This window comes from Neorhizobium phenanthreniclasticum (genome assembly GCF_040066075.1).
GTDB lineage: Bacteria > Pseudomonadota > Alphaproteobacteria > Rhizobiales > Rhizobiaceae > Neorhizobium > Neorhizobium petrolearium.
In genome coordinates this window covers 1-54,616 of the sequence record NZ_JBEAAL010000005.1, presented here as the reverse complement: position 1 = coordinate 54,616, position 54,616 = coordinate 1, and the positions used below count along the sequence as shown (strand labels likewise).

The following is a 54,616-nucleotide window of genomic DNA, read 5'->3' as shown; positions in this document are numbered from 1 at the left end:
AAAGGGAATGAAGGGTTCGATAGGGGCATAGTCGCTCATGGGCATCTCCGTTTCATTCTCCACATAGCGGGAATTCTCTGGTGGTTTCAGCGGATTTTCATGATAATAACTGGAAATAAAACATCCTTTTTTTCGATTTATAGTGGAACATGAAGGAACTCGACCGTCTCGACCGCAAAATCCTCCGGGCGCTCCAGAAAGAGGGGCGTCTGAGCAATATAGAGCTCGCAGATCGCGTCAGCCTTTCGCCGACCGCGACGGCCGAGCGCGTCAAGCGGTTGACCCGCGAGGGGTATATCCTCGGTTATAGCGCGCAGCTCTCACCGGAGAAACTTGGCCGCAACCTGCTCGTCTTCGTCCAGGTCAAGCTCGATCGCACGACCCCTGACGTTTTTGACGCATTCGCAGCCGCCGTCAAACGCAGCGACGATGTGATGGAATGTCATATGGTGGCCGGCGGTTTCGACTATCTGGTGAAGGCGCGGGTGGCGGGAATGGAAGCTTACCGACAATTCCTCTCGGAGGTGATTCTCCCGCTTCCGGGCGTCCGGGAAACCCACACCTATGCGGTGATGGAGGAGATTAAGGGAACCGGATATATCCCGGTCTAAAAAATCCTTCCTGCTAAGCTCCTGAAATAGCAAAAAGAAACTGATTGACTATCACAAAATAGGCGAATATTTGCTGCATTGCACGAAATTTTGTTGGCCATTCAAACAGTTTTAGATATTTGTTAACTATAACATAAACACCTGTCAGCTTTGCTCGTATGATCACTCTGGAACGGCAGTCGATCTTGAACAGCGAGATTTCCACCGCGGATTCGCCAGGGGAAATCTTTGCGGCGATGAAGCGCGTCGCCCATGAGTTCGGGTTCCGGCACGTCACGCTTTTTGCCGCAGGCTCGCCGGATGAGAATCTGGTATCGCGGATGATCGTCGAGACGACGCTGCCTTCCGCCTATATCCAGGAGTTCGATCGCCGCCGCCTCCTGCGTCTCTGCCCGGTCGCGCCGATCATCTCCAAATCGGTTCTGCCCTATTGCTGGTCTCTCGATGAATCCGAGAACGTGCGCGGTTTTGCGATCCCTGCAGCCATGGAGGAATTGCAGCGCCGCTACAAGTTGATCACCAGCGTCGCCATGGCCCTGAATTCCATCGATGGCGACCGTTTCCTGCTGCGTTTCGATGGCACTCGGCCGCGGCTGACCCAGGTGGAACTCAACGAGATCGGCATGATCGTGCTGCATGCCTTCGATGTCTTCGACAAGATCCGCCGGAGCGCCAAAACGGTGGGCGCCGGCCCGCTTTCCAGTCGTGAACTGGAGGTTGTCCGCTGGACGGCGCAGGGCAAGACCTCTGCTGAAATTGGCCGCATTCTTTCGTTATCGGATCATACGGTGAACGCCTACATGACCAATGCCATCAAGAAACTGGATTGCGTCAACCGCACCCAGTTGGTAGCTAAGGCACTCAGGCTGCGACTGATAATGTAAGCTCGGGAACACCTTCCCGGCCCCGGGAGGAAGAGATTGCCGTTTTGGGTTCAGCACACCGAAAAACGCGTCAATACTCAATATCAGGAAGTTGGCCTCTCGCCTGCCGAGGTGGTTGAACTCGCCTCGGCATTCCGTCTCTACGGCTTCTGGCGGATCGATCTGGACACTGGCCATTTCTTCGCGACCGAGGACCTCTGTCGCCTCTTCGGTCTGGAGCCGCAGGATGGACCTGTGAACCTGATGGCCATCACCGCCCGTATCCACCCCGACGACATGCCGCAATTGATGGAAACCTTCGAGCGAGCCAGCGCCGAGAAACTGATCTACCACAATATCTATCGAGTGAGGGCCGACGCCGAGGATTACAAATATGTCCGCACCGTCGGCAAGTTTCGCGACAGGCCAGGCACCGGCGGCGAAGTCGTCGGACTCACCTACGAATTCTTCGCTCAACACCCCGGCGCTACGTTTTTTCTCGACGAGCCTGACCCCTGATTGGTGGTTTCCAAACCTACCGATCCAGCACCGAGCGCACTTCCACGAGGTTTGAGCGGACCATCAGGGTATGAAAGCCCATGACGGCGAGATGGCTCGGCATGATCAGGCCGTCCTCGCGCCCATTGGAGACGATCGATGGCTGGATGCGCAACGCGGCACGGAACCGGTTGAGCGTTTCATTCCATATCTGCCCGAGATTGCGCTCGCGGATCACCTGGGAAAAGTCGGCGCCGGCACCCGAAAGCACGGCGTAATAACCGTAAAGCTGACCGTAGGCGAACCAGAACCTGTCGTCCGCACGCGTGTCGAACCAGCCGCCTCCGTGATTTTCCGAGCGATCGCGCAGGATCGCCGCCGTTCCCCCGAGGTCGTTGGCGATCCGGTCGATGAACTGGATCAGGTTGTCGGCCCGAGTGTCGAAGGTCGCGTTGCAGGCGGAAAGATCCCTGTTGAAGGTCCTCAGCTTCTCGATCGCAGTCCGATAATAGGCCGGCGTCGGTGTCTTGAAGCCGAAGGGATCGAGCCCGAAATACCAGGAATATTCGTCGAACTGCAGGTTGCCGCGCGCGTCCTGCAGGTTGCTGTTGATGCCGGACGTGCCACGAACCCGCCCCAGCGTGTCGACGAGTTCGCTCGAGGTGCGCCGCACCGCCTGATTCACGCCGCGCTGGAACGAGGCCTTGTTGTCGAGGAAGGGCGTGTGATCCCAGTCGACGCCGAAGAAGCCGAGCCGATAGAGCAGCATCGAGGATATCCAGGCGTTCTGGTTGACGTTCATGTCGGTGAGATCGGCCACAGCATCGACGATCGCCGACGACTGGCACTGTCTGGCGTTCGTGGCGGCTGCGGTCGCGCCGCCGCCGGCGGAGGCTGCGGCCGGTAGTTCCTGTCCGGCCGGCGTGGTGCGTTCCGACCAGCGGTAACTGTCGACGAAATTCGGGTTGAAGCCGCTCCAGATCTGCGTCTGCCAGAAGAAGTAGCCGTAGAAGCCGATGAGAAGCGCGAGAACCGCGAGGATCGGCCCCTTCACCATCCAGTGACGCCGGCCGTACCAGCCATGCGCCGCCATGAACGGCCAGATGAGCCAGGCGACCAGAAGCCCGATACCTCTGCCGACGGCCTGGCCGATCCGTTGGAAGAAGGCGGTAATTCCGTCGAGCATCGCAGTCTCCTGTCGGGCGGGGCATCGGATTTGCTCAACACATATTGGCTCGGCTGCCGAAGACAAGGACAAAAATCAACTGTGGGATGTTTTGGAATCGGAAGGGGCGTTTCGTCGCGGTCAGGGCCGCATGAATTTGAAATCGGAGATCGCGGGCAGCCGCCAGCCCGCCCCTGCCGGATGTGCCTCGGCAGCCGCCTGTCTGACAGCTTCGGCCGGAAACCGTTCGGCAAAGGCCTCGTTGGCGCGGTCCCTGCGCCGGTCGAGACCGTGGACGCTCAGCATACCCTTGGAGAAACGCTCGATTTCAGGAGCCAGGCTCGGAAAGTCTTCAGGCCTTAGGTCTTTGTCGCCGTGCCGCGACACGACCTCGGAAAAGACCTGGTAGAGGATGAGCAGGTCCTCCACGTCGATCAGGAGCTTGTGCATCAGCACGTTGCAAGTGCCGACGCCGGAATTGAGCCCATCGATGAAGGTCTGGAACACCGCGACGAAATGTTCCGTCCGGCGCGCAGCCTCGACGCCTGTCATCGCCTCTCCGCTTTCCCCGTGCAGTTTTTCAATGATGTCCGGCCGGTGGTCGATGAAGGCCTTCAGATCGGCTTCGCCCTTGCTGCGCTGTGCAAGGAGAGTTACGCGCTCTGCCCGCACGAGCGCGGCAAGCCGGTCGGCGCGCCTCAGCAGCTCGGCAAGATGATCAAGCGACACCGACCTGCGCGAACGCGCCAGCCGGCGGCGACGCATCGCGCTCCTCGATACGAGGCCGATCAGCTTCTCGAATCGCGTCGGCACCTCACGCATGTCGAATTCGCGGGCCCGGAACTCGATCTCCGCCGCAAGCCGCGCCACAAGATGCGCCAAGGCGGCTTCGACCGCCTGCCGTCCCGGCGCGCTCGCCTTGAAGCGCTCCGCTTCGATCGCAAGCTTCGCTTCTTCGGGAAGAATGAGGCTCTCAGCCGCTTCGGCAAGCATCGACGCCGGCGGCTCAAACGCTTCGCGCGTTGCCACCAACGCGTCGCCGATGCGCTCCATCTCGCTGTCGAAAACCTGGGCCTCCGCCACGCCACCTCTCCTGCCGATCGCAGACAGGATAGAGCATCGGACCGGAAAGTGTGAAGCGGTTTTCCGAAAATCGGTGCTCAAACAAAAAGTTAGAGAGGCAGTGGAACTATGCCGTGGGTAGCGCGGCGCTGGTCACAAGCCGAGCTTGGCGATTTCCGCCTCCAGCCTTTCCTTCGCCTTCTTCGGCATCTTCGTGGCCTTCACGGCGTCGATATTGGCAGGCGCGTCGCCCACCACGACCAGAGCCACCATGCCCATGCCGTAATGCGGCGTGCATTTGAACACGTAGGCGCCCGGCTTGTCGGCGGTGAACGAAACGTCCTCGCTGATCTTACCCTTGATCGGGGCGACGCCCTCCGGCACGAGGCCCGGCATCGAGACGACATCGTGCCCTTTGTCCACCGCGACGAATTTGATCGTGTCGCCGGGCTGCACCTTCACCGCCGCCGGTTCGAACACCATGGCCTGACCATCGCTCCCCTTGTTGAGCATCTTCACTTCGATCTCGGCACCGAAGGCCGGAAGGGTGAGAAGAGCAAGCGTTGCAGCAAGGGTGAAGGTCTTTGTCGCGTTTCTGCGCATGTAAGCACTCCTGGAAAAGCCTGACTTTTAATGGCCAGAATGCCTACTCATCATCCCCATTGCCGGCTTTGACCAGAGTCAATCTCGTCGCATTGCCGCGGCTTTCCGTCTCAGATAGTCAACGAAGACCAAACCGCGATCAGTCGCAGCGCATCCTGTCTTCCCAATGCCGGCGGCAAAGCGACACATATTTCTCGTTTCCGCCGACTTCGACCTGTGCGCCCTCGCGCACCAGATTGCCCTCCGCGTCGAGCCGCACCACCATGGTTGCCTTGCGGCCGCAGAAGCAGATAGTGCGCACTTCCCGCAGCTCGTCGGCGATCGCCAGGAGCTCCAGCGAGCCGGGAAAGAGCTTGCCCTGGAAATCGGTCCTCAGTCCGTAAGCCATGACCGGAATTCCGATCCGGTCGCAGACACGCGCGAGCTGCCACACCTGCTCGGCGGACAGGAATTGTGCCTCGTCCACGAAGACGCAGGCGATCTGCTCTTGCGCATGCATGGCTTCGATCGCCGAAAGGAGATCGTCGGACGACCCAAAAGGGATTGCATCGGAGGAAAGGCCGATCCTGGACGCGACCCGCCCCTCGCCCGCTCTGTCGTCGAGCGCGGCGATGAAGATCGCCGTGCGCATGCCGCGCTCCTGATAGTTGTAGGAGGCCTGCAAGAGCATGGTCGACTTGCCGGCATTCATCGTCGCGTAGTGGAAATAGAGCTTGGCCATGCCCCCGCTTCTGCTCGCGATCGGGATTCGAGGAAAGCGGGGGAAGCCGATAACCACAGGAAACTCGAACGCGGCCGCGGCAGCATCCCGGGAGAATCGGCCAGAAGAAATCCCGCACAGCCCGGCTCCTGTCTGGCGGCAGAAATTAGCGTCATGTCACATCCGGCAGTTTCCAGTCGTCATGTGTTCGGAAGTGTCGAAAGGAGCCGACGATGACACAGAGATTGAACCCCTTCACCACAAGCCCCGATGCAATGCAGCCGTGGATCGAGCTGGGAAAGACGATTCAGGCCAATGGCCTTGAGCCGCTGTTGAGAGAGCTCGTGATGACGCGGGCGGCGCAGATAAACGGCTGCACCTTTTGCCTCCATCACCACATTGCGGATGCCCGCAAGCATGGAGAGACGGAAGACCGACTTCACCTTCTCAGCGCATGGCGCGAATCCACGCTTTATTCCAACCGCGAGCGAGCCGCCCTCGCCTGGACCGAAGCCCTGACGCTGGTTTCCGAAACCCATGCTCCGGATGATGTCTACGAGGCCTTGAACGAACACTTTACTGCGGACGAGCAGGTAAACCTCACTCTGCTGATCGCGCAAACCAACGCCTGGAACCGGATCAACATCGGCTTCCGCAGGTTTCATCCTGCCGAACGGAAAACGGCGGCCTGAGAGCCGTCACACCGAGCCGGCACTCGGACGCACGCACTGTGCTTGCGTCCGAACTCACCCGGTACAGTCTGCCGAATGCTCGACCGTCCGCGCATACGGAAGACGCGAGTTTGAAACCCTCCGGGGATCCGCCCCGGCTCGCGAACAAATCGGATACCGCCTGCGGCACGGGAAAATGGCCGAAGGATCATCGAAAATGTCGCAAATGGCCCCCTTGTCCCGCCGCGAATGCACGCGCTTGCCTCGCCCCAACAGATATTGATAATGGCGGGAACCAGAAAGACAGGGGAGCAAGTCATGCGCATCACCACCTCGCTGAAGATCACGCTCGCAGCCGCCGCCTCCGTGCTGGTGCTTGCGACGGGCGCCTCCGCCGCCGAGCCGGAAGCCTGCGGCACGGTCCGATTCTCCGATGTCGGCTGGACCGACATCACCGCCACGACGGCCACCGCAAGTGTCCTCCTCAAGGCACTCGGCTACGAGACCGATGTAAAGGTCCTTTCCGTGCCGGTCACCTACAGCTCGCTGAAGAACAAGGATATCGACGTCTTCCTGGGCAATTGGATGCCGACCCAGGAGGCGGACGTTCGCCCCTATTTGAACGACAAATCGGTCGAATCGTTTGGGCCTAACCTGACGGGCGCCAAATATACGCTAGCCACAAACGCCAAGGGCGCCGAGCTCGGCATCAAGGATTTCAAGGATATTGCCAAGCAAAAGGATGCGCTCGAAGGCAAGATCTACGGCATCGAGCCGGGCAATGACGGCAATCGTCTCATCCTCGACATGGTGGAGAGCAACACCTTTGAGCTCAAGGGTTTCGAAGTGGTGGAATCCTCCGAACAAGGCATGCTCGCCCAGGTCGCCCGCGCCGACAAGGCCGGTCAGCCGGTCGTCTTCCTCGGCTGGGAACCGCATCCGATGAACAGTAATTTCAAGCTGACCTATCTCTCCGGCGGCGACGATATCTTCGGGCCGAATTTCGGCGGCGCCGAGGTGTTCACCAATGTGCGCGCCGGCTTCGCGGAAGAGTGCCCGAACGTCGGCGCTTTCATCAAGAACCTGAAATTCTCGCTGGCCATGGAAAACGAGATCATGGGCGGCATCTTGAATGACGGTGATGAGCCGGAAGACGCCGCTACCAAATGGCTGAAGGCGAACGGCGCGGCAATCGAACCATGGCTCGCCGGCGTCACCACCAAGGACGGCAAGCCTGGCCTCGAAGCTGTCAAGTCCGAACTCGGCCTCTGACCATCGGACGGGCCGGTCTCCCGGCCCGCATGCCCTCACCGATAGTTCCCTCCGGAGCAGGCAGGCATAGACGTGAATTGGCTTCCCGAATGGCTGGTGGATTCCGGCGGAAAGATGCGCCTCGGCAACTGGGCGAAGGATTTCGTTGACTGGCTGACCGCCAATGCCGACTGGTTCTTCGACTGGCTGTCGGCCGTGCTGTCGAGCGTCATCGATGCCCTGCTTTTTGTCCTGCAATGGCCGAACGCCTATGTGCTGGTCGCTCTTATCACCGCGCTCGCCTGGTGGCTGCGCCGTTCGGCGGGTATCACGCTCTTCACCTGTCTCGGGCTGCTCCTCATCTATAATCAGGGTTACTGGAAGGAAACGACCGAAACGCTGGCGCTGGTGCTTGCCTCGACTGCCGTCAGCATGGCGGTGGGCGTACCGCTCGGCATTGCCGCGGCCCGCCGCGCCTGGGTCTACGAGATCATGCGGCCGATCCTCGACCTGATGCAGACCATCCCGACCTTCGTGTACCTGATCCCGGCGCTCATTCTCTTCGGCCTCGGCATGGTGCCCGGCCTCATCGCCACCGTCATCTTCGCCATTCCGGCGCCGATCCGGCTCACCCGCCTCGGCATCGTCTCGACGCCCGGTGCCTTGACCGAAGCGGCCGTTGCCTTCGGCGCGACACGCGGCCAGGTGCTGCGCAAGGTGGAACTGCCCTTCGCCATGCCGCAGATCATGGCCGGTCTCACCCAGACGATCATGCTGTCGCTTTCCATGGTGGTGATCGCAGCCCTCGTCGGCGCCAATGGCCTGGGCGTGCCCGTCGTACGTGCGCTCAACACCGTCAACATCGCCCGCGGTTTCGAGGCAGGCTTGTGCATCGTCATCCTGGCGATCATCCTCGACCGCATGTTCCGGACATCCAAGGGAGATGGCGCATGACCGCCCGGAAGACAGATTGCGTCGTCTTCGACCATGTCGACATCATCTTCGGCGATGATCCGGAACGCGCACTGCCGCTGATGGACCAGGGCAAGAGCCGCGACGAGATCAGCGCCGCAACCGGCATCGTGCTCGGCGTCGCGGATGCCTCGCTGACGATTCACGAGGGGGAAATCCTGGTGCTGATGGGCCTGTCCGGCTCCGGCAAGTCGACGCTTCTGCGCGCCGTCAACGGGCTTGCCCCGGTCGTGCGAGGCTCGGTCAGCGTCGCCACGCCGTCGGGACCGGTCGATCCCTACAGGGCAGGCACAAAGGTCCTGCGTGATCTGCGCATGCATACGGTCTCCATGGTCTTTCAGCAATTCGGCCTGCTTCCCTGGCGCACCGTCTCGGAAAATGTCGGCTTCGGCCTGGAGCTCGCAGGTGTCGCGGAGGCGGAACGCAGGAAGCGTGTCGGCGAACAGCTCGACCTGGTCAATCTGACGCAATGGGCCGACCGCAAGGTGGGCGAGCTTTCCGGCGGCATGCAGCAGCGTGTCGGCCTGGCGCGCGCCTTTGCGACCGGCGCGCCGATCCTCCTGATGGACGAACCCTTCTCGGCGCTTGACCCGCTGATCCGTACCCGTCTGCAGGACGAGCTTCTGGAATTCCAGCGGCGGCTCAAGAAGACCATCCTCTTCGTCAGCCACGATCTCGACGAGGCCTTCCGCATCGGCAACCGCATCGCCATCATGGAAGGCGGACGCATTATCCAGTGCGGTACGCCGCAGGAGATCGTCCGTGCGCCGGCCGACCAATATGTCGCCGATTTCGTGCAGCACATGAACCCGATCGCCATGCTGACGGCGGGCGACGTGATGCGTCCGGGCGTCACCGCCGCGGCCGGCGCGACCCCGGTCTCCGCAACCGCCCGTTCCGACACGCCGCTGATCGATATCCTCGACGCCCTTTCCCGCCAGCCGGGCGCGGTCGGCGTGGTCGATAACGGAACGATCATCGGCACCATTTCGGCTGAGGACGTGGTCGCCGGGCTCACCCGCCACCGCCGCCGGGCTGGCTGAAGCCTAACCTGAGACATTCAGTCGGCTTTCGTCCGGTCACCGGAGATGGTATGTCCTGCCGATGCCGGGAAACGACGGCCAATGGAAGCAGAGGGACGAGATGGCTGACGAATCCCAGACCGATAAGCCCAATGTGCTGCGCGAGACAGACGACGAAGCTCGCCGCCTCGCCCGCATGCTGGTGCGCGGCGCGCGCTATATGGCGCTCGCCGTCCTCGATCCGGAAACCGGCTTCCCCTCCGTCAGCCGGGCACTGACCGGCACCGATGTCGACGGCGTGCCGGTCATCCTCGTCTCGGCCCTTTCCGGTCATACCAAAGGGCTTGTTGCCGATCCCCGCTGCTCGCTTCTGGCCGGCGAGCCGGGCAAGGGCGATCCGCTCGCCCATCCAAGGATCACACTACAGGCACTTGCCGAAAGCATTGCCCGGGATACGCCCGACCACGCCCGTATCCGGAGCCGCTTTCTCGATCGGCATCCGAAAGCCGCATTGTATGCAGATTTTGCCGATTTCCGCTTCTTCCGAATCGTTCCGCAAAGCGCTTCGCTCAACGGGGGATTCGGCCGGGCCTATGTCCTGACAGGAGCCGATCTCATCATTCCCGAGCCGGGAGCCGCTCCGGAATGGCTCGAACTCTCAAAGAGTTTAAAAAATATGACCGATGCTGCAGAGAGCCTTGCTGCCCGCCTTGGCGCGGAAAACGGGAAGAACTGGCGTTTCGCAGGTGTCGATCGAGCCGGAATCGACCTTGTCGGTGGCGATCTTCAACTCAGACACGAATTCGATGAACTTGCAGCCTCGCCGGAGGCCGTGCTTGATTATCTTTTTACCATGTCTAAAGTTCATTAATCGGGTTACCCGAAATTTAGGGATATACAATCCCTTTTGCTGCTTGTTAATTTTCGCATGTACGACGAAGGGTGAATTTTAGAGCGGGGGGCCGCTTTGAAAGACGAGGGGTTTTAACTTATGGACACGATGGCACTATCCGAGCATTCCACCGCAGCGGCAGGCTTGTTGTCTGCAATGGCCAATCCGAAGCGGTTGATGATCCTGTGCTGCTTGGTAAGAGGTGAGGTCGCTGTCGGTGCGCTCGCTTCGCAGGTCGGTCTCAGCCAGTCGGCGCTGTCGCAGCATCTTTCCAAGCTGCGCGCTCAGAAACTGGTGAAGACTCGCCGCGATGCACAGACGATTTATTATTCCAGTTCATCAGAATCGGTGATCAAAATACTGGAGACGCTGGAAGAGATTTATTGCGCGCCGGCTCAAAAGAAGTCCGCCGCCGCTTAGGTCTGACGACGCAGACATAGTGTCTTTACTGCCTTGACTTAGCTTCCGGCGCCCATGGCCGGAGGTAAGGTTGTCTGTTGACTTGTCGCATCATTGCCAAATCCGAACCGCGGTGCCGTCGTTGCCGGCGGCGTTTGATGCCGTCATGGACTTACCTCGCGCCTGCAAAGGCGGTTGACGGCCCCGCTCCCCCTGATAATTTGACCATGCAGTCAAAACTTGGCGCGAAACGCCGACCGGGAAATGGCCACCCGATGATCCGAATGGCCATGGAGAGCCTCATGTCCAACCGCCTGAATACCACGCCCAACGATCTGAGGGCGTTCTGGATGCCGTTTACGGCCAATCGCCAGTTCAAGAAGGAACCCCGTCTTTTCGTGAGTGCCAAGGATATGCACTACACGACCCATGACGGCCGCCAGGTGCTCGACGCCACCGCTGGCCTTTGGTGCGTCAATGCCGGCCACTGCCGGCCGAAGATCACCGAGGCGATCCGCGAGCAGGCCGGCGAGCTGGATTACGCACCCGCCTTCCAGCTCGGCCATCCGAAGGCCTTCGAACTCGCCAACCGCCTGGTCGACATCGCGCCGGAGGGCATGAATCACGTCCTCTACACCAATTCCGGTTCGGAATCGGTCGAAACGGCACTGAAAGTCGCCCTCGCCTACCACCGCGCCAAGGGCAACGGCTCTCGCTTCCGGCTGATCGGCCGCGAGCGTGGCTATCACGGCGTCAATTTCGGCGGCATCTCGGTCGGCGGCATCGTCGCCAACCGCAAGATGTTCGGCACGCTGCTCACCGGCGTCGACCATATGCCGCACACCCACCTGCCCGGCAAAAATGCCTTTACCCGTGGCGAGCCTGAGCACGGCGGCGACATCGCCTCCGAGCTGGAGCGCATCGTCACGCTGCACGACGCCTCGACCATCGCCGCTGTGATCGTAGAACCCGTGGCCGGCTCCACCGGCGTACTCATCCCGCCGAAGGGCTATCTGCAGAAGCTGCGCGAGATCTGCACCAAACACGGTATCCTTCTTATCTTCGATGAGGTCATCACCGGCTTCGGCCGCATGGGCACACCCTTTGCCGCCCAATATTACGGCGTCACTCCGGACATTATGACCACTGCCAAAGGCCTCACCAACGGTGTCATCCCGATGGGGGCGGTGCTGGTGACGTCCGAAATCCACGATGCGTTCATGAACGGTCCGGAGCACCTGATCGAGTTCATGCACGGCTATACCTATTCCGGCAATCCGATCGCCTCGGCTGCCGGCCTCGCGACGCTGGAAACCTACAGGGAGGAAGGCCTGTTCGAGCGGGCCCGGGAGATCGCCCCCTACTGGGAGGAAGGTCTCCACTCGCTGAAGGACCTGCCGAACGTCATCGATATCCGCAATATCGGCCTGATCGGCGCGATCGAGCTCGACCCGATCGCCGGCGAACCGACCAGGCGTGCCTTCTCCGCCTTCCTGAAGGCCTATGAGAATGGCCTTCTGATCCGCACGACCGGCGACATCATCGCCATGTCGCCGCCGCTGATCGTCGAGAAGCATCACATCGACGAGATCTTCGGCAAGCTGCGCGAGATCTTGAAGAACAATATCTGAAAATCAGTCCGGACATGAAAAAAGGCGGTCTGCACGGCCGCCTTTTCTTTTTCAGGCAGAAGACCTCAGGCCTTGAAGAAGGCTAGCAGATCGGCGTTGATCACATCCGCATGGGTGGTCGCCATGCCGTGCGGCAATCCTTCATAGACCTTCAGCGTCCCGTTCTTCAAAAGCTTGTGGGAAAGCAGCGCCGAGTCGGCGATCGGCACGATCTGGTCGTCGTCGCCATGCATGACGAGCACCGGCACCTCAATCTTCTTGAGGTCTTCGGTGAAGTCGGTTTCCGAGAAGGCTTTGATGCAGTCGTAATGCGCCTTGGCGCCGCCCATCATGCCCTGACGCCACCAGTTGTCGATCACGCCCTCGGAAACCTTGGCGCCTGCCCGGTTGAAGCCGTAGAACGGGCCGGCCGGAATATCGCGGAAGAACTGCGCCCGGTTGGCGACAAGCGCCGCACGAAAGCCGTCGAACACTTCGATCGGCAGGCCGCCCGGATTATTTTCCGTCTTGAGCATGATCGGTGGCACGGCGCCGATCAGCACGGCCTTGGCAACCCGGCCGCCGCCGCCATATTGCGCCACATAGCGGGTAACTTCGCCGCCGCCGGTGGAGTGCCCGACATGGATCGCGCCTTTCAGATCGAGATGCGCGGCAAGTTCCGCGACATCGGCCGCATAGGTGTCCATTTCATTGCCGGTATCGGTCTGGCTGGACCGGCCATGGCCGCGGCGGTCATGAGCGATCACACGGTAACCCTGCGCAAGGAAGAACAGCATCTGGGCGTCCCAGTCATCGGCGCTAAGCGGCCAGCCGTGATGGAAGACGATGGCCTGCGCATCTTTCGGGCCCCAATCCTTGTAGAAAATCTGCGTGCCGTCCTTGGTAGTGATGGTATTGCTGGTCATGGTGCTCTTTTCCTTCTGAACAGAGTTTGCGGATTGTGCGGATGCCTGTCTGATTGGAAAGAAGGGCGGGACCGCAGCCGTAGCGGCAAGACCCAGCCCCGCGATCATAATACGTCTGCGTGTCGTTTTGTTAGCCTGGTCGTTCACCGTGCTCTCCATTAACTATCGCGACATTTATTATCGCGATATCTATATGCTTAAACATTATCGAAAGCCCTGTCTACAGAAAAATTATCGCGATATCATTTTTCGTGGTATACAGGTTCAACTCGACCACTTGGGAAGTCTGCCATGTCGCATCACCCGCCCGTCCCCTTGGACAGCCAGCTCTGTTTTTCACTTTATATGGCCAATATCGCCATCAACCGGACCTATAAGCCGATGCTCGACGCCATGGGCATCACCTATCCGCAGTATCTCGTCCTGAGCGCGCTGGCCGAACGGGACGGCCTGACGGTCGGCGCGATTGCCGAACGGCTGTCGCTGGAATCCAGCACCATCACCCCGCCGGTAAAGCGTCTCGAACAGGCGGGACTGGTCGAGCGGCGGCGCAGCACCACGGACGAACGGCAGGTGCATGTCTGGCTGACCGAGGCCGGTAGCGACCTGGTCCAACAGGCAAAATGTCTCGGCGATACGCTGATCGAGCGCTCCGGAATGACGCTGGAAGAGTTTCAGGCTTTCAATCGAAAGGTCCATGCCTTTCTCGATGCGCTGGCGGGCAGAGAGTAGAATCCGCCACAAAGGCCCCCGCTTGCGGCTTCGGGCCTATTCTTTCGTAAAATCGACAAAAACTGCACCGGTTTTGTTATCTTCTTGCGGAATCTCAGGCAAATTCCTACAGAATTGCCTGCTGGCTGCTGAAAGCCAAATATGGCTCGGCACGGCACCGACCGCATCGCCTTACCGTCAACTTGGCACGATATGTCCGAACGGCATTGGAGACGGCAGGAGTGAGATGCGGCGTTGACCGCGGGCTCGTTGAGCCCCATCCAAGGAGAACCGAAATGAACCTCAAGACGCTTCTGGGAGCGACGGCCCTCGCCTCCCTCACTTTCGCACCGCTTGCCCATGCCGAAATCGTCATCGGTCTGATCGCGCCGCTCACCGGTCCCGTTGCCGCCTATGGCGACCAGGTCAAGAACGGCGCCGAAACGGCTGTCGCGGAGATCAACAAGAATGGTGGCATTCTTGGTGAGCAGGTCGTCCTGAAGGCTGCTGACGACGCCGGCGAACCCAAGCAGGGTGTCTCCGCCGCAAACCAGATCGTCGGTGAAGGCATTCGCTTCGTTGTCGGTCCGGTGACGTCGGGCGTCGCCATGCCCGCCTCGGACGTTCTGGCCGAAAACGGCGTGCTGATGGTCACCCCGACCGCGACCACACCGGAACTCACCACCCGCGGCCTCACCAACGTGCTTCGCACCTGCGGCCGCGACGACCAGCAGGCGGAAGTCGCCGCGAAATATGTGCTGGAACATTTCAAGGATAGCAAGGTCGCCATCATCAACGACAAGGGCGCCTATGGCAAAGGCTTGGCGGATGCCTTCAAGGCCACGCTGAACGCCGGCGGCATGAAGGAAGTGATCGACGATGCCGTCACCCCGGGCGACAAGGATTTCAGCGCGCTGACCACGCGCCTCAAGGCTGAAAACGTCGATCTCATCTATTTCGGCGGCTATCATCCCGAAGGCGGCCTTCTCGCCCGCCAGCTTTCCGATCTCGGTGTCAAGGCGACGATCATCGGCGGCGACGGCCTCTCGAACAGCGAATTCTGGAACATCGGCACCAGCGCCGCCGCAGGGACCGTCTTCACGAATGCTTCCGACGCTACGAAGAACCCGGATTCCAAGGCTGCGGCCGACGCGCTCGCCGCCCGTAACATCCCGGCGGAAGCCTTCACCCTGAATGCCTATGCCGCCGTCGAAGTTCTCAAGGCCGGCATCGAAAAAGCGGGCAGTGCCGAAGATGTGGAAGCGGTCGCCGCAGCCATCAAGTCCGGCGAACCGATCGCAACCGCCATCGGCAAGCTCACCTATGGCGAGACCGGCGACCTCACGTCGCAAAGCTTCTCGCTCTTCAAGTGGGAAGACGGCAAGATCGTCGCCGCCGAATGAGGCGTTTCAGATAGCGGTCTGACGGGCGCCTTCCGGCGCCCGTTCTGTTTCGGGCGCATGCGCCAATGGCGTCCGGTTCACTCGACATGGACCGCCAGCGTCCGTTTGAGCGTCTTCAACACGACGCTGGTGGTGAATTTGCGGATATTCGGGTTGAGCTCCATCATCCGGTCGGCAAGTTCGTCGAAATGCTCGACCGACCGCGCGAGAACGACGAGCGTGTAATCGCCCCGCCCGGATGTCACCCAGGCCTCCTGGACTTCCGGCGTTTCGACCAACCAGCGCATGAAAGGCGGAAGAAGCTCCGGCCGGTCGCGCTCCAGTTCGACTTCCACCAGCATGGAGACGTTGGCGCCGACCTTCTTGGGATCGACGACCGAGACGTCCCGCAGGATCACCTTGTCTTCCCTGAGTTTCTGGAGCCGTCTCTGCGCCGATGACGCAGACTGGCCCGTGCGATGCGCGAGCTCACCGAGCGTAATGGTCGCGTCCTGTTGCATCAGCTTGAGGATTTCGCGATCCATCTTCGTCAATGGCATGATGAAAACTCCCGCCGTCTTGGGCGATAATGCAAAATTTACCCGATATTCCTGTAAAATTCGGAAACTCTGCCCGAATTTTAGATGCAGTTTAGCTGCATGATGACAAACCAGCCATCCCCCTCCGCCCACGGCATCCTTGCCGCTTCCGCCCGCATCGACGGGCTTTTCACCAACAGTCCGCTGGTCGAGCAGCAGACCGCCAATACGGCACTCGGCCTTCGCCTGTTCGCCAAAGTCGAAACGCTGAACCCGATCCGCTCCTTCAAGGGCCGCGGCACCGACTGGTGGCTCAAAAGCCAGCCGGCAGGTGACGGCGCAATCGTTTCGGCATCCGCCGGTAATTTCGGCCAGGGACTGGCCTATGTCGGCCGCGCTCAGGGCCGCAGGGTGGTGATCTTTTCCGCAAGAACGGCCAATCCCGCCAAGATCGCGGCGATGCGCCGCCTCGGCGCGGAGGTATTTCTGGAGGGTGACGATTTCGACCAGGCAAAGGCCGCCGCGCGCGCCTATGCGGAAACCCATGGCTATTCCTTCGTGGAAGACGGCGCGCTGAAGGAAATCGCCGAAGGCGCCGGCACGATCGCGCTTGAAATCACCGAACGGCTTGGCCGCGATGGCGTTTCGCTGCAAGCCATCGTCGTGCCGCTCGGCAATGGTGCCCTGCTGACAGGCATCGGCACCTGGATCAGGGCGAATGCGCCGGAATGCAAGGTCATCGGTGTGGTCGCCGCAAATGCCCCCGCGATGAAACGTTCCTGGGAGAGCGGCAGGATCATCTCGACCGAAACCGCAGCGACTGCGGCCGACGGCATCGCCGTGCGCGAATGCGTTCCCTATGCGCTCGACTGCATGAAGACGACCGTCGACGACGTCTGGAAGGCTGGAGAAACAGCGATCCGGCAGGCGCGGGATTTCTGCCGCCTCCATTACGGCCTCGTCGTGGAGGAAGCAGGCGCAGCCGGCATTGCGGGGCTTCTGGAGCATGGAAAGGCGCTTGCCGGCGCCAACGTCGCCACCATTCTCTGCGGCGCCAATGTCAGGACCGATATCGCGTAGAGATTAGCGGGCTTGTGCCTCTCTTGGCTCTTTTGCGTCCGGCCGGCATCAAGTTAAGCTGGTCAGGACCGATTCAGCGCCAGGAGCCTGCCATGACCAGCCGCCTCGAAACCTTGATCGACCAGGGCACAGGCCGCGAGCCCGCCGATATCGTCCTGAAGGGCGGAAGGTTCTTCGACCTCGTCACCGGCGAAATCGTCGCCTCCGACATCGCCATCTGCCGGGATCGCATCGTCGGCACCTGCGGTTCCTACAAGGGCAAGGAAGAGATCGACATCTCGGGAAGGCTCGTCGTGCCGGGCTTCATCGACACGCATCTCCACATCGAAAGCTCGCTGGTCACCCCGCACGAATTCGACCGCTGCGTGCTGCCCTATGGGGTGACGACGGCGATCTGCGATCCCCATGAGATCGCCAATGTCATCGGCACGGAAGGCATCCGGTTTTTCCTGGATTCCTCGCTCGAAACCATCATGGACATCCGCGTCCAGCTTTCCTCCTGCGTGCCGGCGACGCATCTGGAAACCGCCGGAGCCGACCTGCCGATCGAAAAGCTCTTGCCCTTCCGGGATCACCCGAAGGTCATCGGGCTCGCCGAATTCATGAATTTCCCGGGCGTCATCCACAAGGACCCGGTCTGCCTCGCCAAGCTCGACGCCTTTTACGGCGACCATATCGACGGCCACGCCCCGCTCTTGCGCGGCAACGACCTGAACGGCTACCTTTCTGCCGGCATCCGCACCGAGCATGAATGCACCACCGCCGAGGAGGCTCTCGAAAAGATCCGCAAGGGCATGCACATCCTCGTGCGCGAAGGTTCGGTCTCGAAGGACCTGCACGCGCTGATGCCGATCATCACCGAGCGTCTGTCGCCCTTCCTGGCGCTCTGCACCGACGACCGCAACCCCCTCGACATCGCCGAACAGGGCCATCTGGACTACATGATCCGCACGGCGATCGCCAATGGCATCGAACCGCTCGCCATCTATCGCGCCGCCTCGATCTCAGCCGCGCGCGCCTTTGGACTTCGCGACCGCGGCCTCGTGGCGCCCGGCTGGCGTGCCGATCTCGTCGTCATCGACAGCCTCAGGAACTGCAAGGCGGAAATGGTCTTCTCGGCTGGCCGCAAGGTCACCGACGAGCTTTTTGCGACCCGTAAGCCGGTGGCGGCGGTCGGCCTCGACAGCGTCAAGGCTAGGCCGGTCGAAGCTGCCCATTTTGTCGTACCTGCCACCCAGGGCGAAACATCGGTCATCGGCGTCCTGCCGGGCAAGATCATCACCGAGCATCGCCGCTACGAACTCCCGTCGTTCGGCAACGAGACTGGCATCGACCTAGACCGCGACATCATCAAGGTCGCTGTCATCGAGCGGCACGGCAAGAACGGCAACCACGCCAACGGCTTCGTCCAGGGTTTCGGGCTGAAGAAGGGCGCGATCGCCTCGACCGTTGGGCACGACAGCCACAATATCTGCGTTGTCGGCGTCGACGAGGAGGATATGGCGCTGGCCGCCAATCGTCTCGGCGAAATCCACGGGGGGTTTGTCGTAGTCGAAGGCGGCAAGGTAACCGGCGAGATTGCGCTTCCCATAGCCGGCCTCATGAGCCTCGAACCCTATGAGACCGTGCGCGACACGCTGCATGATCTCAGAAAAGCGGCCTACGCACTCGGCACGACACTCCAGGAACCGTTCCTGCAGGTAGCCTTCCTGCCCCTGCCGGTCATCCCGCACCTGAAGATCTCCGACATGGGCTTGGTGGATGTCGATCGGTTTGCGTTGATTTGAATGTGCTTTGCAAATCCGCAGCGAACAACTATTTTTCAATCGAAAGAGGCATCTACAATGACCAAACTCGAACAGATCGAAAAATCCGTATCCGAACTCGACCCGAAGGAACTCGAAAGCTTTTCGGCATGGTTCGAGGAGTTTCAAGCTGCACGCTGGGATGAACAGATCGACGCCGACTCCGCAGCCGGCAAGCTCGATGCTCTAGCTGACAGGGCGCTCGCAGATTTCCGCTCGCATGCCGATTATGACAGACTGACCAGTTGACCTACCTCCGCCTCAGCACCATCCCCGCGTGATAGAGAACACCGTCGCGGAAATCGCCGTCGGCGGTAAAGCCGGTGTCATCCTTGTAGTCGATATGGTCGCCGGTCACCCAATATTGGCCCTCATACGCCCGCTCGCGATTGCCGCGCGCCTCGACATAACGACCGTTCGGCAGAAGTTCGTGGCGGATATGATTGTCCTCGGTCACCCACATGCCGACGTAAGGGTGGTCGCTCATGGTCTTCTCCTCGTCTTTGATCTCATGCGCGAACGCCGCAAAGGTCGCGAGGAAGGCGAATGCCGCAGCACAGGCGGCAAACGCGAACAGCCGCCGGAAACACCGGTCAGCCCCGTCAACCATTGAGATATTCCCGTCTCAGCCACCGTTCGCGGCGGCCGCGGTCTGCTAGGCCCAACCGCTTGAAGAAGGTGCCGGCGAAACCGGCGGCCCAATGAAATGGGCTTTCGAGTAAGCGCTGGAAGTTGCTCATCACCGTCTCCTTTTCCGTCCGGGTTCTGTCAATCGGACGAGATGGAATATGGCGGAAACCGAGGTCGAGGTGGTAGACCAGTCCTCCGGCATGATTGCACAATCCTCCGAAGATGATTTGAAATGGCCGTGCACGCCACCCATATGGACTTTGCGCCCGACAAGCAGGGCCGCCGATTCAGGTATTTCCAGAACAAGAGAGAGCCACCGGATGGACAAGATCGCCAAACTTGCCGAACTGATTGCACAAAACACCGAAAGCGATGGCGTTCTCGAAACCGCCATCCCGCGCCTTTCGGTCATCCGCATATCGAAGCCGACCGAGCCGTTGCATGCCATCCATCAGCCATCGGTCTGCATCATCGCGCAAGGTGCAAAGCAGGTCATGCTGTCGGATCAGATCTTCCGTTACAGCCCCGGCCGGTATCTGGTCGTCTCGGCCGATATGCCTGTCACCGGACAGGTCATCGAAGCGAGCGAGGACAAGCCCTATCTCTGCTTCCGGCTCGATCTCGACATGAAGCTCCTGAGCGACATGCTGGTCGAGATGCCGCATGCCTTCGGCTCATCCGCGTCCCCCTGCAAATGTGTGGGCGTTTGCGAAACCACGCAGGAATTCCTGGACGCCGCGATCCGGATGGCGCAGCTCCTCGACCGGCCTGACGAGATCGCCTTTCTTGCGCCGCTCATCGAGCGCGAGTTGATGTTCCGCATGCTGCGCGGTGGTCAGGCGGAGATGATCCGCCAGATGCTGGCGCCGGAAAGCCGGCTGCAGCAGGTCAACCGTGCGATCGCCTGGATCCGCCAGAATTTCGCCGCTCCCTTCTCGATCGAGCAGGTCGCCACGGAGGCGCGCATGAGCACGTCCTCGCTGCACCAGCATTTCCGCGAGGTGACGGCTATGAGCCCGCTGCAATACCAGAAGCAGCTTCGCCTGCAGGAGGCCCGCCGGCTGATCCTCGGCAACGCGATGGATGCCGCGACTGCCGCCCACAGCGTCGGTTATGACAGCCCTTCGCAGTTCAGCCGCGAATACCGCCGCCTCTTCGGCGCCCCGCCGATCAAGGACATAGCGCGGCTGAGAAGCGAGCCTGCGCATTACGCGCAGGCTTGATGCATGCCGTCAAAGGCGGCCGCCCGTTTTGGTATGACGACATTCACATAAAGATTGATCACACCCGCGCGCAGAACATGTCCAGGGCATCGAGCCTCACCACGCCCTTTTCAAGCCGCGACGCAAAGCCAGGTGGCGATACCGGCAGGCAATCGCCGAGCCGCTTGGGCAGCGTGTAATCCTGCGGCATGCGTGTCAGATTGAAGACGAAGAGCAGGCTTTCACCACCCTTCTCCCTCACAAAGGCGAGCAGGTCCTGATTGGTGTCGAGGAAAGTCATGTCACCGTCAGTGAGCGGCGGATGCGCCTTTCGGAAGGCAAGCGTCGCCCGGTAATGGTGCAGCACGGAAGCCGGATCGGCCTCCTGCACGTCGACGGCGCGCGCGGCATGTTCGCGCGGTACCGGCAGCCAGGTCTTGGCTCCCTCCGTAAAACCGGCATGCGGCGCACCCGCCTCCCATACCATCGGCGTACGGCATCCGTCGCGTCCCTTGAAGGCCGGCCAGAAGCGGATGCCATAGGGGTCGCGCAGATCCTCGTAGGAAAGTTCAGCCTCTGTCAGCCCCAGCTCCTCTCCCTGATAAAGGCAGATCGAACCGCGCAGCACCGAAAGAAGCGTGATCGACAGCTTTGCGACGCGGTCCTGTTCTTCCGGCACCTCGGTGAAGCGGGTGACATGCCGCACCACGTCGTGGTTGGAAAAGGCCCAGCAGACCCAGCCGTTGGTGACCGTGTCCTGCACGGTCGTCATCACCTTGCGGATATAGGCCGCGGAGAAGGCCGGACCGAGCAGATCGAACGTGTAGCACATGTGCAGCTTGTCGTTGCCGCTCGTATAGATCGCCAGCGTCGTCAGTGAACGCGGTCCATCGCCCACTTCGCCCACGGTCGCCCGCCCCTCGTAGCTGTCGAGCAACGCCCTCAACCGCTTCAGGAACCCGATGTTTTCCGGCTGGCTCTTGTCATAGAGGTGATTCTGCATGGAATAGGGATTGGTGTCCGTCTCCATGCCCGCCCCTTCGGTGTCATAGACCATCGGCGGATTGTTGCGGAGCTGTTTGTCGTGGAAATAGTAGTTGACGGTATCGAGCCGGAACCCGTCCACGCCGCGGTCCAGCCAGAACTTCACCGTGTCCAGCACCGCCTCCTGGACCTCCGGATTGTGGTAATTGAGGTCCGGTTGGGAGATCAGGAAGTTGTGCATGTAATATTGCTTGCGCACTCCGTCCCATTCCCAGCCGGGGCCTCCGAAGATCGAAAGCCAGTTGTTGGGCACCGTTCCATCCGCCTTGGGGTCGGCCCAGACATACCAGTCCGCCTTGGGATTGGTGCGGCTTGAGCGGCTTTCGACAAACCAGGGATGCCGGTCGGACGTATGACTGATGACCTGGTCGATGATCACTTTCAGCCCCAGCCGATGGGCTTCGATCATCATCTCGTCGAAGTCCGCCAGCGTGCCGAACATCGGATCGACATTGCAGTAATCGGACACGTCGTATCCCATGTCGGCCATCGGCGAAGTGAAGAATGGCGACAGCCAGATGGCGTCGACGCCGAGGGAGGCGATATGCGGCAGACGGGCGGTGATCCCCTTGATGTCGCCGAGTCCATCGCCGGTCGTGTCCTGGAAGGAACGCGGATAGATCTGGTAGATCACTGCGCCGCGCCACCAGTTCGCGTCGGTTCTGCTCACCGCTTCAGTCGCCATGTCTCGACTCTCCTTTCTCCTTTGTTCCCGCCCAACCTAGTGCCCCCGGAACAAAAGACAACGCAAAAGCAAGGCCCTGACCGCTCTTGCCATCTTCGGCACTTCGGCCTATGCGACTTGGTCGAGATACCGGAGGGAACGAAAATGGGCGGGCGGCTTCTTTCGATCGGCGAATGCATGGTGGAACTGTCGCAGGCAGGCGAAGGACTGCTGCGCAAGGGTTTTGCCGGTGACACGTTCAACACCGCCTGGTATGCGCGTGCCTGCCTTCCGGCAGAGTGGACGGTGGAATATTTCACCGCGCTTGGTGACGATCCGCTCTCGTCGGAAATGCTCGTCTTCATGAAGGAGGCCGGCATCGGCACCGGCCATATCCGCCGTATCGAAGGCAAGACGCCAGGCCTTTACCTTATCACGCTGAAGAACGGCGAACGCACCTTCAGCTACTGGCGCGATACGGCGGCGGCAAGGAAGCTCGCCGATGATCCAGACGATCTCCGGGCAGCAATCGAGGCTGCCGACATCATCTATTTCTCGGGCATCACGCTCGGCATCCTTGCGCCGGAAGCGGTCGAGACGCTGCTTGCAGAGCTGCGCCGCGCCAAGGCGGCGGGCAAACAGGTGGCTTTCGATCCGAACATCCGACCGCGCCTCTGGACGGACAGGGACACAATGCTGAAGACGATCGAGGCCGGCGCCCGTGCCGCCAATCTGGTGCTGCCGAGCTTCGACGACGAGGCGACCCATTTCGGCGATGCGACCGTCACCGATACCATCGCCCGCTATCATGCGCTGGGCGTCGAAAACGTCGTCGTGAAGAATGGCGCTGAGGGCATTACCTTGAGCTTTAGCGGTTCCACGGCAATCCACGTTCCGGCTGTACCGACCCTGCAGATCGTCGACACGACCAGCGCCGGGGACAGTTTCAACGGCGCGTTTCTGTCGCGCCTCGTGCGGGGCGTCTCGCCTGCGGAAGCCGCGACCTATGGCGCGAGCATCGCTTCCGTCGTTATCGGCCACCATGGCGCGCTGATCAGCCCGGCGTTACTGCCGGGGTGACTGGTCCGCCGTCCGGAACGAAACCGGAAAGCCGCGCATGACGGAGTTGGCGACGGTGCAAACTCGCCGCGCACGGTCGATCAGCGCACTCGTATCGATGCGGTCTCGGGACGTGCAGGTGACATCAAGATCAGCCCGGGTCGCGATAAGCGGCGAGCCGTCCAACTCCAGGGTGACACGGACGGCGATCGCGTCGATCTCGATGCCCATGTCGTGCGCCACATAACGCAGGTCGTTGCAGAAACAGCCACCGATCGCCAATGCCAGAAGCTGTGCCCCGTTGAAACCGAGGCCCAGTCCTCCCGCCTTTCCCTCAGGGCGATCGACGACAAGCGTATGGCTGCCGGCCCAACCCATTGCCGCTTCCGTACCTGCTACATTGCGAAGCTCGATGGTCGAAGACACCATGACACGCCCTCCTTGCGTTTCGAGCATCCCACCAATCAGGTCGCCGTTCAATCGGAGAGCCTCCGCCGCCCCTTCATCCTCCTGTAACAATCCTTTACGATAGAGGGCGAGACATGTCCGCAGCGCGCCTGAGTCGTGTGCGGACCGGCAACCGGGCTGGGCCTTGCATGACCAGAATCACCATCGTGACGGATGCCTGGTATCCTCAGGTGAACGGCGTCGTTCGCTCCATCGAGAATACCAATCGGGAACTCGATCGCATGGGTGTCGAGGTGATGATGGTGACGCCGCAGGATTTCGCCAGCGTCCCCTGCCCCACCTACCCGGAAATCAGGCTCTCCATCGCCACCTATGGCCGCGTGGCGGCCGCGATCGAGGCGACGCAGCCGACTGCCGTCCATATCGCCACGGAAGGCCCGCTCGGGCTTCTTGCCCGCCGCTGGTGCCTGAAGAAGCACGTGCCCTTCTCGACGAGCTACCATACGCGGTTCCCGGAATATGTGGCCGCCCGTTTCCCGGTTCCGCTGCGCTGGCTTCATGCCTTCGTGCGCTGGTTCCACAATGCCGGCAACGGCTGCATGGTGGCGACCGCCAGCCTGGAACGCGAACTTTCCAAACTCGGCATCAAGAACCTCTTACGCTGGAGCCGCGGCATCGATCAGACCGTGTTCCATCCGATGGAGCTCGATGAGCGCCCGTTCAATCTGCCGCGCCCGATCTTCCTGACGGTCGGCCGGGTGGCAGTGGAAAAGAACCTGCCGGCCTTTCTCGACATCGACCTGCCCGGCTCGAAGGTCGTGGTCGGCGACGGCCCTGCCCGCGCCGATCTTCAGAAACGGTATCCGAACGTGCTCTTCACCGGCATGAAGACGGGTGACGAGCTTGCCCACGCCTATGCACAGGCCGATGTTTTCGTCTTCCCATCGAAGACCGATACATTCGGCAACACGATCCTGGAGGCCCTCGCAAGCGGCGTTCCGGTCGCCGCTTATCCCGTCACCGGGCCGATTGATATCATCGAGGAAGGATCAGGCGCCGGAGCGCTGAACGAGGATCTGCGCGAGGCCTGCCTTGCGGCGCTGAAATGCTCCCGCGAGAATGCGCGAAAGCTTGCCCGCAACTTCACCTGGGAAGCGGCATCAAAGCAGTTCCTCAACAACGTGATGATCGCTCAGGGGCAACGGCCAATGATCAAAGGCCCATCGACCGGCGCCAGACCGTCAACGGCCTGAGCCGTCCGGCAGTCAGCCGGCCCTTCTGTCGCGCCAGACAAAAAAAGCGATACTGCCGATTGCAAGGCAGACGGATGCCAGAAGGCCGACGACGATCATGAATTTCTCCTCCAGCGCGCGGCGACTCCCCTGCCGCGAAATAATGTCGCAGTCGATCACGTCGTGCCCGTGAATGCAATCCCTGCACGCTGAAGTGCCCACCACCGCCCATCGGGCGGCAACTTTCGTTCCTTGCGGCTTGCACGGGTTTCCGGCAAGCCTTGGGATATCATGCGTAGAGTATGCGATCGCCGAATTCGGTATCTTCGTCGAAATTGGCGGAACCGATACGGCCGCTTTCACCGGAAAGCTGGTTTCCGGCGCTCGACGCCTGCTCGTTGGAAGTGCTGGCCTGCAGACTTTCGAGCTGAGCTTCCAGCGCGTTGATCTCGCTCTGGACCGACTGTTTCGTATCTTCGTCCTTCGCCTCGGCGAGCTCGGCTTTTTTCGCCGCGATCTGAGCCTCGATTTCCGAGACATTCACGGAAGAGGACGAGGAGGAACTAAGAACTGTGGAGGCGGTAGAGGATGAAACAGCGCTGACCATGTGAAATCCCTTCAAAACATGGCGTCATAGCAGCACGATTCGTTTAACCAGACATGAACGGCATGCCCCTGTTTTGACCTTGGGAGTGCCGCCGTTGGCGAAGGTCCGGGAGCCTGAGGCCTACCGCTTCTTTTTCCGTCCCTCGAACGGGTTCTCGCCGGCCCTGAAATGCACCCGGATCGGCACACCCGGCATCTGGAAATCGTTGCGCAGGCCGTTCACCAGATAGCGCACGTAGCTTTCCGGAAGCGCCTCCGGACGCGTGCAGGAGATCATGAAGGCCGGCGGGCGGGTCTTGACCTGCGTCATGTATTTCAGCCTGACACGGCGACCGGAAACCGCCGGCGGCGGGTGCTGCACCTGCACGCTGTCGAGCCAGCGGTTGAGCTTCGCGGTCGAGATGCGCTTGTTCCACACCCGGTCGGTCTCGATGATGTTCTGCATCAGCTTGTCGAGGCCGTAGCCCGTCTGACCGGAGATCGGCACGGCGCGGATGCCCCGCGCCTGCGGCAGCAGCCGCTCGGTCTTTTCCCGCAGGTCGGCGAGCGTCGCCTGCACATCCTCGACAAGGTCCCATTTGTTGAAGGCGAGCACCGCCGCGCGGCCCTCGCGGATGACGAGATCGACGATCTGCAGGTCCTGTTTCTCGAAGGGGATGGTCGCGTCGAAAACGATCACCACCGTCTCGGCGAAGCGGATGGCGCGCAGCGCATCGGCGACGGAGAGCTTTTCGAGCTTCTCCTGCACCCTCGCCTTGCGGCGCATGCCGGCCGTATCGAACATCTTGATGGTGCGGCCGCGCCAGTCCCATTCAACCGAGATCGAGTCGCGGGTGATGCCGGCTTCCGGCCCCGTCAAAAGCCGGTCCTCGCCGAGAAAGCGGTTGATCAGCGTCGACTTGCCGGCATTCGGCCGCCCGACGATCGCCACCCTGAGCGGCTTCGTCTCGTCATAGGCAGATTCGACCTCCTCCTCGTCGGAGCCGCCTTCCGCACCCGCCACGGGCAGATCGACATTCGTCTCGGCCTCCTCGTCCGGTTCCGGAAAGGCCTTGTCCTCGCCGATCGCCTCCACGATGGCGTCGCGCAGATCGAGCATGCCTTCGCCATGTTCGGCAGAGATCGGCACTGGCTCGCCGAGGCCAAGCGTGAACGCGTCGTAGAAACCAGCATCGGACCCGCGTGCTTCCGCCTTGTTGGCGACCAGCACCACCGGCTTGCCGTGCTTTCTCAGCATCTCGGCAAGCGCCTGGTCGACCGGCGTCAGCCCCATCTTGGCATCGACCACGAAAAGCGAAAGGTCCGCCTCGTCGATCGCCGCTTCGGTCTGCGCCCGCATGCGGCCCTGGAGTGTCTCGGGGCCCGCCTCTTCGAGACCGGCCGTATCGACGATGCGGAAGCGCAGGTCCACGAGCTTCGCGTCGCCGGGCCGGCGGTCGCGGGTCACGCCCGGCGTATCGTCGACAAGCGCCAGCTTCTTTCCGACCAGCCGGTTGAAAAGCGTGGACTTGCCGACATTCGGGCGTCCGACGATGGCGACGGTAAAGCTCATCCTGTTTCCTTAAAGACCTGCAGGCAAAGAATTAAGACGATGCCTTGCCGGAGGCGGTGATGTTGTCGAGCATGATCTGCGCGCGGTTTGCAATGTTGCGCGGCGCTGCAGCGTCGTTGGCGATCTGCTGGAACCATTCCTTGGCTTTTTTCATGTCGCCGGCCTTGTAGGCGGAAAGCCCGAGCGCCTCGCGGGCGGAATTGGCGAGCGGGTTGGCCGGGACGGCCATGGATTCCACTTCCGCCGCAACCTGTTCATAGGTGCCGGTATCGATGAGCAGCCAGGCGGCGCGCATCTTGGCAAGGTCTCGCATCGCCTGCGGCGCCTGCCCGTCCTTGCCGACCTCGGAGAAAGCTGCGATGGCAGCCGCCGTGTCGCCCTTGGCCTGCTGGACGGAGGCGGCGCGCATCTTGGCGAGCACCGGATAGGCGCCGGTACCGTCCTTCTCCAGTGCCTCGAAAGCCGCAAGCGCCTCGTCTTGCTTGTTCTCCGACGCGAGTTTCAGCGCCGCCAGGAATTTGTCGCCGGACTGGGAGGAACTGTGCGTATCCCACCACTCGTAGCTCTCCTTGGCAATGGCGCCCCCGACGATCAGCACAACAATCGCGATCACCAGAGGCCGGAAGCGCTTCCAGGCATATTTCACCTGATCGGAGCGAAGCTCCTCGTTCACCTCGCGGATAAAGCTGTCGTCGTGCTGCGTCATCAAAGTCTCCGGCCCGGCGGCCTCAATCTCAAGAAGAAAGCGCCTTCTAGCCTATTTTCCCGAAGATGTAAGGCCCTTCTCACAAATCTCGGAAAGCTTGTTAACGATGATGTCCCGGAGTGGCCTGTTCAAAGCTTCGCCTCATTCGGTCTTCATGAAGCAAGCTTCCTTTCCGTGTGATTCAGGTTTCATTGATGCGTTTCTCCGCCCTTCCCCTCGCCCTCTGCCTTTCGCTACCCTCCTGGGGCGCTGACGCGACGGAAAAACCGAAGCAGCTGGTGATGATATCATTCGATGGAGCGGGGGCGAACGATCTCTGGCAGAGGAGCCGCGATCTCGCCAAACGCACCAACGCGCATTTCACCTATTTTCTCTCCTGCACGCTGGTGATCGAGCGTGCCAATGCGAAGAGCTATCAGGGGCCGCACCAGAGGCCCGGCAAGTCCAATATCGGTTTCGCTCAAACCGCGGAGGAGGCACGCGGCAGGCTTGCTCACGTCTGGCAAGCGCATCTCGAAGGCCATGACATATCGAGCCATACCTGCGGCCATTTCGACGGCAAGAACTGGGCGGCGGCCGATTGGGAGACCGAATTCACGACCTTTCACAATGTTCTGACCGATGCCTGGAAAATCGCCGGCGCGGAGGCCGAGGAACCGGCCGGCTGGAAGGATTTCGTTAAGAACGACGTCCCCGGCTTCCGCGCGCCCTATTTCTCCGTCAGCCCCGGCCTGGTCGAGGCGGAGAGGAAGGCCGGTTTCCGATATGACGCGAGCCTCGTCACCAAAGGCCCTGCCATGCCGGAGGAAAAGGATGGCCTCATCCGTTTCGGCCTGCCGCTCATCCCCGAAGGACCATCGAACCGGCCGATCATTGCGATGGACTACAATCTCTTCATTCGTCATTCGGCCGGCATCGAGAACCCGAGCCGTTCGGGGGAGTTCGAGGAACGCGCCTATTCGGCCTTCAGGGCCGCCTTCGACCGGCAATATGAAGGCAATCGCATCCCGCTCCAGATCGGCCTGCATTTCGTGGAGATGAACGGCGGTGCCTATTGGCGCGCCATGGAGCGGCTGGTGACGGACGTCTGCGGAAAGCAGGACGTCGCCTGCGTCAGCTATTCAGAGGCAATCAGGATGCTCAAGGAACGCGGCAAGCGACAGGAGACATCGGGACTTTGATCTCAGGACGCCCCTCCCTGCCTGCCGGGAGAGAGGATGGATCATCATTGCGAAAGATCTTCCCTCAATCCCTCAACCACTTAGCGGCCTTCATTTCCCCGCCTTATCCCCGCGCTTCGGACCTGCGCCATAATCACTTCCGTCATCGGATGGGAAACCGGGTTCTAGAACCGGCCTCCTCATCTGGCTCGAAGGGTCCGGTTTCCGGTGATGGTCGTGCCAGGCGGCAGCGGAAGAACTGACACCTCTTTCAAAACCGCAAAACGCGATCGGGGCAGGCGGAAAGCCTGAATGCCCAATGCCTTTGAAATGCCCGCCTGCCCTTTTCCCACCCAAACCGCACCGGACATGACATCCGGCGCGGCCAAACGTGCTGCGTTGAGAAAGGGTCAGTACGGCCGGTCGGCCGCAAGCTCGCCGACTTCGGCCTCGCGCTCCAGATAATGCTTGTCGATCTCCGGCAGCGGCTCGTCATAAATCGCCGCTTCGAAGGCCTTGAGACGCTTGTAGATCGACATCAGCTCGACGATCGTCGTCCAGGAATTGATGAGGTATTGGAATGATGTACGCACCTGATCGAAGACATTGCCTACCTGGGTAAAGATGCCCAGCGTAACTTTCCCGGCCGCGATGGACGGGATCAGCACGAGCAGGCTGTAGAGATCGTCCGCACGCAGGTAGAAGAAGCGGGCAATATTGAAATAGAGATAGTGAAAATAAAGACGGAAATAGTTTTTCCGCACATTCGCGAAAAGCTCCGCCACGGTCGCCGGTTGGGCGCGATCCTCATGATCTTCACCGTACACCAGTTCCTTACGGTACGCGGCCTCGACGCGCTGATTGCGGAACTCCAGGCCAGGCAGCTTGATTCCCACCAACGCCAGGAAAAGAGTACCAAACAGCGACCACAGGATCGCCGCCCAGACCAGCGCATGTGGGATTTCGCCAACAATCGGCAGTTCATTGATCGTATTTGAGAAGGAAAACAGCACCGGCATGAAGGCGATCAGCGTCATAATCGCCCTGACGAAACCAACGCCAAGTCCCTCGACAGTCAAGGAAAAGCGCATCGTATCTTCTTGCACGCGCTGCGAGGCGCCCTCGATGTGGCGCAGCTTGGACCAGTTCGCCATGTAAAAGTCGTTCATCGCCGTGCGCCAACGAAAGATGTAATGGCTGACAAAGAAAAGGTTCAGCACGCTGACGGTGATGGAGACAAAGGCAATACCGGTGATACCTAGAAGCCCGGTATAAAGCTGCTCTGCCGTAACGGGGGCGGTTTTCGCAAGCGCCTGCTGAACCAGGTCGTAGTAAGGACCGTACCAGGCATTGAACGCCACGCTCACCTGCACAGAAAAATAGGTAACGAATACGATCAGTGCGCTTCCCAGCACCGACCAATATTGCCACCGATGAGGCGCGTACAAAAACCAGAAGGCAGCAAAGATCGCAGTGGCCACGGCGTAATACAAATAGAACCAAAGGAACGGCCCCGACCAGAAAAGCGAGACGTCCACGGCTGCATTTGCATCACGCGGAGCGAAACCGATGGCTGGCCCGACTGCGCTTCCACCTGCATACCAGGACCCTATGACTACGATGGCCCATAACAAGGCCGAGATGAAAAACGGTTTCGGTCGGGGGAAGAAGGAGTGGAACACGGAGCTTTGGCTTTCCTGAGTTCGAGATCTCTGAAGGTCGGGAGCGACTGTAGAGCGCGAAACTAAGGCAGTTCCAAGAGAGCGGCAATGGCCGCACGCCATCGTTACACAATTGTAACCGCGTGTTCAGGCAACGGTAATTGCGCGGACGGAAAACCGTAATCCGGTTTTCATTCCGGCCGCCGGGAAACCGGCAGAGCGAGCAGGATGCAGACGACAAGGGCGGCTGCGGCAAGCAGAGTCGCAGCGGCAAAACTGCCGGTCCGTTCCGCCACCCAACCCGCCACCAGCGGGCCGATGATCTGGCCGGTGCCGAAGGCGGCCGTCATGAAGGCGAGCGCCCGCCGAGGGCTTTCAGGAGACAACGTCCGGGCAATCTGCAGCCCGTAAGCCGTGACGACCATGAAGGTCGCACCGAGCAGGAGCCCTCCGACAAGCGCGCCGGCCGTGGGCGGCAGCAAGACGGAGCCCGCCACGCCGACCGCCTGGACCGCAAGCGCGGCGACATAGGCCTTGCCGAGCCCGCGCCGTTTGACCACCGGCCGCCAGAGAATGAGCGAAACCGCTGCCGCCGTGCCCGTCAGGAACCAGGCGAGGAATTCGACGATCGGCCCCGCCGCCCCCATCCGCGCAATGGCGACAAGAAAGGTCGCGGTGATCACGTAGCCAAAGCCGAACAGCCCGTAAGAGGCGGTAAGCAGCGTGAGCGGCATGCGCCATTCAAGTGGCGGCTCGACGACCGGGGCTTTGCCGAAGGTCGGCCGCGGCAGGAGCCAGAAGACAACGGCGAGCGCGACGAGCACGATGGCGGCACCGGCAATCCAGTTCAGACGCCAGCCATGCGCGCCGTCTCCGGCCATCGTGTTGACGGCGAGTACCAATGCCGACGAGAGCGCAATACCCAGGCCGACACCTCCGAAATGCAGCACATTCACATTGTCACGACCGGCGGCATAAGGCAGCACGATCGACGAGGAAAAAATCATCGAGAACGCGCTCGCGACGCCTGCCAGGAACCGAATCACGGTGAAGGCGAAGACCGATGTCGTCGCGGCCATGGCCGCCAGCAGGATCGCCGTCGCGAGCAAGCCGCCAAGCGCGACCTGCCGCTCGCGCCCGGTCGCCCATCCGTAGGCCGACATGATCGCGCCCGCCAGATAACCGGCGAAATTGCCGGCGGCGATAGTACCCGCATCGGCTGCCGAAAGCGGAATGCCCGTCATCATGCCCGGCAGGATCGGCGTGTAGAAGAAGCGCCCGAACCCCATGGCCGCGGCCATCGCAAGGGCGCCGGCAAAGCCGATCAGCAGAGGCCTGCCGGAATAGCTCGTGTTCATCTGCAGCATGGTGCTCTTATCGCAGCCGCAGCATAAACAGACAAATGAGGAATTGTCATCGCTGCGATGAAGAACGCTGATAACGAATTATCACGCAGTTGCCGCAACGATTTGATGCGGTGCAATGCGACTTTTGTCTTGTTGCTGACATGAATGAAGCACACTCTCCTGCCCATAGTTACCATCGGGGCCGTGGAGGTTGAGCCATGGAACAGGATCTGACCCTATCGGAAGTGCTTGTCGATCCGCTGATCGCCCAGTTGCGCAAGGCTGACCATGTGGGGTATGCCGCCTTCGCGCAATTGATGGAGAGCGCCGCCCGCGTCAATAAGCGCCGGCTCGTGGCTCACCTGCATGAGGAACGCGCCGATGCCTTCTATCGCCGCGTTGATGTTCTGTCGGAAAAGAACAGGCTGATCTGAGACCGGGAGGTGTGGGCCTTTTGCGGGAACGAAGGCCTTTCCCGTCGTCCCCTGAAGGACGGACTTCGATTGGCCTCAACGATGTTGCGCAAAGTGACGATAGGCGAAGATACCGCTGACAATAGCCAACCCGATCAGTGGAGTGACCAGATAATAAGTCTCGAACTGGCTCATTGTTTCTCCTTCTCGGCGAGATTCATAAGGGTTTGGAAGTCAGAGCAGTAACATCCTCCAAGATATGCTGCGACTTCCATAGAACGGTGTGGCAGCAGGCCGACCTTACGCAGGGACCAGCGGTAGGAACGGAAGGCACGCGCCCACCTACGCAGCCAGCGTCAAAATTACCGGTCCGTTGCGGGTCACGACCACCGTGTGCTCGTATTGGACGGTCGGCGCCTGTGGATCGCTGTAGAGCGTCCAGACATCGCCGTTGCCGCCATCCTCGGCCCAGTCGGCGCCGAGCGACAGGAAGGGTTCCACGGTGAAGACCAGCCCTTCCTGCATGACGCGCCTCTCGCCGGGATCGGGCCAGGTCGGAATTTCCTTCGGCTCGTCGTGCAGCGTCAGCCCGATGCCGTGGCTCGAAAGATTGGTGATCAGCGTATAGCGGTTCTTCTTCGCGAACGCGCCGATCGCATTGCCGATGCCGGCGATCGGCTTGCCGGTCTTGACCTGCTGCAGGCCGGTCCACAGCGCCCGCCGCCCGTCACGGCAGAGTTTCTCGATCTCGCGTTTGACCGGCGGCACGGCGTAAGAAGCGCCCGTATCCCCGAAGAACCCGTCCTTCACCGCCGACACGTCGATATTGACTAGATCGCCGGCCTTGATCACCCGGCCGCCCGGAATGCCGTGCGCCACCTCCTCGTTGACGCTGATGCAGGTCGCCGCCGGAAACTTGTAGCAGGTCTCCGGCGCGGACTGCGCGCCGTTATCCTCCAGGATCTTTCGGCCGATATCGTCGAGTTCGCGGGTCGTGATGCCGGGCTCCAGCGCCTTGGCCATGGTCTCCACCGCCTGCGCGCAGAGCCGGCCGATGTCCTTCAGCTTCGCGAGTTCGTGTTCGGTGGAGATGACCATGGCCTGCCCGTTCCTTATGCCTGTTGAGCGGCCGGTTTCGCGCCATCGGCCGAGCCCGTCAATTCTTTTCTGACGACCCCTAATTCTTTTCTGACAATGGGGGCGACTTTCGTGCCGTAGAGTTCGATGCCGCGCATGATCTGATCGTGCGGCATCGGCCCGATCGCCATCTGCAGGAGGAACCGGTCCATGCCGAATACCTTGTGCGCCGCGACGATCTTTTCCGCGACCAGTTCCGGCTCGCCGACGAAGAGATTGCCGAGGGCAGAGCGCGACTGGTCGAAATGCGCCCGGCTGGTCGGTCCCCAGCCGCGCTCGCGGCCGATGCGGTTCATCACCTCCGCCTGCGGGCCGTAGAACTGGTCGGCGGCGGCTTCCGTCGTGTCGGCGATGAAACCGTGCACGTTGATACTGGTCTTCAACACCGCCGGATCGTGGCCTGCACGCCGCGCCGCCTCGCGGTAGAGGTTGAAGAACGGAGCGAAGCGCGGATACTCGCCGCCGATGATCGCGACCGCAAGCGGCAGGCCATAAGCCCCTGCCCGCGCCACCGACTGCGGCGTGCCGCCGACCGCGATCCACACCGGCAGCGGGTCCTGCAATGGGCGCGGATAGACGCCGCGGCCGTGAATCGGCGCGCGCTTCTCGCCTTCCCAGGTGACGATTTCCGTGTCCCGGATGGCGAGCAGCAGGTCCAGCTTTTCCTCGAAAAGCTGGTCGTAATCACCGAGATCGTAGCCGAACAGCGGGAAGGATTCGATGAACGAGCCGCGGCCCGCCATGATCTCAGCCCGACCGTTCGAGATGAGGTCGAGGGTTGCGAACTGCTGGAAGACGCGCACCGGATCGTCGGAGGAAAGAACGGAGACGGCGCTTGTCAGGCGGATGTTTTTCGTCCGGGCAGCCGCGGCGGCGAGAACCGTCGCGGGCGAGGAAATCACATAGTCCGGCCGGTGATGCTCACCGAGCCCGAAGACATCGAGTCCCACCTGATCGGCAAGCTCGATCTCCTCGAGGAGGTTTCTGATCCGGCGCGCGCCTTCTGCGCCCTTGTCGAGCGCCGTTGCATCGACGTCACCGAAAGTATGCAGGCCGAGTTCCATGGTCGAAAGATCCGTTTGATTGATGCCTTGAGAATGTGTCCGTCAGATAGTGACGGGACACCTTTCACGCAAACGCTAATCTTTCGAAGGAATCGTTCGATGGATTGGATAGCGGCAGGCGCAACCGCCCCCCGGTCGCAAAGGTGGCGCGGCTGCGAAAAACTCACAAACCGAGCGCACTCAGCCCCGGATGGTCATCCGGCCGGCGGCCAAGCGGCCAGTGGAACTTGCGCTCCGCCTCGATGATCGGCGCATCGTTGATGCTGGCGATCCGCCGGCGCATCAGCCCGTGTGCATCGAACTCCCAGTTCTCGTTGCCGTAGGAGCGGAACCAGTTGCCGCTGTCGTCGTGGCATTCATAGGCAAAGCGGACGGCGATGCGGTTCTCGTGAAAGGCCCAGATCTCCTTGATCAGCCTGTAATCGAGCTCCCGCTTCCATTTGCGCGTCAGGAAGGCTTCGATCTCGGCACGCCCCTTGATGAACTCGGCGCGGTTGCGCCATTCGCTGTCCGCCGTATAGGCGAGCGCCACGCGGGCGGGGTCGCGGCTGTTCCAGGCATCTTCCGCGAGCCGCGCCTTCTGGGCAGCGGTTTCGAGCGTGAACGGCGGCAGCGGCGGACGATCGGCGGATTCCATGTCATTCTCCTTGGGAATGGGCGCTGGCAGAAAGTGTGTTGGCCTTCAGGGCCGCATTCTCGGTTTCGAGCACGGCTATCCTCTGATGCAGGGCGGCAATGCCCTCTTCGATATCGGCCATGGTGAAGCGCGGCGTTATGTGCTGCGGGCAGTTCCAGTCGAAGGCTTCAAGGTGAAACACCAGCGCTCGCTCCACCTTCGCCCGATAACCCGGCACCGCCACTTTGGCGAGGATTGCGGGATCGGTGGAAATCTCGGCATGGGCGAAGATCTTCAGACGGCTGCGGTTCGGATAGTCCATCAGGATGAGCGACACCCGATCGCCGGCCCCGAGGTTTCCGACGGAAATGTACTGGCGGTTGCCCCGGAAGTCGGCGCAGGCGAATGTCGTCGGGTCGAGGACCTGCAGGAAACCCGCCGGCCCGCCGCGATGCTGCACATAGGGCCAGCCGTTTTCGGAGACTGTCGCCATATAGAAACTGTCGCGCGCCGCGATGAATGCGGCTTCCGACGGGGTGAACCGGTCGAAGCTGCGGTCCTTGCCGGCGACCTCGAAATAATCCCGGCTGCCATTGGCCTCCTGGGCCGCCTTGACGCTCGGCGTCGAGACAAGGTCGAGAAATGTGTAAGCCATGTCATCTCCTTGGCAGACGCCATAGCATCCCGCCGCCGGGATGTGGAATGCATTGAAGATAGCTTCTTTTGAAATTTCGCATAATCTCCTATTCTCGAAAGATATTGTCTCGAAAAATGAGAGGATCATGGACCGGTTCGAAGCGATGTCTATCCTGGTGGCGGCGGTGGAAACGGGAAGCCTTACGGCGGCGAGCCGTAAGCTGAACATCCCGTTGCCGACCGTCAGCCGCAAGCTTGCCGAACTGGAAGCCCATCTCGGCACCCGGCTCCTTGCCCGCACGACCCGGCACCTTGCCTTGACCGATGCCGGCAGCGCCTATTTCCAATCCTGCAAACGCATTCTTGACGAGGTGGGCGACGCGGAACGAACGGCGGCAGGAGAGCAGAGCGCGCCGCGCGGCGATCTCGTCGTCACCGCGCCGGTCGTCTTCGGACGGCTTCACGTCCTGCCGGTCGTCAACGATTTCCTCTCGCTCTATCCGGAAATCAACGTCCGGCTCGTGCTTTCGGACCGGAATATCGACCTGCTGGAGAACCAGGTCGATCTTGCCGTGCGGATCAGCCGGCTCCCCGACAGTTCCATGGTGGCGACAAAGGCCGGCGAGGTTCGCCGCGTTGTCTGCGGCAGTCCGGCGTTTTTCGGAAAATACGGTTTGCCCGCCAGCCCGAACGACCTTGCGGGCAAGCCCGGTGTCAGCTTCGATGCGCTGGGACCGATGACATGGGCCTTCACGCGGTCCGGCAAGGGACGCAAGCAGAGTGTCGAAGTCCGGACGAGGCTTTCAGTCAATACAGCGGAAGCAGCCCTCGACGCGGCGGTCGCCGGCGTCGGCGTAACCCGCGTCCTCTCCTACCAGGCCGCCGGCCCCGTCAGGGAGGGGTTGCTGCAGGTCGTGCTCGCGGATTTCGAACCGCCCGCGCTGCCCGTCTACCTGCTGCACCAGATGCAGGGAACACTGCCCTTCAAGATGCGCAGCTTCATCGATTTTGCAGCACCCCGACTGCGCCGTCGCCTGGACGAGGTCTCGCTCTGACCGCGGCATACCTTTGAAAAGGGACTGCCGCAGATTGAATCAAAAATCGAGGAGATGGCGCCATCCCCTCGATTCGATTCGCATTTCAGGCAATCTCAGAATGTCTTGGCGATCTCTTCGAGCTGGCCGGCAACGATGCCCCAGCCTTCATGAAAGCCCATTTCCTCGTGAGCTTTTCTGTCCTCTTCCGTCCAGTGCAAGGCCGTCGCAGTATATTTCGTGCGGCCGTCGCCGAGATCCTCGAACTCGACGACAGCGGTCATGAACGGCTTTTCGGACGGCACCCAGGCGCTCGTATAGGCATCGGTGAAGACGAGCTTCCTGTTCGGAACGACTTCCAGATAGATGCCGTAATTGGGGATCTTCTCGCCCTCCGGCCCTTCCATCAGGATATAACTCGATCCGCCGGGACGGATGTCCATACGGGCTTCGGTAACCTTCCATGGTTTCGGGCAGAACCATTCACCCATCCGCTCGGGCGTGGTCCAGGCCTTGTAGAGCTTGTCGGCCGGGACGTCCATTTCACGAACGAGCTGCAGCGAGTGCGTGGCGGCATTGGCATTCATTTTCCTGTCTCCCTTGGGTCTTGAACAACATCGCATCCGATGTTGAACCTAGGACGTATAAACGGCACAAGATCCGACAACCGTGTCCCGGAATTTTTCGCCTTGCGGAAAAGGTTCCACGAGGCGGCCGGCGGCGGACGCTGTTGAAAGCGCAGATCACGCTACCACCAGACAGGTATTCGGGTGATTGGACTGCGCCAGACTTCGTTTGGAAATCGGGTTTCGAACCCACGTTTGCAGATGAGAGCTAGCTGCTCTTCGCCGGAGGGGTGCGGAGACTAGAGACCGAAACCTCCGGGCGCTCCCGACTGGATGCCGATAGTGGGATCAACAAAGCCATGGTAGCCGAGGACGGGGACGTTGCACGGACGGTCGAGCTTTCCCGCGGGAGCGCCCCGATCACAGCCACCCCCCGTATTGTAGGAATAGGCCGGGATTTCATAGGTGCCGTTACTACCAGTTGCAGCGCAAGACGAGCATAGGACGGCGAGCAGAGCGTTCGCAGGAAGCTTGCCGGTCATGATCTACCTCCGATAGTCGGATTCGTATTGCCTGCTGAATTCGGTACAGCATCCGCTTTATAGCAAGCATGCCTGCCTAAGGCGTAGTTGCGCTTAGGGAGTAGGTCTCTCTGTCGATCGAGGTAGAAGCCGTCATCCTGAACACTCTCCTATTGATCAGATCGTACTCAGGACTTCCGGATTGCTGGTCGATGGGCGTTGATTATTCGCGGTCACTCCACCGGAGAGGCGACGGCGCCGAGCTTGTCGATCTGCTGGCGGATATGGGCGCATTCGGCCGGTGAATTGGCAAGCGCGATCGCCCGGTCGAAGGCGACGCGGGCCTCTCCATGACGTCCGACCTGCATCAGGAGCCCTCCCCTGACGCCATGGAAATAGAAGTAGCCGTCGAGTTTTTCGGCAAGCGGTGCGATCAAATCGAGCGCAGCCTCCGGTCCATCCAGCTTCGAGACCGCAACGGCCCGGTTGAGGGTCACGACCGGCGATGGCTGGATTCGTTCGAGCAGGCCGTAAAGCATGTCGATCTCCTTCCAGTCGGTATCCTCCGGCCGGGCGGCGCGCGCATGCAAAGCCGAGATCGCCGCCTGCACCTGATAGGGACCGGGCTGCCGGTGGCGGATCGCCTTGTCGAGCAAGACCAGCGCCTCGCCGATCAGCTTGCGGTCCCAAAGGCTGCGGTCCTGATCGTCGAGGAGGATGATCTGGCCCTGCCCGTCGAACCGCGCCCTGGCGCGCGAATGCTGCAGCATCATCAGCGCAGTAAGCCCCATGATCTCCGGCTCGGCCGGAAAGATGCGGAGCAGAAGCCGGCCGAGCCTTATTGCCTCCTCGCAGAAGGCGGCGTTGTCCGGATTGGTGATGCCGGCGGAATAACCCTCGTTGAACACGAGATAGATCATCGCCGACACGATGCCGAGACGCTCGGCCCGCTCCGCCGCCCCGGGCGTTTCGAAGGGAACGCCGGCCTTTGCGACGCGTGCCTTGGCGCGGGTGATGCGCTGCTCCATGGCCGCCTCGCTGACGAGGAAGGCGCGGGCGATCTGCGGTACGGTCAGGCCTGAAACGATCCTGAGCGCAAGCGCGATCTGCTGGGTGTTCGGCAGGTCCGGATGACAGCAGATGAACATCAGCCGCAGGATGTCGTCGCGGTAATTGGAATTGTCGAGCCGGTCGGCAATGTCGTTCTCGGCATCGGAGAGATCGGAAAAGGCGGTCTCCTCCGGCAGAGGGTCATTCTTGGAACGCTTGCGGACCGCATCGATGCCGCTGTTGCGGCCGACGAAGATCAGCCAGGCGGCGGGATCGCGCGGTGCCCCCTTTTCAGGCCATGTGCGGATGGCACGAAGACAAGCCTCCTGAAAGGCTTCTTCCGCCGTATCGAGATCGCGGAAGTAGCGAAGCAGGGCGCCAAGTGCCTGCGGTCGGGCCGCCGTCAGCGCAAGTTCGATCCAGGCGATATCTGTCATGTTTTCATTTCTCCCGGATGAAAGACGTAAAAGGGCCGGATCTCATAGGACGTCGAGCCCGGATTGACTGCGGAAAGCTGCTTGGAAAAGGCGATCGCTTCCTCCAGCGTATCGACATCGACTGTGTAGAAGCCGAGCAGCGCTTCCTTGGATTCGGCAAAGGGTCCATCGAGCACCAGCGGCTCGTCCTTGCCCTTGCGAACCGTGGTGGCGGCCGTGGTCGGCATCAGCCGGCCGGTGGGACCGAGCTTTCCGGCTCTCTCCATCGGTTCCTGGACGGCATGGAGTCTGGCCATGACGGCGTCCTCCTCCTCCTTGGACCAAGCAAAGACGGTTTCCTCGTGGGCGTAGCAAAGGATGGCATAAAGCATGTCTGTCTCCTTCTCCTGTTGAAGACGAAGGAGTAACCGCAGAACCGACAGGACGCATCAAAAAATCTCAACCTTGCACGTCTGGCACATCCCGCTCCGCTGGCTATAGTCGCCCCGGAACAAATCCCCTCACCAAGGAAATCCCATGGCCGATCTTTCCGCCTTCCCCATCACCAAGAAATGGCCCGCCAAAGATCCGAACGTGCTGCAACTCTATTCGGCACCGACGCCGAACGGCGTGAAGGTATCGATCATGCTGGAAGAGATCGGCCTTCCTTACGAACCGCATTTCATCAACATCGGCGAGAACGAGACCTGGGGGCCGGAATTCCTGTCCTTGAACCCGAACGGCAAGATCCCGGCGATCATCGATCCCAATGGTCCGGGCGACAAGCCGCTCGGCCTCTTCGAATCCGGCGCGATCCTCCTCTACCTTGCCGAAAAGACCGGCAAGCTCCTGCCGACCGACCCGGCGAAGCGTCATGAGACGATCCAGTGGGTGTTCTTCCAGATGGCAAGCCTCGGGCCGATGTTCGGCCAGCTCGGCTTCTTTCACAAGTTTGCCGGCAAGGACATCGAGGACAAGCGTCCGCGCGACCGTTACGTCAAGGAATCGCATCGCCTGATCCGGGTGATCGAAAGCAGGCTCGAAGGCCGTGACTGGATCATGGGCGACGAATACACGATCGCCGACATTTCGATGCTCGGCTGGGTGCGCAACCTGATCGGCTTCTACGGCGCCGGGGAACTCGTCGAATACGGTGAGTTGAAGCGCGTCCCGCAATGGCTGGAGCGTGGCCTTGCCCGTCCGGCGGTGCAGCGTGGTCTCGAAATACCGAAGCGACCCTGACCAGAGGTCGCAACAATGCTACGTGACGAGGAAACGGAGTTTCACATGCCCAAGCCCAATCTCCCGATCGAAGGCGGATGCCGCTGCGGACAGGTTCGCCTGAGGATCAGCGCGCAGCCGATCCTCACCATGGCCTGCCACTGCACCGGCTGCCAGAAGATGAGCGCCAGCGCCTATTCGCTTTCAGCCGCGATTCCTGCGGACGGTTTCGAGGTCATCCAGGGCGAGCCGGTGATCGGCGGCCTGCATGGCCCCGACGCCCACCACTACCATTGCCCGCACTGCAAGAGCTGGATGTTTACCCGTCCGGAGGGTATGGACTGGTTCGTCAACCTCAGGCCCACCATGCTCGACGATGTGCAATGGTTTTCGCCCTTCATCGAGACCTACACGTCCGAAAGGCTCCCCTGGGCGGCCACCCCTGCAGTCCACTCCTACGAGAAGTTTCCGCCTTTCGAAGACTATGAGGGGCTGGTGAAGGAATTCGCGGGACAGAATTAAAAAATTCTTCTCCGCCTTGTCGGAATTTCCTTCTCTTCCTCGTCCTATGGCCGGTTCGATCGGAACCGGTCATAGAAAAGGAGAGAATTTCCATGGATGCGACGACCGAAACCGCCAATGCCCAGATCCAGCCGCCCGTTCGCGGCGGGCTGGTGGCCTATCTCCAGGTCGACGGCGCGATGAAGGCGGCGGAATTTTACCAAAAGGCATTCGGCGCCACGATCGAGGCCTTCCATCCGCTCGACGAAAAAGGCCGGACGATGCACGTCCACCTCTATCTCAACGGCAGCTCCCTCATGCTCGGCGACGCCTATCCGGACTACGGCCATCCGTTGGAAAAGCCGGCCGCCTTCACCATGATGCTGCCCTTGTCGAGCGACGCCATCGATTTCTGGTGGAAGCGGGCCGTCGATGCCGGGCTCGAGGTCGTCACGGACCTGCAGGTCATGTTCTGGGGCGACCGTTACGGCCAGCTCCGCGATCCGTTCGGTGTTTCCTGGGCGATGAACGCACCGGTGAAATAACCAACCGGACTCGGATCACTTCACGCAGCGAAAGCCCTTGATGCGGCTGTTTCCGGCCGCATCGCCTGATTTGGAGGGACGCCGTACACGCGGGCATCAACCCTTTGTGACCGCGACCATCACCAGTTTGACACAGATATTAACCTTTCAATAACCCATCGAAACTTGAATGACGCCGTCCTGAAATGAGGCCCATCTCCCGGGTCTTTTTGCTGTTGTGGAGATATCATGCAGATCACGCCCCTCGCCCTTGCTCTTTCCTTCGCCTTCGCTTCGACAGCAGCCGCTGCCCAACCGACCCGGGTCGCACAGTTCGACGCCTGGGGCGTCTATTCCTACGCGGATGGCGGCCAGACGACCTGCTATGCGCTCTCCGTCCCGGTGACGTCGAAACCCTCCAACGTGGACCATGGCGACAACTTCTTTCTGCTCGCCCCTCAAGGATCGTCGGGTTACACGCCCCAGGCCATCATGGGATATCCTTTGAGGGAAGGCTCGGAGGTCAGCGTGAGCGTCGGCAATGATACCTTCCGCCTCGCGCCGAAGGACAATATCGCCTGGGTGCGCGACCAGAGCCGCGAGCCGGTTCTCGTCGATGCCATGCGCGGCGGAAGCGACATGACGCTTGAAGCGATCTCCCGCCGCGGCACCAATACGAGCTATTCCTATTCGCTTCGCGGCGTGACGGCCGCTCTCCAGGAAGTCCGCAAGTGCCGTTGACTGGCGCATGAGACGGTTCAGCACCGGTTGCCTCCTGCCCTCGTCCCTGCTTTCCCTGTGCCTCATCCTCGGCCTTGCCGCACATGAGGCGCATGCGGATCGGGATGCGACCGCCGCCAACCTTGTGGCGGGGTTCAGGAAAGGCCGCGAGACGGGATTCCCGATCCCGCGCTTCGTATCCCTGAAAGCTTCCAAGGCGCATATGCGCGTCGGTCCTTCCACGGATTATGCGGCGGTCTGGACCTATTCGGCCCGCGGCCTGCCCGTGGAAATTACCGAGGAATACGGAAACTGGCGGCGCATCCGGGATCCGGACGGAGTGACAGGATGGATGTTCGCCCCTTTACTCTCGAGCCGCCGCACGGCCGTCGTCGGTCCGTGGATAAAGCAGCCCATCCCGCTGCGATCCGCTCCGTCGCGAAACGCTCGCATAGTCGCCCGCCTGTCCGCCGAAGTCCGGCTCGACCTTGACCACTGCGACGGAAGCTGGTGCGAAGTCTCGCTGCAGAAGCGACGCCTGAGCGGCTTTGTCGAACAGGGTTCGCTCTGGGGTGTTTATCCCGGTGAGACGATCGAATAGCGCAGAAAGCCTACTGCACGACGAAGCAGTTCATCGCTTTCGACTGCAGAACCGAGCAGGCCTGCGTGGCCGCCGTTCGGTCGGCGAAACCGACGAAGCGGGCGCGGAAGAACTCCTTGCCGCTATCTGCATAACTCTCGACGCTCGGCGCTATCTGACCGAAATCAGCCGAAAGCAGCGGCAGTGCCTTTTCGAGCAGGGCAGAGGCCGCCTCCCGGCTGCCGGCCGCGGCGATCTGGATGCGCCAGAGCGGTCCTATGGATTCCCGCGGCGTCGCGGAGAGACTGGCGATCGAAGCCCTAGCCGGCGGAGCACCAAGGGTGATCTCCTTCGGCGGAGTGGCGAACGCGAGCGGAACAGTACCTTCCGCCGGCCGCTTCTGGGTCTCGAAAGCCACGAGACCACCGGGAGCCGTACCGGTTCCCGGTACATACTGATCGAGAAGCTCCGCCATCCGGTCGTCGCGCTTGCGCGCGGTCTTGCCTCCGAGGACGACGCCGATCACCCGTCTTCCGTTGACGTTCACGGCGCTCGCGATGTTGAAACCGGATGCGCCGATATAACCGGTCTTGATTCCATCCATGCCCGGATAGCGGTACATAAGGTTGTTGTGGCCGGAGATCTTCTTGCCGCGGAACTCGAAGGATCGCAGAGAAAACAGTTGATATTCCTTGGGGAAATCCCGGATGAGCGCCAGCGCCAGCATCGCCATGTCGCGCGCCGTCGTCACCTGCGCCTTGTCCGGCAGGCCGGAGGCATTGCGGAACACCGTCCGTCTCATGCCGAGCGCGCGGGCTTTCTTCGTCATCATCTCTCCGAAACGCGCTTCCGAGCCGCCGAGATGATCGGCCATCGCCGCGGCCGCGTCATTGGCCGAGCGCACCGCCATGGCAAGGACCGCTTCACGAACCGTGATCGTCTGGCCAGCCGGCACGCCGAGCTTGAAGGGGACCTTGCGCGCTGCATTCGGCGTCATGACGATCTCCTCGTTCCACGAGAGACGCCGGTCGCGCAGCGCTTCGAAGGTCATGTAGAGCGTCATCATCTTGGTCAGCGATGCCGGGTGATTGATGACGTCGGCATTCTCCGACGCCAGAACTTTGCCGCTCCTCGCATCGTAGATGAAATGCGCATAGCCCGCCTCGGCCGCCCGGACGGTGCCAAGGAAGATGACAGCCAGGGACAGGAGTGTCAAAACCCGCCGGATCCGAAACATCTTTCACCCTCTCCAATTTACCGCGAAGAATATGACAAGGAAGGTGGTGCGAAAATGACGCCGCTTGAATTTAATTCAAGTTTTCGCCCGATAGTTAATCAAGTTTAAAGAATCAGCCCTCGACCAGCGTCCGTCTCACCGCGTCCTTCCAGCCGCGAATCTTCGTTGCGCGCGTCTTTTCGTCCATTTCCGGTTCGAATCGTCGCGACCGCGCCCAGCTCTTTGCGAAAGCCTGTTTATCCGGCCAGACACCTGCCCTCGAACCCGCAAGCCATGCTGCGCCGAGCGCAGTGGTTTCAAGGATGGTCGGACGATCGACCGGCGCATCGAGCAGGTCGGACAAGCGCTGCATCGTCCAGTCCGAGGCGACCATGCCGCCATCGACGCGCAACACTGTCGCCCCGTCGAAGGAGCGCCAGTCCTTCTGCATCGCATCGAGCAGGTCACGGGTCTGGTAGCAGACGGCTTCCAGCGCCGCACGGGAGAGTTCGGCCGGGCCGGTCGCCCGCGTCAGGCCGAAGATCGCGCCGCGCGCCTCCGCGTCCCAATAGGGCGCGCCAAGCCCGGTGAAGGCCGGCACGAGATAGACGTCCTGAAGCGGATCGGCCTCGGCCGCCAGGTCGCCCGACTGGGAAGCCTTTTCGATGACGCCAAGCCCGTCGCGCAGCCATTGCACGGCGGCGCCGGCGATGAAGATCGAGCCCTCCAGCGCATAGGTTGTCTCACCGTCGAGGCGGTAGGCGATCGTCGTGAGCAGCCGGTTCTTCGAGCGCACCAGGTCCACCCCGGTATTGAGCACCGCAAAGCACCCGGTGCCGTAAGTGGATTTCATCATGCCCGGTTCGAAACAGGCCTGCCCGATGGTCGCCGCCTGCTGGTCACCTGCAACGCCGAGAATCGGGATCGCTGCGCCGAACAGGCTTTCGTCGGTGATACCGAAGTCGTCGGCGCAGTCCTTGACCTCCGGCAGCATGGCGACCGGGATGCGCAGGATTTCGAGCAGGTCTTCGTCCCAACGATTGTCGGCGATGTTGTAGATCAGCGTACGCGACGCGTTGGTCGCATCGGTGACGAAGCTGCGGCCGCCGGTGAGCCGCCAGATGAGGAACGTATCGATCGTGCCGAAGCAGAGTTCGCCCTTGGCAGCCCTCGCCCGCGTGCCCTTCACATTGGCAAGCATCCAGGAGAGCTTGGTGCCGGAGAAATAAGGGTCGAGCAGCAGACCGGTGCGGCGGGTGAAGAGCTTTTCCAGCCCCTGCCGCTTCAGCTTCTCGCAATAGCTTGCAGTACGGCGATCCTGCCAGACGATGGCATTGTGGATCGGCTTGCCGGTCTCTCGCTCCCAGACGACGACGGTCTCGCGCTGATTGGTGATGCCGATCGCGGCGATGTCCTTGGCCTCGACACGTGCTTCCTTGAACGCCTGGCCGACAGTCCAAAGCACGCTTTCCCAGATTTCCTCCGGATCATGCTCCACCCAGCCGGATTTCGGGAATATCTGGGTGAATTCCTTCTGGCCGATACCGGCGATCTTCATGTCGCCGTCGAAAACGATCGCCCGCGTCGAGGTCGTTCCCTGATCGATCGCCAGAACATAACCCGCCATGCCAATCCTCCCTGAGCCATGCGAAATTCCTTGGCTCAGGGTTTGAACAGAAGGCGCCGCAGACTGTCAAACGAAAACGCTGGCGCTTGGCTCGGCCAATGCCGCGAAAATAAGCGTGTTCACTCCTGCCCGTTAAAGGCCCGTTCCAGGGTCGCGATATCGAGCTTGACCATCTTGAGCATGGCTTCGGTGGTGCGCCTGGCCTTTTCCCGGTCTGGATCGGCGGTCATGTCGGCAAGCACGCGTGGCAGGATCTGCCAGGACAGGCCCCAGCGGTCCTTCAGCCATCCGCACTGCGCCGCCGTGCCGCCATTGTCGAGAAACGCATTCCAGACGCGATCGATCTCCTCCTGGGTGTCGAATTCCACGCCGATGGAAAAGGCGTGATTGAACCGGTCCATGGCGCCGGCTTCGAAAGCCAGGAAATTCTGCCCGCCCAGTGTAAACTCTATGATGATGACGCTGCCGGGCGGCCCGCTGTAAGTCTCCGCCGCCAGAGACGTATTCCGATTGATGCCGGAATTCGGGATAATCGACGTGTAGAAGTCGACGGCCTTGGTGACCTCTTTCTCGAACCAAAGATTTGAAACGACTCGAGTCATGTGTCTCTCCTTCATGTGGTGACCGCATCTTGCCGTCAAAGGACGACCGAGCTTCGCCCTTTCCGACAACATGACGCCGGGCAACGGCAAATTTTCAGGCCCGATTGCCATTCAGGCCGATTTGCGCATAACCTGCCCTTCGTTGCGGCGCACAAGAACGCCGCAGTTTCAGGGAGATATCGGCATGACCAGAACCGTCGTCGTCACCGGCTCAACGAGCGGCATCGGGCTCGGCATCGCGAAGGCATTCGCGACCGAGGGCGCCAATGTCGTCATCAACGGTTTCGGGCCGGCGGACGAGATCGAGGCGACGCGCAAGCAACTCGACGGCTTGGGCGGCGGCGCTGTCCTCTATCACGGCGCCGACATGACCAAACCCGCAGAGATCGAGGATCTGATCGCCACTGCGGCGAAGAATTTCGGCACCGTCGACGTGCTCGTCAACAATGCCGGCATCCAGCACGTGGCGAAGATCGAGGAGTTCCCGCCGGAAAAATGGGACCAGCTGATCGCCATCCTGCTGTCCTCGGCTTTCCATACCATGCGCCACACGATCCCGCTGATGAAGAAAGCGGGCCCGGGGCGCCCAGGGGGCCGCATCATCAACATCGCATCCGCGCATGGGCTGGTCGCCTCGCCGTTCAAGGCCGCCTATGTCGCAGCCAAGCACGGTATCATGGGTTTGACGAAGACGGCGGCGCTGGAACTTGCGCAGTCGGGGATTACCGTGAACGCCATCTGCCCCGGTTTCGTCTGGACACCGCTGGTGGAAAAACAGATCCCGGATCAGGCCCGCGAGAAGGGCATCAGCGAGGACGAGGTGAAGGATCAGATCATGCTGCGATTGCAGGCGACGAAGGAATTCGTCGGCATCGAGGAAGTGGCGGCCGCCGCACTCTATCTCGCAAGCGATGCGGCACGGAGCATAACCGGCACACATATATCCATCGACGGCGGCTGGACGGCGCAGTAATATGGCCGGTTGGAACCCTGTCGAGATCAACCTGAAGCCGGCAACGGCGGACGAAGGAGACAAATGCACGAAGCCATCCGCTTCATCCTGAACAGAGAAGACGTCACCCTTGGAGATTTCGGGCCGACAGAGACCCTTCTCGATTACTTGCGCCTGAGGCGGCGGCTGACGGGAACCAAGGAAGGCTGTGCCGAAGGCGACTGCGGCGCCTGCACGGTGCTGGTCGGACGACTGACGGAACTGGGCCTGCGCTACGAAAGCGTCAACGCCTGCATCCGTTTTCTGGGCTCCCTGCACGGCACGCACGTGGTAACCGTCGAGCATCTCGCCGGCGATGACGGCACGCTGCATCCCGTCCAGCAGGCCATGGTCGATTGCCACGGCTCGCAGTGCGGCTTCTGTACCCCCGGCTTCGTGATGTCGCTCTATGGCCTCTGGCTCTCCAACGCCGCCCCGACGCGGGCCGATGTCGAAAGCGCGCTGCAGGGCAATCTCTGTCGCTGCACCGGTTACGAACCGATCGTGAAGGCCGCCGAACAGGTCTCAGCAAGCCGGCCGAGCGCACTCTTCGACCCGCTGGAACGCGACCGCACCGAAATCATGGCGAAACTCTGGTCGATCCGTTCCGAGATGGAGACGATCGTGGTGAAGAAGGACGGCGCGCATTCGATCGTGCCGGCTTCGGTCTCTGCCCTGACGGATATCCTGGCGGAAGAGCCGGACGCGACGATCGTTGCGGGCGCCACCGATGTCGGCCTGTGGGTCACCAAGCAGATGCGGCATCTCGACCCAGTGATCTTCATCAATCATCTCACCGAACTCCAGTCGATCGCCTCGGACGAGACCGGCATCGCCATCGGCGCCGGTGTGAGCTACACCCAGGCCCTCGATACGCTCTCGGATGAACTGCCCGCCTTCGGCCGGCTGATCGACCGAATCGGCGGACAGCAGGTGCGCAACATGGGCACGATTGGCGGCAATATCGCCAACGGTTCTCCGATCGGCGACACGCCGCCCGCGCTGATCGTGCTCGGCGCCGAACTGACGCTCCGCACTCACGCCGGCCGGCGCACCATCCCGCTCGAGGACTTTTTTCTGGCCTATGGCAAGCAGGACCGGCTGCCGGGCGAATTCGTCGAGAAGGTCTTCGTACCGCGCCCGGCGAAAGACGACCATTTCGCCGTCTACAAGATCTCCAAGCGCCGCGACGAGGATATCTCCGCGCTCTGCGGCGCCTTCAGCCTGACGCTCGACGGCGACGGCAAGGTTGAAAACATCCGCATCGCCTTCGGCGGCATGGCGGCCACCCCGAAACGGGCGAGGCATGTGGAGGAGGCGCTTCTCGGCAAGGCCTGGAGCTGGGGCGTCATCTCGGCAGTGCGCGATCTTTTCGACGAGGATTATACGCCGCTCACGGACTGGCGGGCGACGGCAGCATATCGCAGCCTCGCAGCCAAGAATCTGCTGACCCGTTTCTTCCTGGAAACCGCCGGCCAGCCCCAGGAACTGCGCCGCTTCGAACTGGAGGAGGCGTGATGATGGACAAGTCGACCTTCGAGACCAAATCCGTCATCAACGGCCCGATGCATGCGGCGCTGAAACATGACTCCGCGCATAAGCATGTCACCGGAAGTGCCGAATATATCGATGACATTCCGGAGCCTGCCGGCACGCTGCACGGCGGCCTCGGCCTCTCCGACCGGGCTCATGCGGAAATCGTCTCGATCGACCTTTCCGCCGTGAAGGCCGCACCGGGTGTCGTCTGGGTGATGACGGCAGAAGACATCCCGGGCATCAACGACGTCGCCTCCACGGGCCGGCATGACGAGCCGCTGCTCGCCACGGCCGAAGTGCAGTTCCACGGCCAGCCGATCTTTGCCGTCATTGCGGAGACGCGCGACCAGGCTCGCCGAGCCGCAAAGCTTGCCCATATCGAATATCGCGACCTGCCGCACTGGACCGATATCGACACCGCCCGCGCGAACAACGCACCAAACGTCATCGAACCGATGACGTTGAAACGTGGCGAGCCGGAAACGGAGATCGAGAAGGCGCCGCTGCGCGTCCAGGGTCACATGTATATCGGCGGCCAGGAACATTTTTACCTGGAAAGCCATATCGCCATGGCAATACCCGGCGAAGACGACGAAGTGACCGTCTGGTCCTCCACCCAGCACCCGAGCGAGGTGCAGCACATGGTGGCGCATGTTTTGGGCGTCGCCAACAATGCGGTGACGGTCCAGACCCGGCGCATGGGCGGCGGTTTCGGCGGCAAGGAAACGCAGGGAAACCAGTTTGCCGCACTTGCGGCAGTCGCCGCCAGGAAACTGAAGCGGGCGGTGAAATTCCGTCCCGACCGCGACGAGGATATGTCGATCACCGGCAAGCGGCACGATTTCCGCGTCGACTATGACGTCGCCTTCAGCAAGGAGGGCCTGATCCAGGCGGTCAACGCCACCTATGCGGCACGATGCGGCTTTTCCGCCGACCTCTCCGGCCCCGTGACCGACCGTGCCCTCTTCCACGCGGATTCCAGCTACTATTATCCGCATGTTCGCCTCACCTCGCAGCCGCTCAAGACCCACACCGTCTCCAATACCGCGTTTCGCGGTTTCGGCGGCCCGCAGGGCATGGTCGGCGGCGAGCGGATTATCGAGGAGATCGCCTATGCCGTCGGCAAGGACCCGCTTGAGATCCGCAAGCTGAATTTCTACGGCCTCCGGGGTTCCGGGCGGACGGTGACGCCCTACCACCAGGAGGTCGAAGACAATATTGTCGCCCGCATTGTCGAGGAGCTGGAGGCCTCGTCCGACTATCAGGCCCGGCGCCAGGCAATCCTCGAATTCAATGAAAACAGCCCGGTGATCCGCAAGGGCATTGCGCTGACTCCGGTGAAATTCGGCATCTCATTCACCATGACCGCCTATAACCAGGCGGGCGCGCTGGTGCACATCTATCAGGACGGTTCGATCCATCTGAACCATGGCGGCACCGAAATGGGCCAGGGCCTCTACACCAAGGTGGCTCAGGTGGTGGCGAACACGTTCCAGGTCGATATCGACCGGGTGAAGATCACCGCGACGACGACCGGCAAGGTGCCGAACACCTCTGCCACCGCCGCCTCTTCCGGCTCGGATCTCAACGGCATGGCGGCCTATGACGCTGCGCGCCAGCTCAAGGAGCGGCTGATCCAGTTCGCCGTGCGGCAATGGAAAGTGGCGCGTGAAAAGATCGAGTTCCTTCCGAACCGGGTGCGGATCGGCAGCGAAATCGTACCCTTCGACACGCTCGTCCGGGCCGCCTATTACGACCGTGTGCAGCTTTCCGCCACGGGCTTCTACAAGACGCCCAAGATTCACTGGGACCGCCGGGCCGGGCGCGGGCGGCCTTTCTACTATTTCGCTTACGGCGCCGCAGCTTCGGAAGTGTCAGTCGACACGCTGACCGGCGAATATCTCGTCGAGCGTACCGACATCCTCCACGACGTCGGCAAGTCCTTGAACCCGGCGATCGATATCGGCCAGATCGAGGGCGGATTCATACAGGGCATGGGCTGGCTGACGACCGAGGAACTGTGGTGGGATGCAAGGGGGCGGCTCAGGACTCATGCGCCGTCGACCTACAAGATCCCGCTCGCCTCCGACCGGCCGAAGGTCTTCAACGTGAAGCTCGCCGAGTGGTCGGAAAATGCCGAACCGACGATCGGCCGCTCCAAGGCGGTCGGCGAGCCGCCCTTCATGCTGGCGATCTCGGTCTTCGAGGCGATCTCCATGGCGGTGGCAAGCGTCGCTGACTATTCGGTCTGCCCACGCCTCGACGCACCGGCCACACCCGAGCGCGTGCTGATGGCGGTTGAACGGCTGAAGGCGATGGGGTGAGACGCAAACCTTGCTGATCCGGACCGAACTCCCCAGCGACGAAGACGCGATCCACGAGCTGACGGCAACGGCTTTCGCACCGATGCCATACAGCAACGGATCGGAGGCTCCGATCATTCGCGCGCTGCGCAGTTCGGGTGACCTCACTTTGTCTCTGGTTGCCGAAGAGGATGGCGTCGTCATAGGCCATGTCGCCTTCTCGCCGGTCACCATCGACGGTGTCCATGACGACTGGTATGGTCTTGGCCCGATATCCGTGCAGCCGGAAAGACAGCGCCAGGGCATCGGAAAGGCACTTATCAGTGAAGGATTGAAGAGGTTGAAGGAACGCGGTGCGGGCGGTTGCGCTTTGATTGGCAATCCCGAAGTCTATCGTGGGTCCGGTTTTGAGAGTGACGGCCTGCTCGTTTACGGCGATCTGGATCGCCGCTACGTGCAGCGGATTGTGTTCTCTGGCCCATCGCCGCGCGGTGTATTAAAATTTGCCGACGCATTCGAGGCAGGCGCCGATCAGCCTGGTTCGTAAGCTTCGTTTGGGAACCCGGCTCAACCATGCATGACCTCCCCCTCCCCATCTTCATCGCCACCCACCCCGGCGCGATCCTGGTCGAGGTCACAGAGGCGAAGGGTTCGACGCCGCGGGAGGTGGGTGTCTTCATGCTGGTGGCGGAGACGGCGATCTGGGGGACGATCGGCGGCGGGCAGTTCGAATACATGGCGATCGACAATGCCCGCGCGATGCTATCGGGTGGCGGCGAGACGGTGATGGACATCCCGCTCGGCCCGGAGATCGGCCAATGTTGCGGCGGTCGCACGCGGCTGATCTTCACCCCGATGACGCCGGCGCTCGCCGAAAAGCTTGAAAGCCGCATGAAAAATGAAGAGGAAGAGCGGCCCGCGGTTTATCTCTTCGGTGCCGGCCATGTCGGCCAGGCGCTGGCCAGGGCACTGACGCCGTTGCCTTTCGCGGTCACCGTGGTCGAGACGCGCGCAGAGGCGCTGGAGGATCTGCCGGGAAACGCGGCGAGACACCTGACCGCCGTGCCGGAGGCGTTCGTGGCCCGGATTCCAGCTGGTGGTGCCGCGGTCATCCTCACCCACGACCACGCACTGGATTTCCTGATCGCCCAGCGTGCGCTATCGCGAACCGACCTTGCCTATGTCGGCATGATCGGCTCGGCCACCAAGCGCGCCACGTTTGCGAACTGGCTGAAGCGGGAGGGCGGCGACGAAAAAATGCTCTCCCGCCTCGTCCTGCCGATTGGCGGCTCCACAGTCAGGGACAAGCGTCCGGCGGTGATCGCGGCATTGGTGGCCGCCGAGCTTCTGGAAACCTGCGCTGCCCGAGAAAAGCAGGGTTCAAAGCGGCAGGTCCCGAACGCATGATCGGCGCTTCGCCTCCCAGAAAGCCTCGGCACGGTCGAACGGCAAGGCTTCGCCGAGCCCGACATCCGACCGCAGCTCGACCGGCAGCTTAGGCACGCGCCAGAGGCCGGGCCTGACGAGCTGACGAAGGTAACGGCCGAAGGCGCGCCAGACGCCGCCCGGGCGGATGGATTGTAAGGACACGGACAGAGCCTGTGCGGACAGCATGGTCGCTCCACATTGATGAACTTGTGTTGTTGGATCGGCTGAGGAATGCGCCGGATTGCCGGCGAATTCCAATTCAAATACAGTGGCTCGCGATCAAGAGAACTTATGATGAAGCTGTCGCGCCGCTTTCCGCTGAATGCACTCCGGGTTTTCGAGGCGGTCGCGCGCCTGGAAAACTTCACCCGTGCCGCGGACGAACTCGGCATGACCCAAACGGCGGTGAGCTACCAGATCAAGCTTCTGGAGGATCATCTCGGCGACGCGGTCTTCATCCGCAGGCCGCGGGCGCTGCAGCTCACCGAAACTGGGCGCAACCTCCTGCCCAACGTGGCCGAGGCTTTTTCCCTGTTGTCGGAAGCGGTGCAGGAGGCGCGCGGCACGAGGGAGGAGACGCTGGAGATCCACTCTCCGCCGACCTTCGCCTCGCAATGGCTCTCGCTCCGTCTCGGTGCCTTTCGCGCAGCCCATCCGCAGATCTCGGTACGGCTCCTGCGCAACATGGCACACGAGCACACGGCGTTCTCCGATATTGCCATCCAGATCGCGGCGGAGCCTCCGAGGGGGATGATCTGCCATCCACTTCTGCGCCTGAATTTCGCACCCATGCTGGCGCCGCGGCTGGCGGAAAGCATTGGCGGCATCAGCCAGCCTGCGGACCTTCTGAAGCTGCCCTGGATTTCCGAGATCGGCGGCTGCTGGCTTGACTGGTTCGAAGCCGCCAACATCGACCCCGCGCCGATCAAGCCGTCCAGCCTCGACGCTTTGGGCGCGCTCGATCTGGAGGCGAAGGCCGCGATATCGGGTCATGGCGTGGCGATGCTCACGCCCTTTTTCTTCAGGGACGACCTGGCGACAGGACGATTGGTCCAGCCGTTCGGCCTTTCTGTCTGCGACGAGAAGACCTACTGGCTCACCTATCCGCAGGCCCGGCGAAATTCCGCGAAGATCAAGGCTTTCCATGCGTGGATCGCCGAAACCCTCTCGAACGATCTCGCTTCTGACGGTGCCGGGGCAATCGTCGCAGCGTAGCACTATAGTGTCGGCGGTCGTTCCATCGGCCACCATTGCTCGCGGCGTTCGCACCTCGGCAATGTCTGTCGGGAGGGGCGCCCGTCCATGATGCCGATGTCCCGGAGCTGCTGCTCCGTCATTTCCTCTTTCTCGACGCGGTTTCTCCGAGCCCGCTCGCTACGGACCGGAATGTCAAAGTGGTCGCTCAGGCTCCACAAGCGCGCAAAAAGCGCAGGCATACCATGGGTCATGGCTCCTTCTCCTCCGGTTCTCACCGGTATTCGATTGATGACTATGAAAGCAGGATGCGCCGGATTATGCTGGTTTTCCAACGAAGATTTCGTCTGCATAGATCAAGAGAGCTTATCCATGAAAATGTCGAAGCAGTTTCCTTTGAATGCACTGCGCGTATTCGAATCCGCTGCCCGGCAGATGAGCTTCACCAAGGCCGGCGAGGAACTGGGCCTCACCCAGACGGCGGTGAGTTACCAGATCAAGCTTCTGGAGGGCACGATCGGCGAGCCGCTCTTTCTGCGCCGGCCGCGGCAGGTGACGCTGACGGAATCCGGCGAGCGGCTGGCCCCGAGGATCACCGAAGCTTTCGGTATCATGAGCGAGGCGATCACCAGCCTCAGGGACACATCGGAAGGCACGCTGATCATCCATTCGACCGCGACTTTTGCTG

At 61.4% G+C, this 54,616-nt stretch carries 61 protein-coding genes (1 of these 61 cut by a window edge); 33 read left to right on the top strand and 28 right to left on the bottom strand.

Translation table 11 applies throughout. From position 1 onward, the window contains the following. A protein-coding gene (gene putA, locus ABK249_RS09185) for a bifunctional proline dehydrogenase/L-glutamate gamma-semialdehyde dehydrogenase PutA (RefSeq protein ID WP_348862660.1) crosses the window boundary here: on the bottom strand, positions 1-39 show its 5' portion. It extends 3,084 nt beyond the left edge of the window; the window shows 39 of its 3,123 coding nt (coding positions 1-39); the start codon lies at positions 37-39; its stop codon lies beyond the left edge, outside the window. 110 nt (positions 40-149) lie between these two features. On the opposite strand from putA, the gene ABK249_RS09180 reads away from it, so the two are divergent. From ABK249_RS09180 to ABK249_RS09170, 3 genes are all read left to right on the top strand, one after another. Beyond that, on the top strand, positions 150-611 hold the full coding sequence (locus ABK249_RS09180; protein ID WP_037148112.1) for an Lrp/AsnC ligand binding domain-containing protein: 462 nt from the start codon (positions 150-152) through the stop codon (positions 609-611). Between the two features lie 158 nt (positions 612-769). Continuing rightward, positions 770-1,495 carry a helix-turn-helix transcriptional regulator gene (locus ABK249_RS09175; protein WP_227703290.1) on the top strand — a complete coding sequence of 242 codons (726 nt, stop codon included), beginning with the start codon at positions 770-772 and terminating at the stop codon, positions 1,493-1,495. Between the two features lie 36 nt (positions 1,496-1,531). Continuing rightward, positions 1,532-1,993: a PAS domain-containing protein gene (locus tag ABK249_RS09170; protein WP_227703291.1), complete on the top strand. Its 462-nt coding sequence runs from the start codon at positions 1,532-1,534 to the stop codon at positions 1,991-1,993. Between the two features lie 16 nt (positions 1,994-2,009). On the opposite strand, the gene ABK249_RS09165 is transcribed toward ABK249_RS09170, so the two are convergent. From ABK249_RS09165 to ABK249_RS09150, 4 genes are all read right to left on the bottom strand, one after another. After that, entirely contained in the window at positions 2,010-3,158 is a 1,149-nt protein-coding gene (locus ABK249_RS09165; RefSeq protein WP_227703292.1) for a DUF2333 family protein, read from the bottom strand. Positions 3,159-3,278: 120 nt separating this feature from the next. Further along, positions 3,279-4,220, bottom strand: coding sequence for a hypothetical protein (locus ABK249_RS09160; protein ID WP_348862658.1), 942 nt, complete (start codon positions 4,218-4,220; stop codon positions 3,279-3,281). Between the two features lie 132 nt (positions 4,221-4,352). Next, positions 4,353-4,802 (bottom strand): pseudoazurin, encoded by a 450-nt coding sequence (locus ABK249_RS09155; protein WP_227703294.1) that lies wholly within the window; start codon positions 4,800-4,802, stop codon positions 4,353-4,355. 139 nt (positions 4,803-4,941) lie between these two features. Beyond that, the gene (locus ABK249_RS09150; RefSeq protein WP_348862656.1) at positions 4,942-5,523 is read right to left on the bottom strand and encodes a thymidine kinase; all 582 of its coding nucleotides are present in this window, start codon (positions 5,521-5,523) and stop codon (positions 4,942-4,944) included. Positions 5,524-5,735: 212 nt separating this feature from the next. Here ABK249_RS09150 and ABK249_RS09145 point away from each other — a divergent pair, with 212 nt between their 5' ends. From ABK249_RS09145 to aptA, 7 genes are all read left to right on the top strand, one after another. Beyond that, on the top strand, positions 5,736-6,194 hold the full coding sequence (locus tag ABK249_RS09145) for a carboxymuconolactone decarboxylase family protein (protein WP_348862655.1): 459 nt from the start codon (positions 5,736-5,738) through the stop codon (positions 6,192-6,194). 297 nt (positions 6,195-6,491) lie between these two features. Next, entirely contained in the window at positions 6,492-7,445 is a 954-nt protein-coding gene (locus tag ABK249_RS09140) for a choline ABC transporter substrate-binding protein (RefSeq protein WP_037148127.1), read from the top strand. 114 nt (positions 7,446-7,559) lie between these two features. Next, positions 7,560-8,378 carry a choline ABC transporter permease subunit gene (gene choW, locus ABK249_RS09135; protein ID WP_037148695.1) on the top strand — a complete coding sequence of 273 codons (819 nt, stop codon included), beginning with the start codon at positions 7,560-7,562 and terminating at the stop codon, positions 8,376-8,378. Continuing rightward, positions 8,375-9,439, top strand: coding sequence for a choline ABC transporter ATP-binding protein (choV, locus tag ABK249_RS09130; protein ID WP_037148128.1), 1,065 nt, complete (start codon positions 8,375-8,377; stop codon positions 9,437-9,439). Before choW ends, choV begins: the two co-directional genes overlap by 4 nt. A 100-nt stretch (positions 9,440-9,539) precedes the next feature. Further along, positions 9,540-10,289: a HugZ family pyridoxamine 5'-phosphate oxidase gene (locus ABK249_RS09125; protein WP_227703297.1), complete on the top strand. Its 750-nt coding sequence runs from the start codon at positions 9,540-9,542 to the stop codon at positions 10,287-10,289. Positions 10,290-10,409: 120 nt separating this feature from the next. Then, positions 10,410-10,730 (top strand): ArsR/SmtB family transcription factor, encoded by a 321-nt coding sequence (locus ABK249_RS09120; RefSeq protein ID WP_037148133.1) that lies wholly within the window; start codon positions 10,410-10,412, stop codon positions 10,728-10,730. Between the two features lie 281 nt (positions 10,731-11,011). Then, complete coding sequence (gene aptA, locus ABK249_RS09115; RefSeq protein ID WP_037148697.1) at positions 11,012-12,340, top strand: omega-aminotransferase AptA; 1,329 nt, start codon at positions 11,012-11,014, stop codon at positions 12,338-12,340. Between the two features lie 65 nt (positions 12,341-12,405). Here aptA and ABK249_RS09110 read toward each other — a convergent pair whose 3' ends face one another. Then, positions 12,406-13,245, bottom strand: a complete 840-nt coding sequence (locus tag ABK249_RS09110) for an alpha/beta fold hydrolase (protein WP_348862653.1) — start codon at positions 13,243-13,245, stop codon at positions 12,406-12,408. Positions 13,246-13,536: 291 nt separating this feature from the next. Between ABK249_RS09110 and ABK249_RS09105 the strand changes: the two genes are divergently transcribed. Together ABK249_RS09105 and ABK249_RS09100 are read left to right on the top strand one after the other, a co-directional pair. Beyond that, on the top strand, positions 13,537-13,977 hold the full coding sequence (locus tag ABK249_RS09105) for a MarR family winged helix-turn-helix transcriptional regulator (RefSeq protein ID WP_348862652.1): 441 nt from the start codon (positions 13,537-13,539) through the stop codon (positions 13,975-13,977). A 275-nt stretch (positions 13,978-14,252) separates the two neighbouring features. Next, on the top strand, positions 14,253-15,359 hold the full coding sequence (locus ABK249_RS09100) for a branched-chain amino acid ABC transporter substrate-binding protein (RefSeq protein ID WP_037148137.1): 1,107 nt from the start codon (positions 14,253-14,255) through the stop codon (positions 15,357-15,359). 77 nt (positions 15,360-15,436) lie between these two features. Here ABK249_RS09100 and ABK249_RS09095 read toward each other — a convergent pair whose 3' ends face one another. Beyond that, a complete protein-coding gene (locus tag ABK249_RS09095; RefSeq protein WP_227703299.1) occupies positions 15,437-15,898 on the bottom strand; it encodes an Lrp/AsnC family transcriptional regulator in 462 nt (153 codons plus the stop codon). A 99-nt stretch (positions 15,899-15,997) separates the two neighbouring features. On the opposite strand from ABK249_RS09095, the gene ABK249_RS09090 reads away from it, so the two are divergent. From ABK249_RS09090 to ABK249_RS09080, 3 genes are all read left to right on the top strand, one after another. Further along, a complete protein-coding gene (locus tag ABK249_RS09090) occupies positions 15,998-16,957 on the top strand; it encodes a threonine ammonia-lyase (protein WP_320443020.1) in 960 nt (319 codons plus the stop codon). A 92-nt stretch (positions 16,958-17,049) separates the two neighbouring features. After that, complete coding sequence (gene ade / locus ABK249_RS09085) at positions 17,050-18,744, top strand: adenine deaminase (RefSeq protein ID WP_348862650.1); 1,695 nt, start codon at positions 17,050-17,052, stop codon at positions 18,742-18,744. 57 nt (positions 18,745-18,801) lie between these two features. Then, positions 18,802-19,011 (top strand): hypothetical protein, encoded by a 210-nt coding sequence (locus tag ABK249_RS09080; RefSeq protein ID WP_348862649.1) that lies wholly within the window; start codon positions 18,802-18,804, stop codon positions 19,009-19,011. Position 19,012: 1 nt separating this feature from the next. On the opposite strand, the gene ABK249_RS09075 is transcribed toward ABK249_RS09080, so the two are convergent. Continuing rightward, positions 19,013-19,372: an Atu4866 domain-containing protein gene (locus ABK249_RS09075; protein ID WP_348862648.1), complete on the bottom strand. Its 360-nt coding sequence runs from the start codon at positions 19,370-19,372 to the stop codon at positions 19,013-19,015. Continuing rightward, positions 19,365-19,502 (bottom strand): hypothetical protein, encoded by a 138-nt coding sequence (locus tag ABK249_RS09070; protein WP_161784744.1) that lies wholly within the window; start codon positions 19,500-19,502, stop codon positions 19,365-19,367. The genes ABK249_RS09075 and ABK249_RS09070 overlap by 8 nt, the downstream gene beginning before the upstream one ends. A 210-nt stretch (positions 19,503-19,712) precedes the next feature. On the opposite strand from ABK249_RS09070, the gene ABK249_RS09065 reads away from it, so the two are divergent. Next, positions 19,713-20,615 carry an AraC family transcriptional regulator gene (locus ABK249_RS09065; protein WP_227703303.1) on the top strand — a complete coding sequence of 301 codons (903 nt, stop codon included), beginning with the start codon at positions 19,713-19,715 and terminating at the stop codon, positions 20,613-20,615. Positions 20,616-20,673: 58 nt separating this feature from the next. On the opposite strand, the gene bglA is transcribed toward ABK249_RS09065, so the two are convergent. Further along, positions 20,674-22,323, bottom strand: a complete 1,650-nt coding sequence (gene bglA / locus ABK249_RS09060; RefSeq protein WP_348862647.1) for a beta-galactosidase BglA — start codon at positions 22,321-22,323, stop codon at positions 20,674-20,676. Positions 22,324-22,467: 144 nt separating this feature from the next. Between bglA and ABK249_RS09055 the strand changes: the two genes are divergently transcribed. Beyond that, entirely contained in the window at positions 22,468-23,382 is a 915-nt protein-coding gene (locus ABK249_RS09055) for a sugar kinase (protein WP_227703305.1), read from the top strand. On the opposite strand, the gene ABK249_RS09050 is transcribed toward ABK249_RS09055, so the two are convergent. Then, positions 23,368-23,790 (bottom strand): OsmC family protein, encoded by a 423-nt coding sequence (locus tag ABK249_RS09050; protein WP_037148157.1) that lies wholly within the window; start codon positions 23,788-23,790, stop codon positions 23,368-23,370. The two genes, ABK249_RS09055 and ABK249_RS09050, sit on opposite strands and share 15 nt — an antisense overlap. Positions 23,791-23,957: 167 nt before the next feature. Here ABK249_RS09050 and ABK249_RS09045 point away from each other — a divergent pair, with 167 nt between their 5' ends. Further along, complete coding sequence (locus ABK249_RS09045) at positions 23,958-25,022, top strand: glycosyltransferase family 4 protein (RefSeq protein ID WP_348862646.1); 1,065 nt, start codon at positions 23,958-23,960, stop codon at positions 25,020-25,022. Positions 25,023-25,290: 268 nt separating this feature from the next. Here the strand turns inward: ABK249_RS09045 and ABK249_RS09040 are convergent, their stop codons facing one another. From ABK249_RS09040 to ABK249_RS09030, 3 genes are all read right to left on the bottom strand, one after another. Then, the gene (locus ABK249_RS09040) at positions 25,291-25,608 is read right to left on the bottom strand and encodes a hypothetical protein (RefSeq protein WP_227703308.1); all 318 of its coding nucleotides are present in this window, start codon (positions 25,606-25,608) and stop codon (positions 25,291-25,293) included. Between the two features lie 120 nt (positions 25,609-25,728). Next, the gene (gene der, locus ABK249_RS09035) at positions 25,729-27,159 is read right to left on the bottom strand and encodes a ribosome biogenesis GTPase Der (protein WP_348862645.1); all 1,431 of its coding nucleotides are present in this window, start codon (positions 27,157-27,159) and stop codon (positions 25,729-25,731) included. A 31-nt stretch (positions 27,160-27,190) separates the two neighbouring features. Then, entirely contained in the window at positions 27,191-27,865 is a 675-nt protein-coding gene (locus ABK249_RS09030) for a tetratricopeptide repeat protein (protein ID WP_037148165.1), read from the bottom strand. A gap of 194 nt (positions 27,866-28,059) precedes the next feature. Between ABK249_RS09030 and ABK249_RS09025 the strand changes: the two genes are divergently transcribed. Next, positions 28,060-29,046, top strand: coding sequence for a polysaccharide deacetylase family protein (locus ABK249_RS09025; RefSeq protein ID WP_348862644.1), 987 nt, complete (start codon positions 28,060-28,062; stop codon positions 29,044-29,046). A gap of 389 nt (positions 29,047-29,435) precedes the next feature. Here the strand turns inward: ABK249_RS09025 and sbmA are convergent, their stop codons facing one another. Then, on the bottom strand, positions 29,436-30,707 hold the full coding sequence (gene sbmA, locus ABK249_RS09020; RefSeq protein ID WP_037148167.1) for a peptide antibiotic transporter SbmA: 1,272 nt from the start codon (positions 30,705-30,707) through the stop codon (positions 29,436-29,438). A 170-nt stretch (positions 30,708-30,877) separates the two neighbouring features. After that, positions 30,878-32,053: a YbfB/YjiJ family MFS transporter gene (locus tag ABK249_RS09015; protein ID WP_348862643.1), complete on the bottom strand. Its 1,176-nt coding sequence runs from the start codon at positions 32,051-32,053 to the stop codon at positions 30,878-30,880. A gap of 197 nt (positions 32,054-32,250) precedes the next feature. Between ABK249_RS09015 and ABK249_RS09010 the strand changes: the two genes are divergently transcribed. Further along, on the top strand, positions 32,251-32,466 hold the full coding sequence (locus tag ABK249_RS09010; protein WP_037148169.1) for a hypothetical protein: 216 nt from the start codon (positions 32,251-32,253) through the stop codon (positions 32,464-32,466). Between the two features lie 321 nt (positions 32,467-32,787). Here the strand turns inward: ABK249_RS09010 and map are convergent, their stop codons facing one another. The 4 genes from map to ABK249_RS08990 form a co-directional block, all read right to left on the bottom strand. Continuing rightward, positions 32,788-33,543, bottom strand: a complete 756-nt coding sequence (gene map, locus ABK249_RS09005) for a type I methionyl aminopeptidase (RefSeq protein ID WP_037148171.1) — start codon at positions 33,541-33,543, stop codon at positions 32,788-32,790. Between the two features lie 14 nt (positions 33,544-33,557). Further along, a complete protein-coding gene (locus ABK249_RS09000) occupies positions 33,558-34,646 on the bottom strand; it encodes an LLM class flavin-dependent oxidoreductase (RefSeq protein ID WP_348862642.1) in 1,089 nt (362 codons plus the stop codon). A gap of 163 nt (positions 34,647-34,809) precedes the next feature. Next, positions 34,810-35,283: a nuclear transport factor 2 family protein gene (locus ABK249_RS08995; protein WP_227703313.1), complete on the bottom strand. Its 474-nt coding sequence runs from the start codon at positions 35,281-35,283 to the stop codon at positions 34,810-34,812. A 1-nt stretch (position 35,284) separates the two neighbouring features. Beyond that, positions 35,285-35,917 carry a pyridoxamine 5'-phosphate oxidase family protein gene (locus ABK249_RS08990; RefSeq protein ID WP_348862641.1) on the bottom strand — a complete coding sequence of 211 codons (633 nt, stop codon included), beginning with the start codon at positions 35,915-35,917 and terminating at the stop codon, positions 35,285-35,287. A 127-nt stretch (positions 35,918-36,044) separates the two neighbouring features. On the opposite strand from ABK249_RS08990, the gene ABK249_RS08985 reads away from it, so the two are divergent. Then, positions 36,045-36,953 carry a LysR family transcriptional regulator gene (locus ABK249_RS08985; protein WP_348862640.1) on the top strand — a complete coding sequence of 303 codons (909 nt, stop codon included), beginning with the start codon at positions 36,045-36,047 and terminating at the stop codon, positions 36,951-36,953. Between the two features lie 95 nt (positions 36,954-37,048). On the opposite strand, the gene ABK249_RS08980 is transcribed toward ABK249_RS08985, so the two are convergent. The 4 genes from ABK249_RS08980 to ABK249_RS08965 form a co-directional block, all read right to left on the bottom strand. Continuing rightward, positions 37,049-37,519 carry an SRPBCC family protein gene (locus ABK249_RS08980; protein ID WP_348862639.1) on the bottom strand — a complete coding sequence of 157 codons (471 nt, stop codon included), beginning with the start codon at positions 37,517-37,519 and terminating at the stop codon, positions 37,049-37,051. Positions 37,520-37,797: 278 nt separating this feature from the next. Next, on the bottom strand, positions 37,798-38,040 hold the full coding sequence (locus ABK249_RS08975) for a hypothetical protein (protein WP_348862638.1): 243 nt from the start codon (positions 38,038-38,040) through the stop codon (positions 37,798-37,800). Positions 38,041-38,252: 212 nt separating this feature from the next. Beyond that, positions 38,253-39,506, bottom strand: coding sequence for an RNA polymerase sigma factor (locus tag ABK249_RS08970; protein ID WP_348862637.1), 1,254 nt, complete (start codon positions 39,504-39,506; stop codon positions 38,253-38,255). Continuing rightward, entirely contained in the window at positions 39,503-39,877 is a 375-nt protein-coding gene (locus tag ABK249_RS08965) for a YciI family protein (protein WP_348862636.1), read from the bottom strand. Before ABK249_RS08965 ends, ABK249_RS08970 begins: the two co-directional genes overlap by 4 nt. A 145-nt stretch (positions 39,878-40,022) precedes the next feature. On the opposite strand from ABK249_RS08965, the gene ABK249_RS08960 reads away from it, so the two are divergent. From ABK249_RS08960 to ABK249_RS08940, 5 genes are all read left to right on the top strand, one after another. Further along, on the top strand, positions 40,023-40,727 hold the full coding sequence (locus ABK249_RS08960; protein WP_348862635.1) for a glutathione S-transferase N-terminal domain-containing protein: 705 nt from the start codon (positions 40,023-40,025) through the stop codon (positions 40,725-40,727). 45 nt (positions 40,728-40,772) lie between these two features. Next, on the top strand, positions 40,773-41,228 hold the full coding sequence (locus ABK249_RS08955) for a GFA family protein (protein WP_227703320.1): 456 nt from the start codon (positions 40,773-40,775) through the stop codon (positions 41,226-41,228). A gap of 92 nt (positions 41,229-41,320) precedes the next feature. Further along, the gene (locus ABK249_RS08950; protein ID WP_037148188.1) at positions 41,321-41,752 is read left to right on the top strand and encodes a VOC family protein; all 432 of its coding nucleotides are present in this window, start codon (positions 41,321-41,323) and stop codon (positions 41,750-41,752) included. Between the two features lie 228 nt (positions 41,753-41,980). Further along, a complete protein-coding gene (locus tag ABK249_RS08945) occupies positions 41,981-42,472 on the top strand; it encodes an invasion associated locus B family protein (protein ID WP_037148190.1) in 492 nt (163 codons plus the stop codon). Between the two features lie 7 nt (positions 42,473-42,479). Further along, positions 42,480-43,052 carry an SH3 domain-containing protein gene (locus tag ABK249_RS08940; RefSeq protein WP_227703322.1) on the top strand — a complete coding sequence of 191 codons (573 nt, stop codon included), beginning with the start codon at positions 42,480-42,482 and terminating at the stop codon, positions 43,050-43,052. 10 nt (positions 43,053-43,062) lie between these two features. On the opposite strand, the gene ABK249_RS08935 is transcribed toward ABK249_RS08940, so the two are convergent. The 3 genes from ABK249_RS08935 to ABK249_RS08925 all read right to left on the bottom strand — a co-directional run bounded on the left by ABK249_RS08935 (position 43,063) and on the right by ABK249_RS08925 (position 46,476). Continuing rightward, positions 43,063-44,259 (bottom strand): D-alanyl-D-alanine carboxypeptidase, encoded by a 1,197-nt coding sequence (locus tag ABK249_RS08935; protein ID WP_407722087.1) that lies wholly within the window; start codon positions 44,257-44,259, stop codon positions 43,063-43,065. A 121-nt stretch (positions 44,260-44,380) separates the two neighbouring features. Beyond that, positions 44,381-45,874 carry a glycerol kinase GlpK gene (glpK, locus tag ABK249_RS08930; protein WP_037148192.1) on the bottom strand — a complete coding sequence of 498 codons (1,494 nt, stop codon included), beginning with the start codon at positions 45,872-45,874 and terminating at the stop codon, positions 44,381-44,383. Positions 45,875-45,993: 119 nt separating this feature from the next. Further along, on the bottom strand, positions 45,994-46,476 hold the full coding sequence (locus ABK249_RS08925) for a VOC family protein (RefSeq protein ID WP_348862634.1): 483 nt from the start codon (positions 46,474-46,476) through the stop codon (positions 45,994-45,996). A 184-nt stretch (positions 46,477-46,660) separates the two neighbouring features. Here ABK249_RS08925 and ABK249_RS08920 point away from each other — a divergent pair, with 184 nt between their 5' ends. The 5 genes from ABK249_RS08920 to xdhC all read left to right on the top strand — a co-directional run bounded on the left by ABK249_RS08920 (position 46,661) and on the right by xdhC (position 52,713). Next, positions 46,661-47,449: a 3-hydroxybutyrate dehydrogenase gene (locus ABK249_RS08920; RefSeq protein ID WP_348862633.1), complete on the top strand. Its 789-nt coding sequence runs from the start codon at positions 46,661-46,663 to the stop codon at positions 47,447-47,449. Positions 47,450-47,512: 63 nt separating this feature from the next. Next, complete coding sequence (gene xdhA, locus ABK249_RS08915; RefSeq protein WP_348862632.1) at positions 47,513-48,985, top strand: xanthine dehydrogenase small subunit; 1,473 nt, start codon at positions 47,513-47,515, stop codon at positions 48,983-48,985. Positions 48,986-48,987: 2 nt separating this feature from the next. Continuing rightward, positions 48,988-51,327, top strand: coding sequence for a xanthine dehydrogenase molybdopterin binding subunit (xdhB, locus tag ABK249_RS08910; protein ID WP_348862767.1), 2,340 nt, complete (start codon positions 48,988-48,990; stop codon positions 51,325-51,327). A 10-nt stretch (positions 51,328-51,337) separates the two neighbouring features. Beyond that, entirely contained in the window at positions 51,338-51,853 is a 516-nt protein-coding gene (locus tag ABK249_RS08905; RefSeq protein WP_348862631.1) for a GNAT family N-acetyltransferase, read from the top strand. 26 nt (positions 51,854-51,879) lie between these two features. Beyond that, positions 51,880-52,713, top strand: coding sequence for a xanthine dehydrogenase accessory protein XdhC (gene xdhC / locus ABK249_RS08900; RefSeq protein WP_348862629.1), 834 nt, complete (start codon positions 51,880-51,882; stop codon positions 52,711-52,713). Here the strand turns inward: xdhC and ABK249_RS08895 are convergent. Then, complete coding sequence (locus ABK249_RS08895; protein WP_348862628.1) at positions 52,687-52,920, bottom strand: hypothetical protein; 234 nt, start codon at positions 52,918-52,920, stop codon at positions 52,687-52,689. The genes xdhC and ABK249_RS08895 overlap by 27 nt on opposite strands. 105 nt (positions 52,921-53,025) lie before the next feature. On the opposite strand from ABK249_RS08895, the gene ABK249_RS08890 reads away from it, so the two are divergent. Together ABK249_RS08890 and ABK249_RS08885 are read left to right on the top strand one after the other, a co-directional pair. Further along, complete coding sequence (locus tag ABK249_RS08890) at positions 53,026-53,949, top strand: LysR substrate-binding domain-containing protein (RefSeq protein WP_341871448.1); 924 nt, start codon at positions 53,026-53,028, stop codon at positions 53,947-53,949. A gap of 351 nt (positions 53,950-54,300) precedes the next feature. Continuing rightward, positions 54,301-54,616: LysR family transcriptional regulator (locus tag ABK249_RS08885; protein WP_348862627.1), on the top strand; the 316-nt coding region annotated here is incomplete at its 3' end.

Bases quoted from the DNA above. Each gene is read 5' to 3' on its own strand.
- ABK249_RS08920 (WP_348862633.1), top strand. From the start codon at position 46,661: ATGACCAGAACCGTCGTCGTCACCGGCTCAACGAGCGGCATCGGGCTC.
- ABK249_RS09025 (WP_348862644.1), top strand. From the start codon at position 28,060: ATGCGTTTCTCCGCCCTTCCCCTCGCCCTCTGCCTTTCGCTACCCTCC.
- ABK249_RS09165 (WP_227703292.1), bottom strand. From the start codon at position 3,158: ATGCTCGACGGAATTACCGCCTTCTTCCAACGGATCGGCCAGGCCGTC.
- choV (WP_037148128.1), top strand. From the start codon at position 8,375: ATGACCGCCCGGAAGACAGATTGCGTCGTCTTCGACCATGTCGACATC.
- ABK249_RS08990 (WP_348862641.1), bottom strand. From the start codon at position 35,917: ATGGCTTACACATTTCTCGACCTTGTCTCGACGCCGAGCGTCAAGGCG.
- ABK249_RS09140 (WP_037148127.1), top strand. From the start codon at position 6,492: ATGCGCATCACCACCTCGCTGAAGATCACGCTCGCAGCCGCCGCCTCC.
- ABK249_RS08955 (WP_227703320.1), top strand. From the start codon at position 40,773: ATGCCCAAGCCCAATCTCCCGATCGAAGGCGGATGCCGCTGCGGACAG.
- ABK249_RS09010 (WP_037148169.1), top strand. From the start codon at position 32,251: ATGGAACAGGATCTGACCCTATCGGAAGTGCTTGTCGATCCGCTGATC.
- ABK249_RS08940 (WP_227703322.1), top strand. From the start codon at position 42,480: ATGAGACGGTTCAGCACCGGTTGCCTCCTGCCCTCGTCCCTGCTTTCC.
- ABK249_RS08965 (WP_348862636.1), bottom strand. From the start codon at position 39,877: ATGCTTTATGCCATCCTTTGCTACGCCCACGAGGAAACCGTCTTTGCT.
- ABK249_RS09120 (WP_037148133.1), top strand. From the start codon at position 10,410: ATGGACACGATGGCACTATCCGAGCATTCCACCGCAGCGGCAGGCTTG.
- der (WP_348862645.1), bottom strand. From the start codon at position 27,159: ATGAGCTTTACCGTCGCCATCGTCGGACGCCCGAATGTCGGCAAGTCC.
- ABK249_RS08950 (WP_037148188.1), top strand. From the start codon at position 41,321: ATGGATGCGACGACCGAAACCGCCAATGCCCAGATCCAGCCGCCCGTT.
- ABK249_RS09125 (WP_227703297.1), top strand. From the start codon at position 9,540: ATGGCTGACGAATCCCAGACCGATAAGCCCAATGTGCTGCGCGAGACA.
- ABK249_RS09055 (WP_227703305.1), top strand. From the start codon at position 22,468: ATGGGCGGGCGGCTTCTTTCGATCGGCGAATGCATGGTGGAACTGTCG.
- ABK249_RS09155 (WP_227703294.1), bottom strand. From the start codon at position 4,802: ATGCGCAGAAACGCGACAAAGACCTTCACCCTTGCTGCAACGCTTGCT.
- ABK249_RS09150 (WP_348862656.1), bottom strand. From the start codon at position 5,523: ATGGCCAAGCTCTATTTCCACTACGCGACGATGAATGCCGGCAAGTCG.
- ABK249_RS09080 (WP_348862649.1), top strand. From the start codon at position 18,802: ATGACCAAACTCGAACAGATCGAAAAATCCGTATCCGAACTCGACCCG.
- ABK249_RS09050 (WP_037148157.1), bottom strand. From the start codon at position 23,790: ATGGTGTCTTCGACCATCGAGCTTCGCAATGTAGCAGGTACGGAAGCG.
- ABK249_RS09090 (WP_320443020.1), top strand. From the start codon at position 15,998: ATGATGACAAACCAGCCATCCCCCTCCGCCCACGGCATCCTTGCCGCT.
- ABK249_RS09145 (WP_348862655.1), top strand. From the start codon at position 5,736: ATGACACAGAGATTGAACCCCTTCACCACAAGCCCCGATGCAATGCAG.
- ABK249_RS09040 (WP_227703308.1), bottom strand. From the start codon at position 25,608: ATGGTCAGCGCTGTTTCATCCTCTACCGCCTCCACAGTTCTTAGTTCC.
- ABK249_RS09175 (WP_227703290.1), top strand. From the start codon at position 770: ATGATCACTCTGGAACGGCAGTCGATCTTGAACAGCGAGATTTCCACC.
- ABK249_RS08890 (WP_341871448.1), top strand. From the start codon at position 53,026: ATGATGAAGCTGTCGCGCCGCTTTCCGCTGAATGCACTCCGGGTTTTC.
- bglA (WP_348862647.1), bottom strand. From the start codon at position 22,323: ATGGCGACTGAAGCGGTGAGCAGAACCGACGCGAACTGGTGGCGCGGC.
- ABK249_RS08925 (WP_348862634.1), bottom strand. From the start codon at position 46,476: ATGACTCGAGTCGTTTCAAATCTTTGGTTCGAGAAAGAGGTCACCAAG.
- aptA (WP_037148697.1), top strand. From the start codon at position 11,012: ATGTCCAACCGCCTGAATACCACGCCCAACGATCTGAGGGCGTTCTGG.
- ABK249_RS09070 (WP_161784744.1), bottom strand. From the start codon at position 19,502: ATGAGCAACTTCCAGCGCTTACTCGAAAGCCCATTTCATTGGGCCGCC.
- ABK249_RS08985 (WP_348862640.1), top strand. From the start codon at position 36,045: ATGGACCGGTTCGAAGCGATGTCTATCCTGGTGGCGGCGGTGGAAACG.
- ade (WP_348862650.1), top strand. From the start codon at position 17,050: ATGACCAGCCGCCTCGAAACCTTGATCGACCAGGGCACAGGCCGCGAG.
- xdhA (WP_348862632.1), top strand. From the start codon at position 47,513: ATGCACGAAGCCATCCGCTTCATCCTGAACAGAGAAGACGTCACCCTT.
- ABK249_RS09015 (WP_348862643.1), bottom strand. From the start codon at position 32,053: ATGCTGCAGATGAACACGAGCTATTCCGGCAGGCCTCTGCTGATCGGC.
- ABK249_RS08970 (WP_348862637.1), bottom strand. From the start codon at position 39,506: ATGACAGATATCGCCTGGATCGAACTTGCGCTGACGGCGGCCCGACCG.
- glpK (WP_037148192.1), bottom strand. From the start codon at position 45,874: ATGGCGGGTTATGTTCTGGCGATCGATCAGGGAACGACCTCGACGCGG.
- ABK249_RS08945 (WP_037148190.1), top strand. From the start codon at position 41,981: ATGCAGATCACGCCCCTCGCCCTTGCTCTTTCCTTCGCCTTCGCTTCG.
- ABK249_RS09095 (WP_227703299.1), bottom strand. From the start codon at position 15,898: ATGCCATTGACGAAGATGGATCGCGAAATCCTCAAGCTGATGCAACAG.
- ABK249_RS09110 (WP_348862653.1), bottom strand. From the start codon at position 13,245: ATGACCAGCAATACCATCACTACCAAGGACGGCACGCAGATTTTCTAC.
- ABK249_RS09030 (WP_037148165.1), bottom strand. From the start codon at position 27,865: ATGACGCAGCACGACGACAGCTTTATCCGCGAGGTGAACGAGGAGCTT.
- ABK249_RS09100 (WP_037148137.1), top strand. From the start codon at position 14,253: ATGAACCTCAAGACGCTTCTGGGAGCGACGGCCCTCGCCTCCCTCACT.
- ABK249_RS09105 (WP_348862652.1), top strand. From the start codon at position 13,537: ATGTCGCATCACCCGCCCGTCCCCTTGGACAGCCAGCTCTGTTTTTCA.
- ABK249_RS08995 (WP_227703313.1), bottom strand. From the start codon at position 35,283: ATGGAATCCGCCGATCGTCCGCCGCTGCCGCCGTTCACGCTCGAAACC.
- xdhB (WP_348862767.1), top strand. From the start codon at position 48,988: ATGGACAAGTCGACCTTCGAGACCAAATCCGTCATCAACGGCCCGATG.
- ABK249_RS08980 (WP_348862639.1), bottom strand. From the start codon at position 37,519: ATGAATGCCAATGCCGCCACGCACTCGCTGCAGCTCGTTCGTGAAATG.
- map (WP_037148171.1), bottom strand. From the start codon at position 33,543: ATGGTCATCTCCACCGAACACGAACTCGCGAAGCTGAAGGACATCGGC.
- ABK249_RS09045 (WP_348862646.1), top strand. From the start codon at position 23,958: ATGACCAGAATCACCATCGTGACGGATGCCTGGTATCCTCAGGTGAAC.
- choW (WP_037148695.1), top strand. From the start codon at position 7,560: ATGCGCCTCGGCAACTGGGCGAAGGATTTCGTTGACTGGCTGACCGCC.
- ABK249_RS09180 (WP_037148112.1), top strand. From the start codon at position 150: ATGAAGGAACTCGACCGTCTCGACCGCAAAATCCTCCGGGCGCTCCAG.
- ABK249_RS08895 (WP_348862628.1), bottom strand. From the start codon at position 52,920: ATGCTGTCCGCACAGGCTCTGTCCGTGTCCTTACAATCCATCCGCCCG.
- ABK249_RS08975 (WP_348862638.1), bottom strand. From the start codon at position 38,040: ATGACCGGCAAGCTTCCTGCGAACGCTCTGCTCGCCGTCCTATGCTCG.
- ABK249_RS08960 (WP_348862635.1), top strand. From the start codon at position 40,023: ATGGCCGATCTTTCCGCCTTCCCCATCACCAAGAAATGGCCCGCCAAA.
- ABK249_RS09000 (WP_348862642.1), bottom strand. From the start codon at position 34,646: ATGGAACTCGGCCTGCATACTTTCGGTGACGTCGATGCAACGGCGCTC.
- ABK249_RS09075 (WP_348862648.1), bottom strand. From the start codon at position 19,372: ATGGTTGACGGGGCTGACCGGTGTTTCCGGCGGCTGTTCGCGTTTGCC.
- xdhC (WP_348862629.1), top strand. From the start codon at position 51,880: ATGCATGACCTCCCCCTCCCCATCTTCATCGCCACCCACCCCGGCGCG.
- ABK249_RS09065 (WP_227703303.1), top strand. From the start codon at position 19,713: ATGGACAAGATCGCCAAACTTGCCGAACTGATTGCACAAAACACCGAA.